Below are 56,915 nucleotides of genomic sequence, written 5' to 3'. Positions count from 1 at the left end.
GCGGACAGCCGCGTAACGTCTGTTTTCGTTAGACCTAACCGCGCCGAAGCAACAAAAATGCCCCGGACGATCACAGGCGGGGCTCCTCGAACTACCGGAACACCGCCGCGGTCACCGCGGGGCGCACTTTCGGGCGGATCGCCGCCGAGCGGCGCCGCCTGACCGGTGACCTGTCATCCCCAGAGACGATCAGGTGGGAGTTCGAAAGCCTCCACTTGTGGGCCGGGCTCGCATGCCGTGGGCAGACGGGTCCGACCGGTCGTTACACAAGGTTAGCAGCTTCCGCAGGGGTGCGCTAACCGTCCGTCCCGCACTTCTGCCGCCGTGCCTCCTGCTGTCAAGAGGACACGCGCCTGGCCCTATCGTGTGGGGCATGAGTGAGACCTCCCCCTCGGACACCTCCGCGACCCCCGAGAACGCCGCGACCCCCGAGACCCCCGAGATCACCGACAACCCCGACTTCGACGCCATGACCCGGGACATCGCCGAGGTCCCGGCGGTCGAGGTGATCGTGACCGTCGCCGTCAACCTGATGAGCGCCGCCGCGGTGAAGCTCGGCCTGACCGAGGAGGGCGACCAGCACAAGGACCTGGACGAGGCCCGCAAACTGGTGCACGCGCTGGCCGGCCTGCTGGACGCGTCCGCGACCGAGATCAGCTCCTTCCACGCGGCGCCGCTGCGCGACGGCCTGAAGTCGCTCCAGCTGGCGTTCCGCGAGGCCTCGCTCGTCCGGGACGAGCCGGGGCAGGGCCCGGGTGAGAAGTACACGGGCCCGCTCTACGCCTGAGGGGTCCGGCTCCGTCAGGGGCGTACGTAGAAGGGCTCGCCCGGTGGCGTCGCCTCGGCAGGCAGTACTGCCAGGTCGAGGCCGCGCACCAGGCGGGCCCTCAGTGTCTCGTCGGCGGCGAGGCGCTGTGCCACGGACCTGGCCGCCTCCGCAACAGGCGCGGCGGGGTCGAAGACCAGGGCGAGGGTGCCGTCGGCCTGCCCCGGCCCGAGGTGGGCGCGCAGCACGGCGGGCTCCGCGGCGACGACCGCGCGCAGGGCCTCGGTGACCGCGGGGTCGGCCAGCGGATCGGTCGTCGTGCGCCCCTCGGCGAGCGCGAGCAGCAGCGGCCCGGTCAGCTCGAAGGGCACGGGTCCCGCCAGGTCGAGCACGACCGTGTCGGCCTTCTCGTGCGCGGCGGCCTGCAGGGCCTGGTGCAGCGGTACGGCGACGGGCCGGGCCTTCGGATCCCAGCGGGCGAGCGAGTCGGTGGAGGTGAACGCGGGCAGCGCGGTGCGGTGGCCCGCCTTCAGGGTGGGGACGGCCATGTCACTGGTCTTCTCGCGGCGCAGCCCCTGCTCGTCCTCCTCGACCTCGCCGAGCACGGCCACCACGGGGACCAGCAGCCGGGTGCCCTTGAGCGCCTCGAGCACCGGGGTGACGGCGTTGCCGTCCTCGGCCCACGCGGCGAGTGCCGCGCTCAGCCGGGGGTCGGCGGAGCCGTCGTCGTCTCGGTAGCCCGGGTCGGGAATGTTCTTGTTCGCCACGGTCCTCGAGCCTATCGGCCCTCGGTGGCAGGCTCGGACGGGGGCGACCGAGAAGCGGAAGATGCGGGAGGCACGGAAGGTGCAGGAGGTGCCGATGAGGTCCGACGGACCGGGGGCACGGCTGGCGGCCGCCGTATCGGCGGGGTCAGCGGTGTCGGCGCTCACGGCGGAGGACGGCGCCGAGGTGTCGGTGGGGGTCCTGGATCCGGTTGCCGCGGTCGGCGCCTGCCACGGTGACCGGGCGTTCGTCACCGCGAGCATCGTGAAGGTCGACATTCTGGCGGCGCTGCTGCTCGGGGCGCAGGACGCGGGACGGGAGCTCACCGGGGAGGAGCGCGCGCACGCCGCCGCGATGATCGAGCGCAGCGACAACGACTCGGCGTCGGCGCTGTGGCGCTCGATCGGACGGGCGTCCGGGCTCGACGCGGCGAACGCCCGCTTCGGGCTCACCCGGACCGAGGGCGGAGACGGCCCCCGATGGGGGCTGACCCGGACCACCGTCACCGATCAACTCCTGTTGCTACGGCAGGTGTTCGGGGCCGGGACGGACTCGGAGCTGACCGGGGCCTCGCGGGCCTACGTACGAGGGCTGATGGAGGGGGTGGTCGCGGACCAGGCGTGGGGGGTGCCGGCCGCGGCGGACGGCGTCCTGGCGGGCAGAGGTCCGGGGGACGGCTCGGCGTGGGCGGTGAAGAACGGCTGGGTGCCGCGCGACGCGACCGGGCTGTGGGTCGTGAACAGCGTCGGGCGCGTCACGGTCGACGGCCGGGACCTGCTGGTGGCCGTGCTGTCCGACGGCAACGCGACGATGGCTCGGGGCGTCTCGCTGGTGGAGGCGGCGGCACGGGCGGCGGTGTCGGTGTTCACGGGGGACGGCGGGCACCGCGCCGGCTGACGCCCGGTGACACCGCTCGGTCCTCGTGGCACCGGACATACGTGTGTGACCCCGGACGTCCTCGCGCGTCTAGAGGTCCTCGCGGCTCGTGCGGCGGCCGCGCCACAGGACGACCGTGGCGACCAGCAGGACGCCGCCCGCGCCGCCCGCCAGGGGCGCGGCCCAGTCGGCGGTGTCTCCGTCGGAGTCGACGGTCTCCGGTCCGGGGCCGAAGTACGCGTCGCCGTGGGCCGCCGGCTTCAGGCCCTCGGGCTTCAGCCGGGCCGCGGCCTCGATGGCGGCGGCCGGGTCGACGAAGCCGAAGCCGCGGGAGTCGTCGCGGCCGTCGGCGGGGGCGTTGCGGGCGGTGTCCTCCAGGAGGCTCTTGAGCTGGGCCGGGGTCAGGTCCGGGTGGGCCGCCCTGACCAGGGCGACGGCGCCGGACACGAACGCCGCGGCGGCGCTGGTGCCCCAGCCCTCGTAGTACTTGCGGTCGGGGGCGGCGATGATCACGTCGACGCCCGGAGCGCTGACCGTGGCGTACCAGCGCCGGGTGGAGAACGGGGCGCGGGTGCCGTAGCGGTCGACGGCGGTGGCGGCGATGACGCCCGGGTAGGCGGCCGGGTAGGAGACGCGGTCGCCCTTCTCTCCGCCGTTTCCCGCGGAGGCGACGACGGCCACGCCTTTGCGGAGGGCGTACTGGATGGCCTCGTCCTCGCCTGACTCGGGGTGCGCGGAGGCCGAGTCGTCGCCGAGGGAGAGGTTGATGACGTCGGCGCCGTGGTCGGCGGCCCAGCGGATGCCCTCGGCGAGGGCGTTGCCGCGGGTGCGGCGGGCCTTGGCGCGGGCCGGGTCGCCGTCCTCCAGGATCACCCGGACGGGGAGGATCCTGGCCTCGGGCGCGACGCCCATGACGCCCTCGGCGTTCCCGGGGCCGTGTCCGTGACCGGCGATGATCCCGGCCATGTTGGTGCCGTGCCGGGCCCAGGCACGGTCGCCGGGCTCGGCTCCGAAGCCGACCAGGTCCTTGCCCTCGAGGACGTTGTCGGCGAGGTCGGGGTGGTCGGCGTCGACCCCGGTGTCCAGGACGGCTACGACGACGCCGTCGCCCCGGGTGGTGCGCCAGGCCTCCTGGGTGTGCAGGGCGTCCAGGCCCCACTGCCGGGCGCGGATGCCGTCGGCGTGCGCGGCGGTGACGGGGAGCAGGGCGAGGGTGGCGGCGAGGAGGGTGCTCAGGGCCGCGGCCCTGGCGGTCGCGGTCCTCATGACGGCTGCTCCGTGGTCGTGCCGACGTTCTTGCGCAGGCCGCGTTCGACGCGGTCGGCGAGGCCCTGTGCCTCGTGGCCGAGGCCCGCCTGGGCGGGGGCGCTGGTGGCACCGGACTCCATGGCGTCCTCGGCGGGCTGCGGGGTCTCGACGGCACGGCCGTCGGCCCAGCCGGAGACGGCATAGACGACGGCGGGGGCGTCGGTGAGGACGGAGATCGCCCAGGAGGCACGCTGCCCGGCACCGAAGTCGGCGGCGGCGGTGCCCTTCGCGGGGTACGGGAGGGGCACCAGGTCGGTGCGGCGGTCCAGGCGTTCCTTGTCGAAACGGTCGGCGAGGGAGGCCATGCCGGCGGCGTCGGCCTTGGTGAACAGCAGACCGACGGTGGTGACGTGGCTCTGGGTGGTGTCGGTGTAGGTGGCGCGCAGCAGGCGTTCGCAGCCGAGCGGGGCGAACAGCTTGCGCAGCAGGGGGTCGAAGGCGTCCTCGCAGCCGCTGTCCGGGGCCACTGCTATCCGGGTCCAGAGCCGGTCGGCGTCGCCGGGACCGGCGCCCTTGCCCTGCACGGTGGGCGGGAACAGCTGGTCGACTGGGACGCTGTGCCACAGGCTTCCGGCAGCGGTGAAGCCGCTGCGGGAAGCCGTCTCACCGGAGTCCCCGGCGAGCCAGCTCCCGGTGACGGCACCGCCCATCAGTCCCACCCCGAGGACGAGGCAGACCGCGGCGGCCACGATCTGGGACCGGTCCCGCTGTCCGAGGAGCCGTGGCCGGGCGTTCTCGTCGTACCCCTTGGCCCCCGTCGGCCCGAACGACACGACGGGCCGGCCGGGGCCGAAGGCGCTGCCGGGTGTCATGGGACCGCTCCAGGAGAGCGCGGGGTCGGGGGATCCCGGCCGCTGGGCCGGGGCCCAGGTGCCGTCCGGTGCCGGGCGGGGCGGCGGCACGGCCGACCGGGGCGGGGTGGCCGTGCGGGGGGCCGGTTCGACGGGTGCGGGTGCGGCTATCGGGCGCAGGCGGGTGGTCGTCTCCGACGGGGTTTCGGCGGGAGTGTCCCGCTGCCGGACGGCGGGGCGGTGGGCGGGCTGCCGCGGTACGGCGGTCGAGCCGTTCGGAGCGGTGCCCGCAGACGGTGTCCCCCGGCCGACGGTCGGTGGCGTGTCCGGGAAGCGGGCGGAGGCCTGCGGCGGGGGCGGAGGCGTGCCGTCCGGGCCGGGCGTACCGGCCGGCCCGGCCGTCGGGCCGTCGGTGTCGAAGCGCGGGAACCGGGGCCGGGACGGCGCGGAGCCGGAAGGCGAGGGGCCGAAGGGCGAGGAGGATGCGGGCGGCGGTGCCGTCGGCCGGCGCATGTCGAACGCGCCCGTTCCGCCCGAGGTCCTGCCCTTGGGCTGAACCGGCGCGGTGTCGTTCGCCGTTCCCCCGGCGGGTGTCCCCGGGGGCGTCTCCTCGGCTCCGGTTCCCGGCTGCCGGCGGTCCGGCTCCCGGGCGTCGTCGTCCGGTCTGCCCGGCGGGCGCGGCGGCGTGGACGGTGGCGGAGGGGTCGTGGGGCGCGGAGGGTGGGAGGCGCGCTGCGCTTCCGTGCTCATGCACCCCCCGTTTCGTCGTACCCGGACCGTTTCCTCGCGGCGGGCCGGTATTGTCGCCGGACCCGGTACGAAGCCGTCCCGGGCAGAGATACCCGCACGGGTGGAACGTCATCCCGGCACGAGCCTTCGTCCGGCGTGGTTCTACCGGGCGTGCGCGTCACTCTACGGCGTGATCCCGATCGAACGGGAACCAGTCGGCAGGGCCGCGGCATCTGCCCGGAACATCCCCCTACCCTGCGGTAATCCTGTCTGGCAGGCTTCGTTCATGACTGTGCGCGCCTCCGACCGGGCCCGTTACGACCAGGCCACCGCCCATCTCGACGCCCCGCTCGCGATCGTGGACCTGGACGCCTTCGACGCCAACGCGGACGATCTGCTCCGCCGGGCCGGCGGGAAACCGATCCGGGTGGCCGGCAAGTCCGTTCGCTGCCGCGCCCTGCTCGAACGGGTCCTCGCCCGGGAGGGTTTCGCGGGGGTCATGTCGTTCACTCTCGCCGAGTCCCTGTGGCTGGCCCGCTCCGGTTTCGACGACATCCTGCTCGCGTATCCCTCCGCCGACCGCGCGGGCTACGCCGAGTTGGCCTCCGATCCCGAAGTCGCCGCCGCCGTCACCGTCATGGTCGACGATCCGGCGCAGCTGGACCTGATCGACGCCGCGCGCGCGGGCGGCGGTGAAGTGGTGCGGGTCTGCCTGGAGTTGGACACCTCGCTGAAGCTGCTCGGCGGCCGGGTGCGGGTCGGGGCGCTGCGTTCCCCGCTGCACTCCCCCGCACAGGTCGCCGAGATGGCACGCGCGGTGGTCCGGCGCCCCGGGTTCGAACTGGTCGGGATCATGGCGTACGAGGGCCATGTCGCGGGCGTCGGCGACGCGGTGGCCGGGCAGCCGCTGCGCTCCCGGGCCGTGCGACTGATGCAGGCCGCCGCACGGCGGGAACTGGCCGGGCGGCGTGCGGCGGCGGTGCGGGCGGTACGGGAGGTCGCACCCGATCTGGAGTTCGTCAACGGCGGCGGTACGGGCAGTGTGCAGTTCACCGCCGAGGAGGACGCGGTCACCGAGGTCGCGGCGGGTTCGGGGCTGTACGTGCCGCGGCTGTTCGACAACTACACGTCGTTCACCGGGCGTCCGGCGGCTCTCTTCGCCCTGCCCGTCGTACGGCGGCCGGGCGTGGGCGTGGTGACGGTGCTCGGCGGCGGGTACCCGGCCTCCGGCGCGGCCGGCGCCGACCGGCTGCCGGTGCCGTATCTGCCCGAGGGTCTGCGCTACGACCCGCGGGAGGGGCCCGGCGAGGTCCAGACGCCGCTGCTGGGCCCGCCGGCCGACGATCTGCTGATCGGCGACAAGGTGTGGTTCCGGCACGCCAAGGCGGGCGAGCTGTGCGAGCGGTTCGACGCGCTGCGGCTGATCGAGGGCGGCGAGGTGACGGCGACCGTGCCGACGTACCGCGGCGAGGGCATGGCGTTCCTCTGACACCGGAGCCCCGGCCCGGCGCCGGTCACGGGCGGGGGCCGACGCTGCTGCCCACGCCGCCCCCCGGGTCCGCGTCGCCGACCGCGCGGATGCCCTTGGTGATGCGGTCCATGTCGGACAGGGGCGGGGCGTCCTCACCGCTCTCGAAGACGTAGCGGACGACGATCGGCGACTCGGTGCCGACGCTGGACGGGAAGACCAGCGACTGCACATGGCCGCCGGGCCCCTTGCCGGTCGTGACGCGCCAGCGGACGAGGTACCCGGCGCGGCCCGCCACCGCGACCGGGCCGGACCTGACGACCTCGTGGGACTCGATGCCGCCGTAGGGGCTCTGGTCGAGGGCGTCCTCCTCGAAGGCGTCCTCGGCCGCGTCGGAGATGTCCTCCTTGGCGAGCAGTTCGGGGGACGTCTCGTCGGTCGCGGTCACCGTGCGGGAGATGACCATGCCGGAGCGGCAGACGCTGCCCTCGCCGGGGCAGTCGTGGGTGCCGGGGGTGGTCATGACGACGTCGTGCCGGCTGACGTGCTGCGGCCGGACCCAGCCGTCGAGGAGCGGGAAGGTGACGCCGTTGAGCTGGTCCTCCACGACGGTGGGGTCTCCGGCGGGCCCGGACGCGGACTCCGGTGCGGACGGTGCGGGGGTCTCACCGTCCGGTGCGGGGGCGGACTCCGTGCCCGTGGGGCCGGTCCTGGTCTCCGGGTCGCCGTCGTCGCCCAGCAGCACCGCGCCGGTGACGACCGCGGTGACGAGCACGGCCGCCGCCGCGGTGAGGGCGATGGCCCGGGCACGGCCGGTGCCGCCGGGAGACGGGGGCACCGGCCCGCCGGGGACTTCGGGGGCGCGCCGGTGCTCGGTCCAGGCCGCACCGTCCCACCAGCGTTCCAGGTGCGGGGCGTGCGGGTCGGGATACCAGCCTGGTGCGGGCGTCATGCTCATCCGGGCACTGTAGGGGGAAAGCCGTCGCAGTCCCCAGCGCGATGGGACGTACGCCCCCGGGATTTAGCCGTTCACGAGGAAGCGGTGGCGCGGGCGGTAGGAGCTTCGAAGACGGAGGAGCACGGCATAGTGGCCAGGCCGCTGATCGGCATCAGCACGTATCTGGAGGCGATTGAACTGCCGTCCGCCGACTGGGTGCTGGGCGTGCAGTGGCACCCGGAGATGGAGGAAGACCCACGTCTCGTGCGCCGGCTGGTCCGGGCGGCCACGCCCGTGTGACCCACCCGCCACGCCCCTCGGTCCTGCCTCCCCGGTGTACGGCGGGCAGGTGCTCAGCCGCGGGTCAGGGTCAGCAGGTCGCGGGCGGGCCCCGTGGGGCGGTGGCCGGTCGGCCAGACCGCACGGAGGTCACGGGCCAGGGCTATGCCGTGCACGGGGACGCGGATCAGACGGCGCATCGCCAGCTCCTCGCCGACGGCCAGCTCGCTGAGGACGGCCGGGCCGGCACCGCTCACCGCCGCGGCCTTCACGGCGGTCGTGGACGACAGCTCGATCAGCGGGCGGGCCAGACCGCCCAGGGCGGTGTCCAGGACCTGCCGGGTACCGGAGCCCTTCTCGCGCAGGATCAGCGGGGTGGTCGCCAGTTCCTCGGTGGCGAGCGGGCGACGGCGGCGGGCCCAGGCATGCGTCGGTGCCGTCACCACGATCAGCCGGTCGTGGGCGATCACCGCGGAGTCCAGGCCCGGCGGCACCGTCACCCCCTCCACGAAACCCACGTCCGCCTCGTCCGACAGCAGCCGCTCCGCGACCGACGCGGAGTTCCCGGCCAGCAGCGACACCGCCGTGTCCGGCCGCTGCGAGCGCAGCGCGAGCAGCCAGCCCGGAAGCAGGTACTCGGCGATCGTCATGCTCGCCGCCACCCGCAGCCGTGAGTCCCGGCGGTCCCGCAGTGCCTGCGCCCCCGCGTCGAAGGCCTCCGCCGCCTCCACGATCCGCCGGGCCCAGTCGGTGACCAGCGCGCCCGCGTCGGTCAGCCGCGACCCCCGCGGTGAGCGGTCCACCAGTGCCACGCCGAGCTGCCGCTCCATGGACCGGACCCGGCTGCTGGCCGCGGGCTGGGTGATGCCCAGTTCGCGTGCCGCGCCGCCCAGGCTCCCGAGCCGTGCCACCGCCAGCAGCAGCTCCAGCGCCCCGAGGTCCGGCACCCGGTGGGCCAGGGCTTTGGCGCTCACGGACCTGGATCCCGCACGGCCGTCGCCCGTCTCACTCATAAGGTCAGCTTATGCCCTGACGCTGGTGCGTCAGCGGCGCGCTGCTCGCAGCTCCCTGGGCAGCACTGTCGCGGCTTCCGCCAACGACGGCCCGTACCAGGTGAGATGCCGGCCCCCGACCAGCGCGCACGGCACTCCCGGGAAGGCGTCCGGGCCGTCGTCGGCGGTGAAGCGGTAGGGCTCGTCGGGCAGCACGACGAGGTCGGGGGCCGCCGCGCGCAAAGCGTCCAGAGGGACGCGGGGATAGCGTTCCCGGTGATCCGCGTAAAGGTGGTCGACACCGAGGCGGGACAGCAGATCGCCGGCGAAGGTGTCCCGGCCCAGCACCATCCAGGGCCGCCGCCAGATGGGCACGACCGCGGTCCGGCGCGTCTTCGGGGGCGCCACGGCGTCCCAGGCGGCTTCGGCGTCGTCCAGCCACCGGGGGCGCGCGTCCACGCCGCACGCCGTGAGCACCCTGGCCAGCTCGCCGAAGGCCTGGGGCAGCGTCCGCACCTCCGTCACCAGCACCTCGAGGCCGGCCGCGCGCAGGTCGGCGAGGTCGGACGGGCGGTTCTCCTCCTCGTTGGCGATCACCAGGTCGGGGGCGAGGGCGGCGATCCGCTCCGTCTTCGGGTTCTTCGTACCGCCGATCCGTACGACGTCGAGATCGGCCGGATGGGTGCACCAGTCGGTGGCACCGACCAGGGCGCCGGGGGCGGAGAGCGCCACGGCCTCGGTCAGGGACGGGACGAGGGAGACGATCCGCGCGGAACTCATCGGCGCGGCTTGTCCCGGACCGCCTCGATGTGCTCCGCGACGGCGACGACGATCAGCCGGGTCTCCGCGACCGTCGCCCGCCACCGGTGCCGGACGCCTCCGGTGAGGTACAGGGTGTCGCCGCGGCCGAGGCGGTAGGCGCGGCCCTCCGCCTCGATCTCCACGGCGCCGTCCGCCACGTACATCAACTGGTCGTTGCGGAACTGGAATTCGCGCCCGGCGTCGTGGTCGCCGGTGAACTCGGAGGCGTGCATCTGGTGATGACCGCGCACCAGGGACCGGACGCGCGGTTCGAGCGGCGGCTCGGTGTCCTCCGCGCGGACGACGTCGACGCTGCACGCCGGGTCGGCGGCGGCGAGCAGTTCCACCGCGGTGGTGCGCAGGGCGTCGGCGACCTTCTCCAGGGAGCTCTGGCTGGGGCGCGCGCGCTCGTTCTCGATCTGGCTCAGGAACGGGACCGACAGGCCGCTGCGCTCGGCCACGACGGCAAGGGTGAGGTCCAGCGCCCGGCGTCGCCGCCGCACGGCCGCGCCCACCCGCAGAGGCTGCTCCTTGTGGTCGCCCATCGCCCCGGCTCCCTCCTTCGCCCGTCGTCCCGTACCCGGTGCGTGCGCCGCTGTCCGGCGCACTCCTTCTTTTGAGCTGTCTGCACCCTACGCATGTTCGGCAAACCGTTTCAGGCGCCTGTCACGTCGGCGTCATGAGCGATCGCGCACGACCCCGCGGTTCACGCCGGCCGACGCCCGGCCTGTTCGGTTCGATGTGCGCAGGGTGCCAGGTGTTTCCACCATTGTCGCCCGAAGTGGGGCGGGAGGTCACGGGGAGGTGCCCTGAGGCCGGGAAAGGCTCGCGGTGTGTGACGGTCCGGATCCTTACCGTGCTCCGGACGTGCCCGAGGGGCGGGCCCGGCCCCGCTGTCAGGTGCGGGGCCGGGCCCGCCCCTCGGGGCGGCCGGTGGCGGCCGGCGCGGTGGTCACCGCGGCGGCGTCACCGTCACTGCCGGGTCATGCGCTCCGGCACGTCCGGGTGTTCCTCCAGCCAGGCGGCGACGGCTTTCTCCTCCTGGCCCTGGCCGCGGTCCTTGATCTCCTTCTCGAGCGTGCCGAGTTCGTCCTCGCTCATCGTGAATCCCTTGATCCACTTCGTGAGTTCGGGGTACTGCTCGGGGAACTTCTTGCTCGCGATGGTGTGGATGGTGTTGTTCTCGCCCCAGGCGCCCTCGGGGTCCTTCAGCTTGGTCAGCTCGTACTCGCTGTACGTCCAGTGCGGCGACCAGAGGGTGACCGCGATGGGCTCCTTCTTGCTGTAGGCCCGCTTGAGCTCGGCCAGCATCGCCGGCGAGGAGCCGTCGACGACCTTGTACTCCTTGTCCAGGCCGTAGGCCGGCAGGACCTTGTTCTTGAGGAGGTCCATCTGGCCGGTGCCCGGCTCGATGCCGACGATCCGCCCGTTGAACAGGTCGGCCTTGCCCTTGAGGTCCTCGAGCGACTTGACGTCCTTGACGTACGAGGGGACGGAGACCTCCAGTGAGACCGGTTCGTACCAGGTACCGAGGTCGGTGAGCTTGTCCTTGTTCGGCTCGTAGAAGTTCTTCTGGGAGTGCGGCAGCCAGGCGTCGAAGTTGAGGTCGAGATCACCGGTGGAGAGGCCCGTGTAGACCGGCCCGACGTCCATCTGCTTCAGGTTCAGCGTGTAGCCGCGCCGCTCCAGGACGTTCTTCCACAGGTAGGTGATCGCGACGTCCTCCTCCCAGGGGAACCAGGCCACGTCCAGCGGACGCTTCGCCTCGGCGGGAGTGTCACCGGAACCGGACGACTGCACGGGCGCGAGCTTGTCGACGATGCCCGGGTTGTCCTTCAGCCAGGCGCGGACGGCGTCCTGCTGCTTGCCCTTGCCGGCCTTGTTGATCTCGGCTTCCAGGCTGGTGAGTTCCTCCTCGGTCATCGAGAAGTCCTTCAGCCACTTGCCGACGGTGGGGTGGTCGGCGGTGAAGTCCTTGCGGGCCAGGGAGTGCACGCCGTCGCCCTCGCCCCAGGCGCCCTTGGGGTCCTTCAGCTTCTTCAGGTCGAAGTCGCTGTACGCCCAGTGCGGCGACCAGAGCGTGACGACGATCGGTTCCTTCTTGCTGTAGGCCCGCTTGAGCTCGGCCAGCATCGCCGGCGTGGAGCTGTCGACGACCTTGTACTCCTTGTCCAGGCCGTACTCCTTGACGACCTTGTCCTTCAGCAGGCCCATCATTCCGGCGCTGGACTCGATGCCGGTGATCTTCCCGTCGAAGGTGCCGGCCTTGCCCTTGAGGTCCTCGAGGGAGTCGAAGTCCTCCATGTAGGCGGGCACGGCGAGTTCGAGCGACGTCTCCTCGTACCAGGTGCCGAGGTCCTCGAGCCGGTCGCCGTACTTCTTCCAGTACTCGGCGTGGGTGGTGGGCAGCCACGAGTCCGTCTGGAAGTCGATGTTGCCCTGCGCGAGCGCGGTGTAGAGCGGGCCGGCGTCGAACTGCGTGGCCTCGACCTCGAAGCCCCGCTGCTCGAGGACCTCCTTCCACAGGAAGGTGGAGGCGACGCCCTCGTCCCAGGGGATGTAACCGATGGAGATCTTCTCGCCCTTGCCGACGTTCTTGCCGTCGGCCGTGGTGTCCGTGCCACCGGTGGTGCCGCCGAAGATGCTCATGCCGCCGGCCACCAGGGCGAGGACGACGACGCCGATCACGGCGACCTGCGGACGCGGCCGGTAGGACCAGATCTTGAGTCCTCCCTGCGCGACACGGGCCTTGGCGGCGGCGCGGCGGCCGAGCGGGGACACCTGTGTGCCCAGGGCACTGGTCATGCGGTCGAGGTAGATCGCCAGGATGACGATGGCGAGGCCGGCCTCGGCACCCAGACCGATGTTGAGCTGGCCGATGGCCTCGATGACCGCGCCGCCCAGGCCGCCGGTGCCGACCATGCCGGCGATCGCGGCCATGGACAGCCCGAGCATGATCACCTGGTTGACGCCCGCCATCACGGTGGGCAGCGCCAGCGGCAGCTGGACGCGCAGCAGGGTGTTGCGGGGCGTGGTGCCGAACGCCTCGGCCGCCTCCACGAGGTCCTTGTCGACCTGGCGGATGCCCAGCTCGGTCATGCGCACGCCGGGGGCGAGCGCGAAGATCAGGGTGGCGACGACGCCGGGGGCGGGGCCGGTCCCGAAGAACAGGATCGCCGGGATCAGGTAGATCATCGCGGGCAGCGTCTGCATGAAGTCCAGGACCGGCCGCACGACGGCGCTGACCCGGTCCGAGCGTGCCGCCCAGATACCCACGGGCACCGCGACGACCAGCGCGATGACGGTGGCGACGATGACCAGCGCGAGCGTGACCATCGAGTCCGCCCACAGTTCCATGGAATCGAGGAAGGCGAATCCCAGGAAGGTGAGGACACCGGCGAAGGTGCCGCGCAGCCAGAAGGCGATCACCGCGAAGATACCGGCGAGCAGCAGCGGTTCCGGTGCCTGCAGGACGGCGTTGACACCGTCGTAGGCGCCGGTGAAGACGGCCTTGAAGAAGTCGAACAGCCAGGTCACGTTGTCGAGCAGCCAGTCGACGCCGCCGTTGACCCATTCGCCGAGCGGGATCCTAGGCACGGGCCATCACCTTCTCGCCCTTTCCCCGCTGGGAGTCGCAGGTGCCGGGAGCGGCCTCCTCGTCACCGAGGAAGCCCACGAGCCGCTGCCGGGGCACGACCCCGACGACCTCGCCCTCGCCGTCGAGAACCGCCACGGGGTGCGCCGCGCGGGCGCTGATCGCGCACAGCTCGGTGAACGGCGTCCGAGGGGTCGCGGTCTCGCAGTCGCAGTCGGCCTCGTCGCCGCGGACCTCTTGGTCCATCACGGCGCCGGCGGTCAGCACCCGGGAGCGGTCGACGTCCTGGGTGAAGGAGGCGACGTAGTCGTTGGCGGGGCGGATCAGGATGTCCTGCGCGGTGCCGATCTGCACGATGCGGCCGTCACGCATCACCGCGATGCGGTCGCCCAGGCGCATGGCCTCGTTGAGGTCGTGGGTGATGAAGACGATCGTCTTCTTCAGCTTCTTCTGCAGCTCCACCAGCTGGTCCTGCATGTCGCGGCGGATCAGCGGGTCGAGCGCGCTGAAGGACTCGTCCATCAGCAGCAGGTCGGCGTCGGTGGCAAGCGCGCGGGCCAGACCCACCCGCTGCTGCATACCGCCGGACAGCTCGTCGGGCCAGGACTTCTCCCAGCCGGCCAGGCCGCACAGAGCGAGCGCCTCGTCGGCGCGGCGTTCGCGCTCGGCGCGGGGCACGCCCTGCACTTCCAGTCCGTAGGCGGCGTTCTCGCGAACGCTGCGGTGCGGGAACAGAGCGAAGTGCTGGAAGACCATGCTTATCTTCTTGGAACGGACGTCGCGCAGTTCCCGGTCGGACAGCGCGGTGAGGTCCTCACCGCCGAAACGCACCTGTCCGGCGGTCGGCTCCGACAGACCGTTGAGCATGCGCAGCAGAGTGGACTTGCCGGATCCGGACAAGCCCATGACGACGAAGATCTCGCCCGGCTCCACCGTGAACGAGGCGTCGATCACGGCGGCCGTGGTCCCCTGGTCGCGCAACTCCTCACGGTCGGTCTCGTCGTTGCGCAGTCTCTCGACCGCCTGTCCCGGTCGTCTGCCGAACACCTTGTACAGATGCTCCGCTTCTAGCCTGGTTGACACGCGTACCTCTTGAGTCGACGGCAATGGAAGGAGCGACGCCCGGCGGTAGGCTCACGCGGTCTTGGACTGTTGAAGACAGTTGAACCTGCAACCGGCATCGCTCCGTGCCCGCGCCTCCCCTGTTTCAGCCAAGGTAAACGTGTGTCCTGCTTCACAGGGAAAGCGCAGCCCCGACCCGTCGCGCGTCCCGCACTCACTGTCGTGCGGCCGCAGGGTGCTGTCGGTGGCGTACGGCATGATGCGGAACGTGACCGGACAACTCATGCTCCTCGACACCGCCTCCCTCTACTTCCGCGCCTACTTCGGCGTCCCGGAGTCGGTCAGGGCCCCGGACGGCACGCCGGTGAACGCCGTGCGCGGGCTGCTCGACTTCATCGACCGCCTGGTCAAGGACCACCGGCCGACCGATCTGGTGGCGTGCATGGACGCAGACTGGCGCCCGAAGTGGCGGGTGGACCTGATCCCCTCCTACAAGGCGCACCGCGTCGCCGAGGAGCGCCCCTCGGGCCCCGACGAGGAGGAGGTGCCCGACACCCTGTCCCCGCAGGTGCCGGTCATCGAGGCCGTCCTGGACGCCATCGGCATCGCGCGCGTGGGGGTCGCCGAGTACGAGGCGGACGACGTCATCGGCACGTTCACCGCGCGGGCGCGCGGTCCGGTCGACATCGTCACCGGCGACCGCGACCTGTACCAGCTGGTGGACGACGCGCGTGGGGTGCGGGTGCTGTATCCGCTGAAGGGCGTCGGCACGCTCCAGGCCACCGACGAGGCCGTACTGCGCGAGAAGTACGGGGTCGGCGGCGCGGGGTACGCGGATCTGGCGCTGCTGCGCGGCGACCCGAGCGACGGCCTGCCCGGCGTGCCGGGCGTCGGCGAGAAGACGGCGGCCAAGCTGCTGGCCGAGTTCGGCGACCTGGCCGGGATCCTGGCGGCGGTGGACGATCCGCGGGCCCGGCTCACGCCGACCCAACGCAAGCGCCTCACCGAGGCGCTGCCCTACCTGGCGGTCGCGCCCAAGGTCGTCCGGGTCGCGGACGACGTACCGCTCCCGGACGTCGACACGGCGCTGCCGCGGGCGCCTCGCGACTCGGACGCCGTACGGGCACTGGCGGCCCGCTGGGGCCTGGGCGGGTCCCTGGAGCGGCTGCTGACGACCCTCGCTCAGTAGGAAACGGGCCGGGGGCGGCAGCACGCGGGCGGAAAGTACTCCCTGAACAAAGGTGTTAGGTTAGGTGAACCTAACCGAGCAACAGGGAGCCTCCATGGCAGAGCGACCGGGACGCCAGCCGCGCAAGCCGCACTCCGGGCAGGTGGTCCGCACCGAGCAGCTCACCCCGCACATGCGGCGCGTGGTGCTGGGTGGTGACGGCCTGGCCGACTTCTCGGCGGACACGGCCACCGACCACTACGTGAAGCTGCTGTTCCCGGCCGAGGGCGTCACCTATCCGGAGCCGTTCGACATGGAGCGGATCCGCGAGGAGTTCCCGCGCGACCAGTGGCCGGTGACCCGGACCTACACCGTGCGCCACTGGGACGCCGAGCAGCGTGAGCTGACCCTGGACTTCGTGATCCACGGGGACGAGGGGCTGGCCGGTCCATGGGCCCTGCGGGTCCTGCCGGGCGAGACCGTGTTCCTCATCGGGCCCGGCGGCGCCTACGCTCCCGAACCGGCCGCCGACTGGCATCTGCTGGCGGGCGACGAGAGTGCGCTGCCCGCGATCGCCCGGTCGCTCGAGGCGATGCCGAGCGGGGCCAGAGTGCATGCCTTCGTGGAGATCGACGGCCCCCAGGAGGAGCAGAAGATCGACGCCGAGGTGGCGGTCACCTGGCTGCACCGCGGGGACCGTCCGGTCGGCGAGGCGCTGGTGGAGGCCGTGCGGGGTCTGGAGTTCCCCGAGGGCCGGGTGCAGGCCTTCGTCCACGGCGAGGCGCACTTCGTCAAGGAGCTGCGCCGACTGCTGCGGGTCGAGCGGCAGATCCCGCGCGAGGACCTCTCGATCTCCGGCTACTGGCGGCTCGGTCACAACGAGGACGGCTGGCAGGCCTCGAAGCAGGAGTGGAACACACGGGTCGAGGCGGAGCAGGAGCAGACGCCGCGGCAGTCGGCGGCGGCCTCCTGACCCTCCCCACGCGCGGCCGGGGCGGGCGCCCTGGGGTGCGGCGCCGGTCGGGTGAACCCTGGGCCCCGCGCCGCGGTGGGCGGCGTGGCGAGGCCGGCCGGGCCGTGATGCTGACCGAGGATCCGGGCGCGTGGCAGACACCTTCGAAGAACTTGTGGCCAAGCAGCGCGCGGCGGACGAGGCGCATGTCCGCGTACGCCATCTGCAGGAGACCTACGGGCCGCCCACCCGGACCAGGTGGAGCGCGCAGCAGACCAGTACCTGGGAGACCGCCTGGCGGGCCTGGCGCGACCTCGCCCGTGACGTCCAGCTGGCGGTGAGCGAGTTCGCGCGGGCCGGGGGAAAGCCGCGTCACGTGGTCGAGGCCGAGGTCAAACGGGCGGTGCGGCGGGAGGAGGAGGGCGGGGCGGACATGTAGCCCCGTAGCCTTGGCCCTCGTGAGACGCAGACGCCGGATCCTCCCGCCCTCCCCGCTGCCGCAGCGCGACGGTGTGGACCCGGTGCGGCTGCGGCTGCCCGCGGCGGGGCCGGGGGCCACCGTGCGGGAGCATCTGGCGGCCCGGCTCCCGGTCGGCGCCGGTGTCATCGACGGCATGTTCGACGCGGGGCTGATCGTGGGGGCGGACGGGCGGCCCGTACCGGCGGACGCTCCGTACGCGCCGGGGCTGTACGTGTGGTTCCACCGGGAACTGCCCACCGAGGTTCCGGTGCCCTTCCCGCTGGGGATCGTGTACCGGGACGAGCACATCGTCGTCGCCGACAAGCCCCATTTCCTGGCCACCACACCGCGCGGCAGCCATGTCGCCGAGACCGCGCTGGCACGGCTGCGCCGCGAGCTCGGCATCCCCCTGCTGGGTGCCGCGCACCGCCTCGACCGGCTCACCGCGGGGCTGGTGCTGTTCACCGTGCGGCCCGAGGAGCGCGGCGCGTACCAGACGCTGTTCCGGGACCGGCGGATGCACAAGGAGTACGAGGCCGTCGCCCCGCACGATCCCGCGCTCGCCCTGCCCCGGACCGTGCGCAGCCGGATCGTGAAGGAGCGCGGGGTCCTGACCGCCCGCGAGGTCGCGGGTGAGCCGAACGCGCTCAGCCGGGTCGAGCTCCTGGGCCACCGGGCGGACGGACTGGCCCGGTACCGGCTGGTGCCCGGCACCGGGCAGACCCATCAGCTGCGGGTGCACATGACCGCTCTGGGCGTGCCGATCCTCGGCGACCCGCTGTATCCCGAGGTGACCGCGCCCGCCCCGGCAGGTGATTTCCGGCGTCCGCTGCAACTGCTGGCACGGACACTGGAGTTCACCGATCCGGTGACGGGTGTGGAGCACCGGCTGCACAGTCGCCGGACGCTCGCGGCCTGGACCTCGTACGAGCAGTGGGCCACTGGTCGTTGACGCCCTCACCTGCGTAAGCGCAGGCGATTTCGGTCAGCACCGCTACGCGGCGCTCCCTCGGGTTCCTGCTTCACAGGCCCTTGCCACCCGAAGGTGGTCCTACAAGACCTCCACAGGCCCGGCTTCCCGTCCGTCCGGCGGTAGGTCCGCCGACTACGTCGGTGGAGCACTGGGCAAGTGTTCAGTAGCCGCCCCACCACCGCAGGAAGCGCTGCCAGGCACCAGTCGGGCGGGCGGGTTCGGCGGCCGCGGTCGCCGTCGGTTCCGCCACCGGTCCGGCGGGCTCCGGCGCGGGCGGGGCCGGGGGCTGCGGCGCGGGCACGTCGTGGTGTCCGAACGGCTCGGGGCGGTCGGCCGCCTCGGGGCGGGCGGCGGGCGACGGCGTGGCCTGCTGCTCCGGCTCGGGGTCGCCGATGTGCCAGTCGGGCCGCGGGGCCGGCTGGTGGTCGTGGTTCGGCTGCTGGGTCACCTCCTGGGGCGGCCTGGGCATGAACTGGACGGGCAGCTCGATGAGATGCCGTGAGGCGATGGACTCGGCGTGGCGCAGGTCCTCGTCGTCGACGTCGAGTTCGAGGTCGGGCAGCCGCATCAGCAGTGCGTCGACGCCGACCTCGGCGATGGCGCGCCCGATGTCCTGCCCGGGACACTCGTGCGGGCCGCCGCCGAAGGCGAGGTGGGAGCGGTTGCCCTGCATGTGGGCGGCGGGGTCCGGGCGCACCCGCGGGTCCACGTTGGCCGGGGCGGGGGCGAACAGCAGACCGTCGCCCTTGCGGATGCGCTGGCCGCCGAGTTCCGTCTCCTGCTTGGCGAAGTAGGCGAAGATGGTACTGAACGGCGGTTCGTCCCACAGCAGTTGCTCGACCGCCTCCGGTACCGTCATCTGCCCGCCGTTGAGCTGGGCGCGGAAACGCGGGTCGACCAGCACCGTGCGCAGCACGTTGGCGAGGAGGTTGGCCGTCGACTCGTAGGCGGCGATGAGCACCACCCGCAGGTGCTCCCTGACCTCGTCGTCGGTCAGCCCGGCCGGGTGGGTGACGAGATGGCTGGCGAAGTCGTCCTGCTGCTCCACCCTGCGGCGCGCGGTGAGCCGGCCCAGGGCGCCCATGATGTACTCGTTGCTGGCGATGGCGGTCTCGGTGCCCCTGAGCATGTCACGGGCCGCCTCGACCATCCGGTCGTTGTACTCGTCGGGCATGCCGAGGACGTGGCACATCACGGCCATCGGCAGGTGCTCGGCGTACTGGCTGACGACCTCGGCCTCGCCCACTTCGCAGAACCGGTTGACGAGGCGCTGGGTGCAGCGGTTGATGTGCCGGCGCAGACTGCGGAAGTCGATGGTCGACACGGCGAAGTCGATCACGCCGCGCAGCCGCTTGTGTTCGTCGCCCTCGGCGTGGGCGCACATCGGCTGCCAGGCGATGTGCGGCATCAGCGGGTGGTCGGGTTTGACCAGGCCGTCCCGGAGCGGGGACCAGATACGGCTGTCCTTGGTGTACTGCGCGGGGGTGCGCACCATGTGCAGGTTCTCGGCGTGGCCGAGGACCACCCACACGGGCACGTCGTCGTGGAGCAGCGCCGGGGCCACGGGGCCGTGTTCGGCGCGGAGTTCCTCGTACAGCTTCTTCAGGTCCGCCGACTCGTGCAGCCGGGGCAGCCCTCCGGGGCCCAGGCCGTGCGCGGGGCAGCCGGGGGGCGGGCCGAGCCGGGGGGCGTCCGTTCCGGCCGGGGAGTGGGATTCAGGCGTCACAGTGGTCGCTCCGGAAAAGGAGGGAGAACAAGGGAGAGCAGGGTTCGGGGATGAGGCGGTTCGGGGCACACGCCGCGAAGGGGCGGACCGGACGGCGGGTGTCAGGCGAGCGAACCCGTCATGGCGAGTGAGTGCAGGAACCGCATCAGCGTCATCAGGACGTCCCGGCTGGAGGTCCGGCGTCGCACATCGCACTCCATGATGGGAACGTCCTCGGACAGGTCGAGCGCCGTACGCAGATCCTTCAGCGGGTAACGGGGCGCGTCCGGGAAGGAGTTGACGGCGACGACGAACGGCACCCCGCGTTCTTCCAGCCGCCCCATGACGTCGAAGCTGACTTCGAGGCGCCGCGTGTCGACCAGCACCACCGCGCCGAGCGCTCCCTCGAACAGCCCGTTCCACAGGAACCAGAACCGCTCCTGGCCCGGGGTGCCGAAGAGGTAGAGCACCAGCTGGTCGGTGATCTTGATGCGGCCGAAGTCCATGGCGACCGTGGTGGCCGTCTTGGTCGCGGAACCGAAGTTGTCGTCGACTCCGACGCCGGCCTGGGTCATGGTCTCCTCGGTGGTCAGCGGCTTGATCTCGCTGACCGACCCGACCATGGTCGTCTTACCGACCCCGAACCCGCCCACGATGACGATCTTCGCCGCGGCCTCGGCCGTGTGCGGCAGCTGATCCTCGGTCCGTGGGCCCGGGATGGTCTCAGAGCCTTTGAAGTCCATGCATCACCGCTTCGAGAAGGGAACGGTCGGGGAGCGCCTGACGGACGATCGGGGCGCGCGCCTGCACCAGTTCCGCCGTCAGCATCTCGGTGAGCAGCACGGTCACCACGCTGAACGGCAGGCTGAGATAGGCCGACAGCTCGGCCACGGACAGGGGGGCGGCACAGAGCCGGAGCAGTGCCGCCTGCTCGGGTGTGGCGGAGGGCGGCGGGTCCTCGACCCGGGCCACGATCAGCGTGACGAGGTCGAGGTTCGCGCGGTTCCCGTCCGCCCCGGCGACGACGTACAGCCGTTCCGGGTTGGGCAGCTCGCCGTCCTTGGCCTGGGCCGGTTTCGGAGGGGGGCCCTCCTGGGGGGTGCGCCTCTGGCGTTGCGGAGGCGTCATACGGTCTGCCCGTTCCGGCGGGGCGGGCTGGTGAGGTGGGCGCCGATGCGGACGACGAGGTCGCGCATCATGGCCCCCATCCGCCCGGGTTCGCAGGTCATGTCGGAGAGCACCGCGAGGTAGGCGTTGGCGCCTGCGGCCATCAGGTAGAAGTAGCCGCCGTTGATCTCGATGATCACCATCTTCATCTCGCCGTCGCTGCGCGGGAGTTCCCCGGCGACGGCACCAGCGAGGCTCTGCACGCCTGCGCAGGCCGCGGCAACCCGGTCGGCGGCGTCCGGCTCGCCGCCGAAGCGGGCGATGCGCAGGCCGTCCGCCGAGAGCACCACGATCATCTCGACGCCGGGTACGCCGTCGGCGAGCTCCTTGAGCATCCAGTCGAAGTTGGCGCGTTGCTGGATCACTTCAGGTCCCCCTCGTCGGCCTCGGTACGGGCCGGTTCGTTGATCAGATGCAGGTACGCGGTCGGGTTCCGGGTGAAGTCGGTGGGGTGGACGCCGGGTTCGAGGTCCTTCTTCAGGCCGTCCCAGAACGCGTCGACCCACAGCCCGGGTTCGCGGTCGTCCTTCGGCTTCGCGGGCTCGGGTTCGGGCGTCGCCCAGGGGGACCGGACGGTCTCGCCCCGCTCGGTGGCCTCTCGTTCGGCCCGTTCGGCGGCGGCCTGTTCGGCGTACCGCTGGGACAACGGGGTCTTCACCCGGCTGCGGCGCTGCGGCAGGCCGCCCGCGGTCCACTCGGTGACCACGGGGACCTCGTCCTCCATGGAGACGGTGGTGGGGATGGTCGGGCTGGTGGGGCGGCGCTTCTTGGGGGCGCGCTCGGGGCCCGGCAGCGCGTCGATCTGCATGGGCACCGAGGTCGCCCCGATGCCGTGGGCTAGGCCGACTCCGGGTTCGGTGGTCATCATGTCGCTCGGCACGATGAGGACGGCGCGGACGCCGCCGTAGGCGGAGGCCCGCAGCGAGACCTGCATGTCGTAGCCGGAGCAGAGCCGGCCGATGACGGCGAGGCCCAGGCGCGGGCTCACCCCGAGGTCCTGGAGGTCGACACCGGCCTTGGCCTGCTCCAGCTTGGTCTCGATCCGGGTCCGGGCCTGCTCGTCGAGGCTGACCCCGGCGTCCTCGATCTCGATGGCGACGCCGGTCTGCACCTCGATGGCGGTGACGTGGACCTTGGTGTGGGGCGGCGAGTACCGCGTGGCGTTGTCGAGGAGTTCGGCGACGGCGTGGATGACGGGCTCGACGGAGATGCCCTTGATGTTGACCTTGGCGATGGACTTCAGGTCGATGCGGCGGTACTCGAGGATGCGGGACATGGCGCCGCGCAGCACGCTGTAGAGGGCGACCGGCTGGGGCCACTGACGTCCGGGACGGCCGCCGCCGAGTACGGAGATGGAGTCGGCGAGACGGCCGATCATCGCGGTGCCGTGGTCGATGCGGAGCAGGTCGTCGAAGACCTCGGGGTTGCGGCCGTGGTCCTCCTCCATCTCCCTCAGTTCCTTGGCCTGCTGATGGACGATCGCCTGGACGCGGCGGGCGATGCTGACGAAGGAGCGCTGGGAGGAGTCGCGCAGCGCTTCCTCGTCGTCGATGATCTTCAGCATCGTCTGGAGGAGTTTGATCTGGTACTGGGGCAGATCACGCCAGGCCGGGTTGACCTCCTTGAGGTGGAGGAGCACTTCCCTGGGGGTGTTTCCGCGGTGCAGGAAGTCCAGGGCCTCGGGTACGACGGCGTCCGCGAAGTGCAGCGTCTCCGTGTCGTGGGCGGCGATCCGCGCCTCCAGATACGCACGGTGACGATCGTGCCCGGCACGCTCGTACCGCAGGAGTCGGCCGCGGCGTACCGCCTCGGCTGCGGCGGCGGTCACCAGCAGGGTGGCGAGGGCGCCGCACGCGCCGACGGCGATCCGGGCGGGCTCCGTCACCAGGGAGACGGCGGCTCCGGTTGCCGCGGCCATCAGTATGGCGGGGAACAACAGCACGCGCACATAGGGAAGTTCACGGCGAACGGGCGGGGATTGGACACTCACCATGTAGGCCTCTGAAACGAATCGGCTTGCGGTCGGGGGGACATACGATGAGGTGATGGATCAGGAAACCGAGGAAAACATCCACACAATGGGGAACAAGCGCGCGAATTCATCCCAACTCGGTGCGCTGCGGGCGAGCTTAGTCCGACCGGATCATCGCCGTGTCATATTCAGCGAGTGCCGGAAATGACCGGCGGGACAGGAGTACCCTCGAACTCATTTGCACGTTGGGGTTCCGATCGAACACCATGCGTAACGACGCACGGGTGCGCGGTATTCACTCACCGTGAGGGGTGAAGGGCGCCCGCGCTGCGCGGTGTCGCGAGGAAGGGGCGAGGTGCCCGGGGCGCGCTTCTCGGAGGAGTCCGGGGTGGTGCCGGGTCCGTGCGGGTCCCGATTCTGCCCACGGAATCACCACGCCATGCTCCCGGCAGGGGCGCACCGGACGCAGAAGCCCGGCGCGCACGGAGCGCGCCGGGCTTCACGGCGTACCGGACGGGCCGGTCAGGGCCGGGACCGGGCGGGGTGGAGCGCCGGGGTGGTCAGCCCACGGACGAGTAGGCCACCACTCCCCTCAGCAGCGCCTCCACCGCCCTGCGGGCGTTCTTCGCGACCGTCGAGCCCTCCCCCGCCGGTGCAGCGGCCGAGATCTGGCCCAGCACGTCGATGACCTGCTTGCACCAGCGCACGAAGTCCCCCGCAGGCATCTCCGCCTCGCGCAGCACCTCGTCGAGGCCCTTGCCGGACGCCCACATGTAGGCGGCCCAGGCGAAGCCGAGGTCGGGCTCGCGCTGTCCCACGCCCTCGGTCTGGGTGATCCGGAAGTCCTCCTCCAGGGCGTCGAGGCGCCCCCAGATGCGGACCATCTCACCGAGCGCGGCCTTCGCCTTGCCGGTGGGCACCTTGGGCGCCATCGCGTCGTCGCTGACCCGGGCCTCGTACACCAGCGCCGAGACACAGGCGGCCAGTTCGGCCGGGCCCAACTGCTCCCAGACGCCCTCTCGCAGGCATTCGCTGGCCAGCAGGTCGAGTTCGCCGTACAGCCGGGCGAGCCGCTTGCCGTGCTCGGTGACCTCGTCGCCCCGCAGATAGTCCAACTCTGTCAGCAGGGCGACGATGCGGTCGAAGGTGCGGGCGATGGTGTTCGTCCGGCCCTCGATGCGCCGCTCCAGCTGCGCGGTGTCCCGCCGCAGCCGGTGGTAGCGCTCGGCCCAGCGGGCGTGGTCCTCCCGGTCGTCGCAGCCGTGGCACGGATGCGCCCGGATCTCCTTGCGCAGCCGGGTGATCTCCCGGTCGTCGGCCGCCTGGGAACGCCGCTTGCGGTGCCGATCCGGCACGATGTGCCCGGCCTTGGTGCGCAGGGCGGACGCCAGGTCCCGACGGGACTGCGGTGAGCGCGCGTTGAACGACTTCGGGATGCGCATCCGCTCCAGCGCCTCGACGGGCACCGGGAAGTCGATCGACGCCAGCCGCTTGACCTGCCGCTCCGCGGTCAGCACCAGGGGGCGCGGGCCGTCGTGGTACTCGACGCCGCGGTGGCCGCCCGCACGGCCCGCGGGCAGTCCCGGGTCGAGGACCAGCGCCAGTCCCGCGTACTTGCCGGTGGGCACGTGGATGACGTCACCGGGCTTGAGCTTCTCCAGCGCCACGGCCGCCTCCGCGCGTCGCTGCGCCACGCCCTCGCGGGCCAGCTCCGTCTCCCGGTCCTTGAGCTCGCGGCGCAGCCGCGCGTACTCCTCGAAGTCACCGAGGTGACAGGTCATGGAGGCCTGGTAGCCCTCGAGGCCCTCCTCGTTGCGCTGCACCTGCCGCGAGATGCCGACCACCGACTTGTCCGCCTGGAACTGCGCGAACGACGTCTCCAGCAGCTCGCGCGAGCGGTGCCGGCCGAACTGCTCGACCAGGTTGACCGCCATGTTGTACGACGGCTTGAAGCTGGACCGCAGCGGATACGTACGCGTGCCGGCCAGTCCCGCGAGGTGTTCGGGGTTCATGCCGCGCTGCCACAGCACGACCGCGTGGCCCTCGACGTCGATGCCGCGCCGGCCGGCCCGGCCGGTCAACTGGGTGTACTCGCCGGGGGTGATGTCGGCGTGCTGTTCGCCGTTCCACTTGACGAGCTTCTCCAGCACCACCGAGCGGGCGGGCATGTTGATGCCGAGGGCGAGTGTCTCGGTCGCGAAGACCGCCTTGACCAGGCCGCGGACGAACAGTTCCTCGACGACCTCCTTGAACGTCGGCAGCATGCCCGCGTGGTGGGCCGCGATGCCGCGCTCCAGGCCCTCCAGCCACTCGTAGTAGCCGAGGACGTGCAGGTCCTCGGCCGGGATGGAGGCGGTGCGCTCCTCGACGAGGGAGCGGACCTGCTCCCGCGCCTGGTCGTCGTTGAGCCTGAGGCCCGCGTACAGGCACTGCTGGACGGCGGCCTCGCAGGCGGCACGGCTGAAGATGAAGGTGATGGCGGGCAGCAGGCCCTGGGCGTCGAGCCGCTCGATCACCTCGGGGCGGCCCGGTGTCCAGACCCGTGAGCGCTGTCTGCGCTCACGCTCCCGGTCCGCCTCACGCATGGCGCGGCCGCGGCGCCGGTCGCCCCACGACGGGCGGGTCGCCTCCATCCGGGCCATCCGCACGAGGTCGGGGTTCACGGCCTTCTTCTGGCCCTCGCCCTCCTCGAACAGGTCGTAGATCCGGCGCCCGGCGAGCACGTGCTGGAACAACGGCACGGGCCGGTGCTCGGAGACGATCACCTCGGTGTCGCCGCGGACGGTGTCCAGCCAGTCGCCGAACTCCTCGGCGTTCGACACCGTCGCCGACAGTGACACCAGGGTCACCGACTCGGGAAGGTGGATGATCACTTCCTCCCAGACGGCACCCCGGAAGCGGTCGGAGAGGTAGTGCACCTCGTCCATGACCACGTACCCGAGGCCGAGGAGCGTCTGCGAGCCCGCGTACAGCATGTTCCGCAGCACCTCGGTGGTCATCACGACCACGGGGGCTCCGGAGTTGACGCTGTTGTCGCCGGTGAGCAGACCGACCTTGTCGGTGCCGTAACGGCGGCACAGATCGGTGTACTTCTGGTTCGAGAGCGCCTTGATGGGCGTCGTGTAGAAGCACTTCTTGCCCTGCTGGAGGGCGAGGTGGACGGCGAACTCGCCGACGATCGTCTTGCCGGAGCCGGTGGGCGCGGCCACCAGCACGCCCTTCCCCGCTTCGAGCGCCTGGCAGGCCTCGATCTGGAAGGGGTCGAGGCCGAAGTCGTACATCTCGCGGAAGGAGGCGAGCGCGGTGGCCTGCTCGGCAGCGCGCCTGCGTGCTGCCGCATACCGCTCGGCCGGTGAGAGATCCTCTGTCATCGTGCTCTCGAGCGTACCGGGCCGCACTGACAACAGGACGATCATTATCCGGATCCGTTCCCATCGGGCCCGCGGTACGCCCAGCTCAGGGGCCCACGACCCGTACCGCGCCACGGACACAGCGCGCGGTCAGCGGCAGCGGCCCGACCGGCTCGCCGTCCGCGTACCCGGTGACCTCCTCGGCCGCCAGCTCCACCCGCGACGCCCGGAACACGCTGACCTCGGGAAGGTGGATGTGGGTGCCCCGGTACACCGTCGGGAACACCCGCAGCAGCCTGGCCCGGCCGCAGTCACCGACCACGGTGACGTCGAACAGCCCGTCCGTGAGGTCGGCGCCGGGACAGATCCGCATGCCGCCGCCGTACGACGCCCCGTTGCCGACGGCGACCAGCGTCGCCTCGATCTCGCGGACGGCGCCGTCGTCGAGGGTGATCCGGTACGGGATCGGGCGCAGCGCCGCGAGTTCGGCGACGACGGCGAGGTCGTACTTGAAGCGCCCCGCCGGCAGCCGCATCCGGTTGCCGCGGTCGTTGACCCGGGAGTCGAACCCGGAGGCGAGGACGGCGCCGAACCAGCGGTCGCCGACCCGTCCCAGGTCGATGTCGCGCACCCGTCCGCACTTGAGGGCGTCGGCGATCATCCGGCCCGCGGCGGCCGGTTCCCGCAAGGGCATGCCCAGCGAGCGGGCGAAGTCGTTGCCGGTGCCGACGGCGATCAGGCCGAGCGGGGTGCCGGTGCCGACGACGGCCTGCAGGGCCAGGTTCACCATGCCGTCCCCGCCGACGGCGATCAGGGCGCCGGTGCCCTGATCGACGGCGCTCCGAGCGCGGGCGAGCGCGTCCGCCGCGTCCTCGCCGAGAACGGTCCGCACGGAGAAACCGGCCGCACGCAACGCGGAAGCGGCCGGTCGCGCCGCACGGGCGCCCCGGCCGCGACCCGCGGTGGGGTTGACGAAGAGGGTGATCTCGCTGGTCACGGAAGTGACCTTACGAGCTTCGACCCGGTCCTCAGGTCACGTCGTCATAACCGTTGACCCGGTCCGTTCCCCCCTGCTCGGGCAGGGCGCGCCGGGCCGAGACGGGTTCGACCTCGCCGATGTCCTCGGGGGTGAGGTCCAGCTCGGAGGCCTCGTCGTCGGCGGGGCCCATCGCCTCCAGGCGGCGCCTGCGGCGGTCGTTGAACAGGGAGACGCCGACGGCACCGAAGTACAGGATCCAGATCGGCGCGGCAAGCATGATCATGGTCAGCGGGTCCGTACTGGGGGTGGCGAGGGCCGCGAACAGCGTGATGCCCATGATCATGCCGCGCCACCAGCCGAGCATGCGCTTGCCGGTCAGCACCCCGCTGAAGTTGAGCATGACCAGCAGCAGCGGCAGCTCGAAGGAGAGGCCGAAGACGACCACCATGCGCGTGACGAGGTCGAGCAGGTCGTCGAGCGGCAGCAGGTTGTCGACGCCGAACGGCGTGAACTCGATGAGCACCTTCGCCGTGGTCGGCAGCACCCGGTAGGCGAAGTAGGCACCGCCCAGGAAGAGCGGGAAGCCCGTGGCGACGAACCCGTAGGCGTACTTCTTCTCGTGCTTGTGCAGTCCGGGGGCGACGAAGGACCACAACTGGTACAGCCAGACCGGCGAGGCCAGTACGACCCCGGCCGTCAGGGAGACCTTCAGCGCCAGCGTGAACGGCGTGAGCAGGCCGTTGATCGTGATCATCGCGCACGGCTGCTCCTTGGCCTGCGTCGAGCGGGCCAGTTCCTCGAAGGACTGGCCGCATCCGACCGACTTGAGCACCGGTTCGGTGAAGAAGTTGATGATGTCGTAGTAGAAGAAGGCCGCGCCGATCGTCACCAGGACGATGCCCAGCAGCGCCTTCGCGAGCCGGTTGCGGAGTTCACGAAGATGCTCCGCGAGGGGCATCCGTCCCTCGGGATCCCTCTCCTGCTTGCGGGCAGACTTGAGCAACCCACGTTCCCATCTCGTGCGGCGGGCCGGAGGTCGTCCGGCCCTGCGTCAGCGCTTGGTCGTGTCCGTCGGCTCCGTGACGGGACGGGAGCTGGTCACGTCGCCGGGAGCGGCCTGGATGGTGCGCTGCGCCGAGGACTCGTCGCCGGGGGCGGGCGGGTCGGCGGGGGCGGAGGACTTGTCCCCCTTGTCCTCCTTCATGGCCTTCGCCTCGCTCTTGAGGATGCGGGCGGACTTGCCGAGGGACCGCGCCATGTCCGGAAGCTTCTTCGCACCGAACAGCAGGATGACGACGACGAGGATGAGAATGATCTCGGGGGTGCCGATCTTGCCACCGAACATAAGTGTTTACCTTCTCACCGAGGCTGCTGGGGGGTGGGTGCTGTTGTGCCCGACCGTACGACCGTTCAGACACGCGTCCGACGATCGCGTTGCCAGCGATCGTAACGCTCAGGGGTGAACGTGAGGCTATCCCCGTGCGTACTCCCGTCTGCGGTCCGGGCCTCGTTCTCCGGGCCGCGGTCAGCCAGCGTACCCGCCCGGGTCGGCAGGGTGACAGGGCGAAGCGGCCGGGAGGGCGGTCCGGGCACCGATCAGAGGGCCTCCGCGGAGCGGGCCGCGCCGGTCGTCGCCCGCTCCAGGTCCTCCGCTGCCCGGCTGATGCGCCGTGCCGATTCACTGACCTGTCTGCCGAGCCGCTCCGCTTCGACGAAGACCCGTACGGCGAACACCCCGAGCACCACAAGACCCAGGAACCCCACAGCAACCGCGAACATCGGCCAGAACATGGGGTCGAGCCTAGACCGTCCCGTCGCGGAGGTCCTACGCGGTGGAGTGCAGCCGCAGGGTGCTGACCCCGCCGCCGGTGAGCAGCTCGACGACCCGCTCCCCGGCCGGCTTGCGGACCGCGGTCTCGCACGCGGGGCAGGTGAAGGAGTAGAAGGTGGTCCGCCTGCTGGCGCCTATGACCAGACGCAGCGCGCTCGCGGCGAGCTCGAAACGCCCCCTGCAGTCCGGGCAGCCCGCCCGGAACACGACCGGCGCCACGCTTCTCATCCCGGAGAACGCGGACGCCACCGTCATGCCCCGAACACCAGAGGTCGCCGACTCGCTCACAGTCCTCGCTCCTGCCTGTCGTCCTGCCCGCCCCGGACCACGCGTACGGCGCGCGGTCCGCTCATCCGGCCGTCTCGGCCCCGTCGTACGCCGCCAGCGCCTCACGGGCCGCCCGCCGGGCACTCTCGGCGAGATCGTGCGGCGCGACGATCCGGCCGTCCCGCCCCAGCCGCAGCGCCAGCCGTCTCAGCGACGCCGGGTCGGGCGTCCGCAGGGTGATACGCAGCCCGCCGTCGGCCAGCTCATCCGCGCTGTCGTGCGGGTAGTACTCGGCGACCCAGCGCCCGCCCGGCCCCACCTCGACCACGACCTGCGGGTCCTCCGCGGCCGGCTGTACCAGCCCCTCCGACAGGTCCCGCAGTTCGACCTCGGGCGGCGCGGACGGTTCGTCGAGGATGCGGATCTCGGCGACCCGGTCGAGCCGGAACGTGCGCCGCGCCTCGGAGCGACGGCACCAGGCCTCGACATAGGTGTGCCCGACGCTGACCAGGCGGATGGGATCGATCTCACGCTCGGTGAGCTCGTCGCGTGCGGGCGAGTAGTAGCGGATCCAGAGTCTGCGGCGCTCGGCGATGGCCCGGTCGACGTCCGCGAACACGCCGCCCTCGGACTCGAAGGTCACCGACAGCCGGGAGCTGGCGCCCGCCGCCTCACCGGCCGCCGCCTCCACCTTGGCGGTGGCCCGCAGCAGCGCCTGCCGGTCGCTCTCCCGCAGACCGGGCAGCGTTGCCACGGCCCGCGCGGCGACCAGCAGGGCGGTGGCCTCGTCGGCGGCGAGCCGCAGCGGCTCCGCGGCCTCCGCCCCGAGCGCGGCCGGGTTGTGCCACCAGATGCGCTCCCCGTCGGTGTCGATGTCCAGCAGGTCGCCGCCGCGGAAACTGGTGCCGCACATGGGCAGCACGTCGAGGTCCGAGACCAGCTCGTCCTCGGTGATGCCGAAGGCGCGCGCCACGTCCTCGATCCGGGCGCCGGGGCGCTCCCGCAGATAGGTCACCAGGGAGAGCATCCGCCGGGTCTGGTCGATGGCGTTGACTGGCCTGACCGGTTTGCCTGCCACGTTCTTGTCCGTCCCCCTCAGCCCTTGGCGACGGCGCGCAGCCGGTCCACCACGTCGGCCCGCAGCTCGGCGGGCTCCAGGACCACCACGTCCGCTCCGAACTCCACCAGCCAGGCATCCAGGCCGTGCCCGTACGGAATCTCCAACTCTTCCCAGCCGTCACCGAGTTCCCGCACCGCGGTGGCTTTCGCCCGGAGGGGGTACCCCGCGTCGGAGCGCAGCCGGATGCGCGCGGAACGGTCGGCACTCTCCCCCGCCCAGCTCGCCACCGTCTCGCGGACGGTGACGACGTCCGGCACCGGGGTGGTGTAACGAGTGCCGCGGGAGCGCACCTTGCCGGTGATCCGGGACAACCGGAACACCCGCTCGGCGCCTCGGTCGCGGTCCCAGCCCGCCAGGTACCAGTGGCCCCGCCAGCATTCCAGCGCCCATGGCTCGACATGGCGGGATTCGGGTTGTACGGCGTTGGTCTTGCGGTAGTCGAAGACGACCGGCCGGCGGTCGCGGCAGGCCAGCATCAGCGGTTCGAAGGCGGCCTCGTGCACGGGGATGCGCGGTTCGAGCGCGCTGTGCGTCCCGTAGGGGTCGACGTCCTCGGGCAGCCCCGCCGCCCGCAGCTTCTGCAGGGCACCGCTGGCCGCACCGGCCAGTCTGGCCTGCTGCCACACCTTGGCCGCCAGCCCCAGGGCGGCGGCCTCCTCCGCGTCGAGGGTGATGGGCGGCAGGCGGTTGCTGTCCCGCCGGGCCAGATAGCCGACCTCGCCGTCGAGGTTCTCGACGGTCTCGATGACGAGCCCGAGTTCGCGCAGATCGTCCTTGTCGCGCTCGAACATCCGGTTGAAGGCGTCGTCGGAAGCCGCCTCGAGGTAGGCCTCGACGGACTCGCGCAGCTCACGCTTGCTCAGTGGCCGCCGCGTCCCCAGCAGACACAGCGCCAGGTTCATCAGCCGCTCGGCCTTGGCAATGGCCATCGACGCCCTTCGCCTCCCTATGGTGCTCAGTCCGATGACCGTACCGCCCCGTGGTGGCGCGGCAAAAGCCGAGGGCCCATGCCAGGGCAGGCATGGACCCCAGGTGATCGACTCCGGTCGCAACCCGGCCCGACGGTGATCAGGCCGCGATCGAACGGGCGCTCACACGCCGAGCAGGTCGACCACGAAGATCAGTGTCTCGCCGGGCTTGATCGCCGGAGTCGGGCTCTGGTTGCCGTAGGCGAGGTGGGCGGGAATGGTCAGCTGGCGACGGCCGCCGACCTTCATGCCCTGCACGCCCTGGTCCCAGCCCTTGATGACCCGGCCGCCGCCCAGCGGGAAGCGGAACGGAGTGCCACGGTTCCAGCTGGCGTCGAACTCCTCACCCGTGCTGAAGGCGACACCGACGTAGTGGACGGTGACGGTCTGACCCGCCTGCGCCACCTCCCCGTCGCCCTCCCAGATGTCCTTGATCTCGAGCTCCGCCGGGGGCTCGCCGCCCGGGAAGTCGATCTCGGGCTTGTCGATGCTCACGTCTAACGCTCCTGCTTGTCTGCGGAAAGGCGAACACACACAGTCTTACATCACGCGCGGTCACAACTTCGCAAGGATGTCGACCGAGAAGACCAGTGTGGAGTCCTTCTTGATGTCACTGCCCTGCGGCGGGTTGTCGCCGTAACCCAGCTCCGGCGGAATGACGATGAGCACCCGGCTGCCCACCTTCTTCCCGGTGAGTCCCTGCGCCCAGCCCTTGACCACCTGCTGCAACGAGAACGAGGTCAGCTGCTTCCGGGAGTACGTCGAGTCGAACTCCTTGCCGCCGTCCCACAGCACGCCCTTGTACTGCACGAGCACACTGTCCTCGGCACCGACCTCCGGGCCGTCGCCCTCGAGGACGTAGCTCGACACGAGCTTCTTCGGGGCGGCCGCGTCGGGCACCTCGATGGCGGGGGCCTTGCCGTCGGTGTTGGTACCCACCTTGGGCAGACCGATGTCGTCCTGGGCGACCTCGGTGCCCTTGGCAGAGCTCTTGGCGTTGAACGCGTCCTGCACGTCCACCACGAACACCAGCGTGTCGGTGCCCTTGATGCCCGCCTGCTCATTGCCCTGCGTGCCGTATCCCCAGGTGGGCGGGATCGCCATCTCGACCCGGCTGCCGGCCTTCCGGCCGGTCAGCGCGTACCGCCAGCCGTCGATGATGCTGCCCTGGGCCAGCTGGATCGCCAGCGGCCTCTTGCGGTCGTAGGAGTTGTCGAACACCTTCGCGGTGCTCCACACCTGGCCCAGGTAGTGGGCCACCACGAAGTCGTTCTCGGCGATGGTCCTGCCGCCGCCCGCGATGACCGTCTTCACCGCGAGGTCCTTGGACGGCTCACCGCTGCCCTTCTCGACCGTGGGCTTCTCGCCGAACTTCACGCCCGCGGTGATCGCCGGCAGCGGACCGTCGACGATCTTCGGCGACGGCGCGGCCGAGGTGTCCGGAGCCGACGGCGAGGCGCTTTCGCTGGCCTTGCTCGAATCGGACTCACCGTCGCCGCACGCGGCGAGAGTGACCAGTCCGGCGGGTACGGCAATGAGGAGTGAGCGTCGGCGCACGGTGGGGGCCTCGTAATCGTCGATCCTGTGGGTGGCGTCCGCGCAACTCTACGGCGTGAGAAGGGCGCCGCACTGAGTAACGTGCGGCGCCCGTGTGACGTTCCGCGGTTCGTGGGATCCGCGGAACACCATGTCTCACATTCCGGCGATCAACTTCTCCACCCGCTCGTCCACCGACCGGAACGGGTCCTTGCACAACACCGTCCGCTGTGCCTGGTCGTTGAGCTTGAGATGGACCCAGTCGACGGTGAAGTCCCGCCGCTGCTCCTGCGCCCGGCGGATGAAGTCACCGCGCAACCGCGCCCGGGTGGTCTGCGGCGGAACGGATTTGCCCTCGAAGATCTTCAGATCGTCGCAGATCCGGGCGGCCTGCCCCTTCTTCTCCAGCAGGTAGTAGAGACCACGACGGCGGTGGATGTCGTGGTAGGCGAGGTCTATCTGCGCGACCCGCGGATGCGACATGGTCATGTTGTGCTTGGCCCGGTACCGCTCGAGGAGCTTGTACTTCATGACCCAGTCGATCTCGGTGTCGATGCGGTCGAGGTCCTCGGCCTCGATCGCGTCCAGCGTACGGCCCCACAGTTCGAGCACCTGCTCGACGGTGCCGGTGCGGATACCCCGACGCTCGCAGAAGTCCAGCGCCTTCTCGTAGTACTCGCGCTGCACCTCCAGCGCGGAGGCCTCACGGCCGCTCGCCAGGCGGACCTTGCGGCGGCCGGTGATGTCATGGCTCACCTCGCGGATCGCCCGGATCGGGTTCTCCAGGGTGAGGTCACGCATCACCGTGCCCGCCTCGATCATGCGCAGCACCAGATCGGTGGCACCGACCTTCAGCAGCATGGTCGTCTCGGACATGTTCGAGTCGCCCACGATGACGTGCAGCCGGCGATAGCGCTCGGCGTCCGCGTGCGGTTCGTCGCGCGTGTTGATGATCGGCCGGGAGCGGGTCGTCGCCGAGGAGACGCCCTCCCAGATGTGCTCCGCCCGCTGACTGACGCAGTAGACGGCACCACGCGGCGTCTGCAGCACCTTCCCGGCACCGCACAGCAGCTGGCGGGTCACCAGGAACGGGATGAGGATGTCCGCGAGTCGCGAGAACTCCCCGTGCCGCGCCACCAGATAGTTCTCGTGGCACCCGTACGAGTTGCCCGCCGAGTCGGTGTTGTTCTTGAACAGGTAGACGTCGCCTGCGATTCCCTCCTCGTGCAGGCGTCGTTCGGCGTCCACCAGGAGCCCTTCGAGAATGCGCTCCCCGGCCTTGTCGTGCGTGACCAGCTCGGTCACGTTGTCACATTCGGGCGTGGCGTATTCCGGATGCGACCCCACGTCGAGATAGAGACGGGCGCCGTTGCGCAGAAAAACATTGCTGCTTCGGCCCCATGACACAACACGGCGGAAGAGGTACCGCGCCACCTCGTCAGGAGACAGGCGCCGCTGTCCCCTGAACGTGCACGTGACGCCGTACTCGTTCTCCAGCCCGAAAATGCGGCGGTCCATGACTGAACATTACGCCCGATCCCCTGAACCCAAACGAGGTTCGAGGGCACGGTTCGGATCATTTTCCGAACCGGCCGCAACGACCGCCCCGTGAGCGGCAACCACCAATACCCTTCCGGTGGAAATCAAAACCAGCAAAGCCACAGCGCCCGCGAAGGCCGGAACCGCGAACCCCCACTGCGCGCCGCCCGCCTCGACCACCGGGCCCGCCAAGCCCGTTCCCACCGAGGCGCCCACCGTGAACATCGTCACCAGCCACGAGAACGCCTCCGTGACCGTGCCGGCCGGCGCGTGCCGGTCCACCAGCACGAAGGCACAGGCGATCACCGGGGCCAGGAACACACCCGCGAGCACCGTGAGGAAGGTCATCGCCACCGTGCCCGGCATCAGGGTCAGCGGCAGGTAACACACCGCCAGGAACGCGACCAGCACCTGAAGTCGCCGCGCCGGCTCCCCCGCCCACTGCCGCGCCCCGTACGCCATACCGCCGACGAGCGCGCCGAAACCGAGACCCGCCATCAGCCAGCCGTACACATGGTCGCCCCCGTGTCCGTCCGCGTACGGCACCGCCGCCACCGTGATGGACCCCATCGCCACACCGACGAACAGGAAGGCCCCCAGCAGCGCCAGCAGCCCCGGTGAGCGCAGCGCGCCCAACCAGTGCGCCTCCCGCGGCGCCGACCGCCACGCACGCGAGGGCGCCGACACGACCACGGACAGGGCGCCCAGCACCCCCAGTACGTTCAGCACCAGCAGCGCGGCCCGGGGCGACCACAGCGACGCGCACACCGTCACCAGCAGCGGCCCGACGGTGAACATGACCTCCTGCGCCACCGCGTCCATCGCGTACGCCCGGTGGACCTGCTCCTCCCGGTGCAGCACCGAGGACCACAGGGCCCGCAGCCCTCCCTCCAACGGCGGTGTGAACAGCCCCGCGGCGGCCACCGACGCGTAGGCCGCGGCCCGCGGCTCGATCCCCACGAAGGCGAAGACCGCCATCGCCAGCGCCGACAGCACCGCGGCCGGCAACTGCACCCGCGGCTGCCCCCGCAGATCCACCAGGCGCCCCAGCACCGGCTGGCCGACCGCGTTGGCGACGCCGTACACCGCCGCCAGGGCACCGGCCAGACTGTACGAACCGCCCTGCGCGCGGACGAACAACACGATCGCGATGGCCGCGGTCGCGTTGGGCAGCCGCCCGACCAGCGTGCCCACCAGCAGCCGGGTGGCGTGCCGCGCCCGGAGGATCTCCAGGTATCCCGTGGCCATGCCGTGCCTCCACTCACTACCGGCGTCCACCGGAATCATCGACGTTGTACGTATAACGAGCGTCCCCATACGTACCATGTCGGCTGTTCACCAGTCCAGACGGAGTCCAGTCGAAGGAGCGGCCCCACGGTGGCCCGAGCCCAGATCCGCCCCACGAGCAGGGACGTCGCCCAAGCCGCCGGCGTCTCCCAGGCCGCCGTGTCCCTCGTCCTGGGCGACAAATGGCGCGGCCGCGTCTCGGAGGCCACCGCACAACGCGTACGCGACGCCGCGCACCGCCTCGGCTACCGCCCCAACCTCGCCGCCCGCAACCTACGCCTCGGACACACCCGCACCGTCCTCCTCGTCGTCCCCGCCCTCACCACCGAGTTCTTCGCCGGCGTCTACACCGGAGCCGCCCGCATCGCCGCCCAGCACGGCTTCGGCCTGCTCCTCTACCCCTCACCCGAGGGCATCGGCCCCGCCCGCAACCCCTTCGCCTCGGCGCAGGCCGCGCTCGACGGCGTCATCGCCTCCTCCATGGCCGCCGACGCCCTGACCGACATCCGCGGCGACCAGCTCCCCCTGGTCATGCTCGACAGCGACCCCGAGAGCAACCCGGGCGCCGCCACGGTCAACCTCGACATCGCCGACGGCATACGCCAGATCACCCGCCACCTCGTGGCCCTGGGCCACCGCAGCTTCCTGCACCTGGCGGCCGACGTCCCCTCCTGGACCTTCGAGGTACGCGCCCGCGAACTGACCACCCGCCTGGCCGCGACCCCCGGCACCACACTCCGCACGGCCCGCTCGCCCATCTCCATCCGGGGCGCCGTCACCGCCGCCCAGGCCGCCCTCACCGGGCCCGAGCGCCCCACCGCCGTCATCTGCGACGACGACCAGCTCGCGGCCGGCACCTACAAGGCGGCCCGCCGTCTCGGCCTGCGCATCCCCGACGACCTCTCCGTCACCGGCCTCGACGACCTGGCCCTGGCCACGGCCCTCGACCCGGAACTCACCACGGTCCGCCTCGACGCGGAGCTCTTCGGCGAACGCGGCATGCAGGCCCTCCTCGCGGTCCTGGACCACCGCGCCCCCGAGGCCGGGGACATCCCCGTCCACCTCGTGCCCCGGGGCTCGACCGGCCCGGCCACCGCACACCCCTGAGACGGAAAGGTGACGGGCGGGGGTGGCCCCCGCCCGTCACCGACAGGCCCGCTCCGGACGTGCCTACTCCTCGCTCTCAGCCCCGGTCTCCGTGTCCGCCTCGGCCTCCGCCTCGGACACCGTCTCCGCGCCGCCGGCCTCCAGCAGCCGCGCCAGCCGCCGCCCCGTGATCCGCCGGAACTTCCGCTGCTGCGGCCGCGTGCGATCCAGCACCGCGACCTCCAGCCGCTCCGCGGGAATCTCCCGCTCACCGCCGTTGGTGTCCCGCGACAACGACTGCACCGCCAGCTCCAGCGCCTGGGCCAGCGTCATCCCGTCCCGGTGGCGCTGATCCAGATACCCGCTGATCTGCTCCGCGTTGCCCCCCACCGCGACCGAGCCGTGCTCGTCCACGATGGAACCGTCGTGCGGCAACCGGTAGATCTGGTCGCCCTCCGGGGTCTCCCCGACCTCGGCCACCACCAGCTCCACCTCGTACGGCTTCTCCGCCGCACTCGAGAAGATCGTCCCCAGCGTCTGCGCGTACACGTTCGCCAGGCCCCGGGCGGTCACGTCGTCACGGTCGTAGGTGTAACCCCGCAGATCGGCGTAGCGCACGCCGCCGATCCGCAGGTTCTCGTACTCGTTGTACTTACCGGCGGCGGCGAAGCCGATCCGGTCGTAGATCTCGCTGAACTTGTGCAACGCACGGGACGGGTTCTCACCGACGAACACGATGCCGTCGGCGTACTGCAGCACGACCAGGCTGCGGCCACGGGCGATCCCCTTGCGGGCGTACTCCGCCCGGTCGGCCATCGCCTGCTGGGGTGAGACGTAGAACGGCGTCGACACGGTTCAACCGTCCCTTTCTGTCGAAGTCACTGGATGGAGGTCCCTCGGCATCGAACCGCCCGCCCTACAGCAGCGAGGCCCGCGGGCCGTCCGGCTGCTCCAGCCGCCGCTCCAGCACGGACCGGGCGATCCCGGACGCCTCGTCCTCGGAGAGCCTGCGGTAGCCGTCCTCGGTGATCACCGTGACAATCGGGTAGATCCGCCGGGCGACATCGGGACCGCCGGTCGCCGAGTCGTCGTCCGCCGCGTCGTACAGGGCCTGCACGACCAGTGTGGTCGCCTCGGCCTCGCTCAGGTCGTCCCGGAAGAGCTTCTTCATGGCGCTGCGCGCGAAGACGGACCCGGAACCGGTGGCGGCGTACCCCTGCTCCTCCGAGCGCCCGCCCGTGACGTCGTAGGAGAAGATCCGCCCCTTCTCCCGGTCCATGTCGTACCCCGCGAACAGCGGGACCACGGCCAGGCCCTGCATCGCCATCGCGAGGTTGGACCGGATCATGGTCGACAGCCGGTTCGCCTTGCCCTCCAGGGACAGCTGCGTCCCCTCGACCTTCTCGAAGTGCTCCAGCTCCAGCTGGAACAGCTTCACCATCTCCACGGCGAGCCCCGCCGTACCGGCGATGCCCACCGCCGAGTACTCGTCCGCCGGGAACACCTTCTCGATGTCCCGCTGGGCGATGACGTTGCCCATGGTGGCCCGGCGGTCACCGGCGAGCACGACACCACCGGGAAAGCTCGCGGCCACGATCGTGGTGCCGTGCGGCGCCTCGACCGCTCCCTGGAGCGGCGGAAGCTTCCGCCGACCCGGCAGCATCTCGGGCTGGTGATCGGAGAGGAAGTCCATGAAGGAGGAAGATCCTGGCGTCAGGAAGGCGGCCGGCAGCCGCCCGGTGCTAGGAGTGTTGGCTTCCACGAGGTTCCCTCCAGATAGGCGGCAGCCCGACGGATGGCGTCGGGATCGTCTCCCAACTTGCCGATGGCCGAATTGCAGTTGATGCACGGTACGCCACGGACCCTACCCGTCTTGCGGCAGTGATCCACATGTATGGCCGGGGCATTCCGCCAACGGCGAAGGCTGCCCGCGGTGCGGACCGACCGCACCGCGGGCAGCTCTTCACCAGCTACTCCCCCGTACCCACGACCCTGACCCGCGACCTTCGATCCGAAGGCCGCTCCGGCCTACTGGCCGCCCTTTTGGACGAAGGACCGCACGAAGTCCTCGGCATTCTCCTCGAGCACGTCGTCGATCTCGTCGAGTACGGAGTCCACGTCATCGTTCAGTTTTTCCTGGCGCTCCTTGAGGTCCTCAGAGGCCTGCGCGTCCTGCGTCTGCTCCTCGACCTCCTCCGTGGAGCGTGTGGCCTTCTGCTGCCCGCCGCCGGTGTCCTTCGTTGCCATAACCCTCACCCCGCTCAGCTCGCCCGACATGGTCGGCATTGCGCCGATCAGTGTTGATCAGACCCTACAAGCCTGGCCCGACCGTGCCCCCGTACTTGCTCCAACGTACGGGGACCGTCTCGATGATTCCCGGCTCCGGGGTCTTCCACCCTGCCCGGCCGGCCCCTCCCGGGTTCCCAGATCGTGGTTCAGTTCCCGGACAACACCCTGACCAGGTCTTCTGCCGTGCGGCAGCGGTCCAGGAGCTCCTTGACGTGATTACGCGTTCCGCGAAGCGGTTCCAGGGTTGGGACACGCTGGAGCGAGTCCCGGCCCGGCAGATCGAAGATCACCGAGTCCCAGGAAGCCGCCGCCACATCGTCCGCGTACTGCTCCAGGCAGCGTCCGCGGAAGTAGGCGCGGGTGTCCTCCGGCGGCTTCGTGCGGGCCCGCTCGATGTCCCTCTCGTCCAGCAGCCGCTTCATGCGGCCGCGGGCGGCCAGGCGGTTGTAGAGCCCCTTGTCGGGGCGTACGTCGGCGTACTGGAGGTCGACGAGGTGCAGTCGGGCGGCGTCCCAGTCCAGGTCGTCCCTGCGCCGGTAGCCCTCCATGAGTTCCCGCTTGGCGACCCAGTCCAGCTCGCCGGCCAGGCTCATGGGGTCGTTCTCCAGGCGGTTGAGGGTGTCCTCCCAGCGGGCCAGGACGTCCTTGGTCTGGTCGTCGGCGTCGGCCCCGTACCGTTCCTCGACGTATTTGCGGGAGAGCTCGTAGTACTCCATCTGGAGCTGGACGGCGGTGAGTGTGCGACCGCTGCGGAGGGTGACGAGCCGTTTCAGGGTCGGGTCGTGCGAGACCTGGTGCAGCGTCCGTACGGGCTGGTCGACCGCGAGGTCCACGGCGATGAAGCCGTCCTCGATCATCGACAGGACGAGCGCGGTCGTGCCGAGCTTCAGGTAGGTGGAGATCTCGGACAGGTTCGCGTCGCCGATGATCACGTGGAGCCGGCGGTGTTTCTCGGCGTCGGCGTGCGGTTCGTCGCGGGTGTTGATGATGGGGCGCTTCAGCGTGGTCTCGAGGCCGACCTCGACCTCGAAGTAGTCCGCGCGCTGGCTGAGCTGGAAGCCGTGCTCGTGACCGTCCTGGCCGATGCCGACACGGCCCGCGCCGGCGAAGACCTGACGGGAGACGAAGAACGGGGTGAGGTGGCGGACGATGTCCGAGAACGGGGTCTCCCGCCTCATCAGGTAGTTCTCGTGGGTGCCGTAGGAGGCGCCCTTGTTGTCGGTGTTGTTCTTGTACAGGTGGATGGGCTGGGCGCCGGGAAGCGCCGCCGCCCGCTCCGCGGCCTCGGCCATGATGCGTTCGCCGGCCTTGTCCCAGAGGACGGCGTCGCGGGGGTTGGTGACCTCCGGGGCGCTGTATTCGGGGTGTGCGTGGTCGACGTAGAGTCGCGCGCCGTTGGTGAGGATGACATTGGCGAGGCCGATGTCCTCGTCGGTGAGCTGGCTGGCGTCGGCGGCCTCTCGTGCGAGGTCGAAGCCTCGCGCGTCGCGCAGCGGGTTCTCCTCCTCGAAGTCCCAGCGGGCCCGGCGGGCCCGGTGCATCGCCGCCGCGTAGGCGTTCACGATCTGGGACGAGGTGAGCATGGCATTGGCGTTGGGGTGGCCGGGGACGGAGATCCCGTACTCCGTCTCGATGCCCATTACTCGCCGTACAGTCATGCGGCCCTCCTTGCCCGGCGGCGTCCCCGGTCGGGGACGCTGCTCAAGTACCGCTGGCGCTCCGTGCGTGTGCGGTGCCCGTCCCCGCACTGCGCGACTCGGCGGTACCGAAGAGCCTAGAACGCCTTTGCGCTGGTGGGGAGATCATTTGCGTCTTTGCCGTGTTCCCGATCTTGTACCGAAAAGCAGTCGGCTGCGGGTACCCGTCGAGGGCACCCGCAGCCGCCCTGCTTTTTACAGGTATTGACCGGTGTTTGCCACCGTGTCGATGGAGCGTCCCGTGTCCGCGCCCTGCTTTCCGGTGATGAGGGTACGGATGTAAACAATCCGCTCACCCTTCTTACCGGAGATTCGGGCCCAGTCGTCGGGGTTGGTGGTGTTGGGCAGGTCCTCGTTCTCCTTGAACTCGTCCACACACGCCTGGAGCAGGTGGGAGACGCGGAGGCCCTTCTGGCTCTTCTCGAGGAAGTCCTTGATCGCCATCTTCTTGGCGCGGCCGACGATGTTCTCGATCATGGCGCCGGAGTTGAAGTCCTTGAAGTAGAGGACTTCCTTGTCTCCATTGGCGTACGTGACTTCCAGGAAGCGGTTTTCCTCGCTTTCGGCGTACATCTGTTCCACCGCGGTCTGGATCATGCTCTGGACCGTCATGCCCCTGTCGCCGCCGTGCTCGGCGATGTCGTCGCCGTGCAGCGGGAGGCGCTGGGTGAGGTACTTGCCGAAGATGTCCTTGGCCGCCTCGGCGTCCGGACGTTCGATCTTGATCTTCACATCGAGCCGGCCGGGCCGCAGGATGGCGGGGTCGATCATGTCCTCACGGTTGGAGGCACCGATCACGACCACGTTCTGCAGGCCCTCCACGCCGTCGATCTCGGCGAGGAGCTGCGGGACGATGGTGTTCTCCACGTCGGAGCTGACGCCGGAGCCGCGGGTGCGGAAGAGGGATTCCATCTCGTCGAAGAAGACGATGACGGGGGTGCCCTCGCTGGCCTTCTCGCGGGCCCGCTGGAAGACCAGGCGGATCTGCCGCTCGGTCTCGCCGACGTACTTGTTCAGCAGCTCGGGGCCCTTGATGTTGAGGAAGAAGCTCTTGCCTGCGGCCTGGCCGGTGACCTCGGCGACCTTCTTGGCCAGCGAGTTGGCGACGGCCTTGGCGATGAGCGTCTTGCCGCATCCGGGAGGCCCGTAGAGCAGTACGCCCTTGGGCGGGCGCAGTTCGTGCTCCCTGAACAGGTCCGGATAGAGGTAGGGCAGCTCGACGGCGTCGCGGATGGCTTCGATCTGGTTGCCGAGGCCGCCGATCTGCTCGTAGCCGATGTCGGGGACCTCTTCGAGGACGAGCTCCTCGACCTCGCTCTTCGGGACGATCTCGTAGACGTACCCGGAGCGGGGTTCGAGCAGGAGGGCGTCACCGGGGCGGATGGTGATGCCCAGCAGGGGTTCGGCGAGCCGGACCACCCGCTCCTCGTCGGTGTGCCCGAGGACGAGGGCTCGTTCCCCGTCCTCGAGGATCTCCTTGAGGGTGACGATGTCACCGACGCGCTCGAACTCCATGGCCTCGACCACGTTGAGCGCTTCGTTGAGCATCACTTCCTGGCCACGCCGGAGCTCGTCGAGGTCGACGCCCGGGCTGACGTTCACCCGGAGCTTTCTGCCGCCGGTGAAGATGTCGGCGGTGCCGTCCTCGTTCGCCAGGAGGAAAACTCCGAAGCCGGCCGGTGGCTGGGCCAGCCGGTCCACTTCCTCCTTGAGGGCCACGATCTGGTCGCGGGCCTCCCGGAGCGTGCCGGCGAGTCGTTCGTTCTGGGCGGACACGCCGGCCAGGTTGGTCTGCAGCTCGACGATCCGCTCTTCGAGAATCCTCGTGTGTCGCGGAGAGTCGGCGAGCTTGCGGCGCAGGACGGCGATCTCCTGCTCAAGGTAGGCGATCTGCCCGGCCGGGTCGTCGGACCCGCGTCCCGGGCGGATGCCGCGGTTCATGTCGTCGTCGTGGGCTGCCACGGTCCTCACCTCCTCCAAGGGGAGCTGGACGCTTCCAGACCCTACCTGGGCGGGTGTCGATTGAAACCCCTAGATCACAAAGACTGTCGAGGTGTGTCCGATCTTCACCCTTGCGCTCTCCCTCACGCCAGGGGAATACCCATCGAGGCTGACGGGAACCCCGGCGGAGGTAGGGTCGATGTGTTCAACACCCGTCGGAGCTGGCCGGATTCCCGTTCGGTCCGACGCGGGAGACGGCAGGGGAGATGAGCGTGCAGCAGGAGGCCGGAGTCGACGCCGAGGCCCTGGAGGTCTGGATCGACCAGGACCTGTGTACCGGTGACGGCATCTGCGCGCAGTACGCGCCCGAGGTGTTCGAGCTGGACATCGACGGTCTGGCTTATGTGAAGGGCCCGGACGACGAGTTGTTGCAGGCCGAGGGGGCGACGGCGCGGGTGCCGCTGCCGGTTCTCACGGATGTGGTCGATTCGGCGAAGGAGTGTCCGGGCGAGTGCATTCACGTGCGGCGCGTGGCCGACGGCGTGGAGGTGTACGGCCCGGACGCCGGGTGACCGGTTTGACGCCTTCCGTCACCGCTGTCCGACTTCTCATACGTTCGCCCTCGGCTCACGCGCGCGTGGTTCACATGCTCCGGGCGTCGGAGGGCGTGGAGCGGACGAACGCGCCGTTGCCCCAGTGCCACTTCAGGCTCTCGCGCACGTCGGGGCAGCAACTGGGTATGTCGGAGGACGAGTAGCCGAGGAGTGCCGCGGTGATCTCGCCGTCGCGTACGGCGAAGTCGTCGACGTTGGTGCGGTCCTTGGGGTCGACGAGGGTGGCCACCACGCGTGGTGTGCCGGCTCCGGCGGCCTTGGTCAGGACGTACATGCCGTCGGGCGGGGTGCCCATGGGTGCGTCGCAGTGGACGACCGCCACCGTCTCGGGCCGCCCGTCGCCGTCGAGGTCGCCGGCCGCCTCCTTCTTGACCACGGCCTGCACCGGACCGCATTCGATCGGGAACTCGACGTCCGCGGGGTCCGGCGGGGCCATGTGCGCCGGGGCGCTCCTGGTCTGCGGGGTCTGCGGGGTCTGCGGGTCGGGTGTCTGGGCCGCGGTCGCGGCTGGGGGCTGCAGCAGGCCGGAGAGCGCCACGACTCCGGCGACGGCCGTGGCGGTGGCGACCCAGTGGATCGGGCGGGTGTGCGTGTGGGCGAGTTCCGGGACGGCGGATGACTGCACGAGGAGTGTCTCCTGTGAGGGCTGTGCCGGTGGGGGTGGCCAGCATCGTGCCACACGTCACAGCGCGGGGGAACGCCGGGGTGTGCGGTTCCGGTGCGGGGCCCGGGAGGACACCGGCCGCCGTCGCGTCAACATGAGGGCGCCGTGGCGCAGTTCCCGGTGCGGTCCGGGAACTGCGCCACGGCGCCGGTGCGTTGGCGTGGTGGTGGGACGGGTCAGCGGGCGGTGCCCGCGTCGGCGTTGGGTCCCGAGTAGTCCTCGCCGTAGGCGCCCTTGGCTGGGCGGCGTCGGCGCATGGGGGGCTCGACCCCGTCGGCGAGGCGGCGGGCGGTGAGCAGGAAGCCGGTGTGGCCGATCATCCGGTGGTCCGGGCGGACGGCCAGTCCTTCGATGTGCCAGTTGCGGATCATGGATTCCCAGGCGGTCGGCTCGTTGAAGGAGCCGATCTCGCGGATGGACTCGACGGTCCGGGCGAGCTGGGTGGTGGTCGCGACGTAGCAGCAGAGAATGCCGCCGGGGACGAGCGCCTTGGAGACGGCCTCCAGGCACTCCCAGGGGGCGAGCATGTCGAGGACGACGCGGTCGACGTCGGTGTCGGACAGATTGTCCTGGAGGTCGCCGACGGTGAGCTGCCAGGCTGGGTGCGGGCCGCCGAAGTAGCGCTCCACGTTGGCCTGGGCGATCTCGGCGAAATCCTCGCGGCGTTCGTAGCTGTGCAGCATGCCCTGGTCGCCGATGGCGCGCAGCAGGAAGCTGCTGAGTGAGCCGGAGCCCACACCTGCCTCCACGACGCGGGCGCCGGGGAAGATGTCGGCGAAGGCGAGGATCTGTCCCGCGTCCTTGGGGTAGACGACGGCTGCCCCGCGGGGCATGGACAGGACGTAGTCGGGGAGCAGGGGGCGCAGCGCGAGGTAGGCGACGTTCCCGGTGGTGCGGACAACGCTGCCCTCGGGTGCGCCGATCAGTTCGTCGTGGGGGAAGGAACCCTTGTGGGTGTGGAAGTTCTTCCCGGCCTCGAGCGTGAACGTGTAGTGGCGGCCCTTGGGGTCGGTCAGCTGTACCTGGTCCCCGACCTTGAAGGGCCCACGGCGGCGGGCGGCACCGGTCGGTTCGGACATGTGACCAGCCTACCGGTCCCGACGTGGGCCACTGACCACTCGAGGGCGGGGCGGATGTCAGGCGGGGCGGGCCATCGCCTTGACGAAGGCCCGCTCGACGTCGGCCGCGGACAGGACGCCGTAGATCTCGCCGGTGGTCTCGACGACCAGGTACTCGGTGGCGGGGGCGGCGCGCAGGGCATCGAGGAGGTCCTCTCCCGCGAGCTCGGCGGAGACACGCATGCCGTCGGTGAGATCCTGGGCGAGTCCGCTGACCGGGACCCAGGGGCGGCGGTGTTCGGGTACGCCGACGATGGCGGCCTCGCGCACCAGGGAGAGCGGGGTGCCGTCGGGGTCGACGACGACGAGGGCCCGGGCTCCGGCGGCGTTGGCGCGTCGCAGGGCCTCGGAGAGCGGGGTGTCCGTCTCGACGGGCACCGCGCGGCGGGTGAGGGCGCGGGCACGCAGTTCGGGAAGGTGTTCACGCAGGCGGGCCATGCGCAGGCTGTTGCCGGCGCCGGTCCAGATGATCGCGGCGAGGATGGCGGCGAGCAGCGCGTCGAGGACGGTGTCCATGCCGACGCTGTCCTCGGCGGCGGAGCCGAGGGCTCCGGACTGGGTGAGCAGGGGGAGGCCGATCAGGACGGAGACGGCGAGGGCGCGGCCCACCCAGGCGGCGGCGATGGTGCCGCTCATCGGCTTGCCGGTGAGTTTCCAGACGACCGCGCGGAGCATGCGTCCGCCGTCGAGGGGGAGGCCGGGCAGGAGGTTGAAGGCGGCCACGATGAGGTTGGAGATCATCAGGCCGGCCAGCAGGACGCCGGGGACGGAGCTGGGCTCGACGGCGAGCAGGGCGACGTAGAACAGGCCGGACAGGGCGAGGGAGAGCAGGGGGCCGACGAAGGCGAGCACGAACTCCCGCCCGGGTGTCTCCGCCTCCTTCTCGATCTCGGAGACGCCGCCGAAGAACTGGAGCTGGATGCGGCGCACCGGCAGCTTGAAGCGGAGGGCGGCGAGGGTGTGGGCGAGTTCGTGGACGAGTACGGAGGCGTAGAAGGCGACGGCGAAGAACAGCGAGACCAGATAGCTGGCGGCGCCGAGTTCGGGCAGCACGCGGTCGATCTGGCCGCCGAAGACCCAGGTGATCAGAATGGCGACGAGGAACCAGCTGGGGGCGACGTAGACGGGCACGCCGAACGGGCGTCCCATCAGCAGTCCGCCGCGCTGCTGCTCCGGGGGGCGCGGTGCGGGCCCCTTGCCGGATCCGGAGTGGGCGAGGGTGCGGTCGGCGCTGTGGGGCTCGGGGGGCGCGGGCCGGTGGCCGTCCCGCGGAGCGCCCTCGGGCGGAACGCCCGTGGGAGCGGGGGGCTCGGACCGGCCGTCGTCCGGGGTCCGCGGGTCATGGTGCTCGGCGGGCCGACTCGGTTCGCCCGGCTCCCCCGGACGGTCCGGGCCGCCCGGACCCGACGGGTTCTGCGGGTGGGCGTCGGTGTCCGGGGCGGGAGGTTGCGCGGCCTCCCCGTTCCGGGGCGTGGCCCCGGTGTCCTCCGGAGCCGGGGTGTCCTCGGTCTCCGCCGGGGTACCGCCGGTCCGCCGTGACGGAGCGTCGCCGGAGGCCGACGGGTCACGGTCGGCGGTGTGGCCGTCGGGGGTGCTCGGTGTGCTTTCGGGCGGGTCGAAGCGGCCCCCGTCCGTGGGGGGTGCGCTTGCCGGGGCCCCCTCGTGGCGCTCGGCCGGCTCGTCGTTGCCGGATCGCGGCTGCCCGCGCCCGCCGCTTGCGTCCACCGGTGTCCCCTCGTCGCTGCGTTTCCCGTACCTGCCGGACGGGAGGGTCTGGTATCGATGGTATGCGGCCGTCACCACACGTCTCGCCTCGGCACCCCTGTCTCTTGCCGTCCGCTACCGTGCCCGCTCGCCCTCTCCTGCCTCCCTTTCCCCCCTTTCCCGCTTTTCCCTCTTTTCCCTTCTCTCCCTGTGGTCACCCTTGGTGTGCGGGTCCTGTCAGTACCGGGCCGTAAGGTCTGTGGGCATGGAGACGAGCACCGAGGGCACTGGACGGCCCTGCAGCATGCCGGTCGTGGCCGCGGATCCGCCGGTGGTGGCCGGGGCCCCGCCCGGGGCGGCCGCCACGCCGCCCGCCTCGCTGTCCCCGTCGCGTGCCAGTGACTTCATGCGGTGTCCGCTGCTGTACCGGTTCCGGGTCATCGACCGCCTGCCGGAGAAGCCGAGCGAGGCGGCGACCCGGGGCACGCTGGTGCACGCTGTGCTGGAGCGCCTCTTCGACGCCCCGGCCGCCGAGCGCACGGCGCCGCGGGCGAAGGAGCTGGTCCCGGGCCAGTGGGACCGGCTGCGGGAGTCGAGGCCGGAGGTCGTGGAGCTGTTCGCCGACGACCCGGAGGGTGAGCGGCTGGCGCGCTGGCTGGCGGAGGCGGAGCTGCTGGTCGAGCGCTGGTTCACCCTGGAGGATCCGAGTCGGCTGGAGCCCGCCGAGCGGGAGCTGTTCGTCGAGGCCGAGCTGGATTCCGGGCTGAGGCTGCGCGGCATCATCGACCGGGTGGATGTGGCGCCCACCGGCGAGGTACGGCTCGTCGACTACAAGACGGGCAAGGCGCCCCGGCCGGAGTACGCGGAGGGCGCGCTGTTCCAGATGAAGTTCTACGCCCTGGTGGTGTGGCGGCTGAAGCAGGTGATCCCGCGCCGGCTGCAGCTCGTGTACCTGGGCAGCGGTGATGTGCTGACGTACGACCCGGTCCGCGCCGATCTGGAGCGTGTGGAGCGCAAGCTGCTGGCCCTGTGGGAGGCGATCCGGCTGGCCACGGAGACGGGTGACTGGCGGCCACGCCCCACCAAGCTGTGCGGCTGGTGCGACCACCAGGCGCACTGCCCGGAGTTCGGCGGCACTCCCCCGCCGTATCCGCTGCCGGTGCGGGCGTCCGGGGCGGCGCCGGCCGATGTGCCCCGGGGGCAAGGGGGGCAGGGCGCGCAGGGCACAATGGGGGCGGACTAGCGAAGGAGAGTCACGTGGCCATCCGCGTCCTACTGGTTGACGACCAGCCGCTGCTGCGTACGGGCTTCCGGATGATCCTGGAGGCCGAGCAGGACATCGCGGTCGTCGGTGAGGCCGGAGACGGCCTCCAGGCCCAGGACCAGGTGCGGGCGCTGCAGCCCGATGTGGTGCTGATGGACATCCGCATGCCGCGGATGGACGGGGTGGAGGCCACCCGGCAGATCACCGGCCCGGAGCGGGACGGCCCGGCGAAGGTGCTGGTGCTCACGACGTTCGATCTCGACGAGTACGTGGTGGAGGCGCTGCGAGCGGGTGCCAGCGGCTTCCTGCTGAAGGACGCCCCGGCCAATGAACTGGTGCAGGCGATCCGGGTGGTGGCCGCCGGTGAGGCGATGCTGGCCCCGAGCATCACGCGCCGGCTGCTGGACAAGTACGCCACGCATCTGCCGTCCGGTGACGAGCCGGTGCCGGACACACTGCACACCCTGACCGACCGTGAGGTCGAGGTGCTGAAGCTGGTGGCGCGGGGGCTGTCCAACGCGGAGATCGCCGCGGACCTGTTCGTCAGTGAGACGACCGTGAAGACGCACGTCGGTCATGTCCTGACGAAGCTGGGGCTGCGTGACCGGGTACAGGCCGCGGTGTACGCGTACGAGAGCGGTCTGGTGCGCCCGGGAGCGCAGTAGCTCCCGCTCCGGTCCACACACCGAGGGCGCCTCCGACTTCCGTAAGACGGGAAGTCGGAGGCGCCCTCGGTGTGTGCGCGCCCGCTCGGGGCGCCGCGGCGTCAGCCGCTCACGCCTCGTCCCAGCTCCCACATCTGGAGCGTGGAGGAGGAGTTGAGCATGTAGGCGGTGCCGGTGATGTCGTCACGTGCGGCGCTGTACTGCTTGCCCTGCCACAGGGGCAGTACGGGCACGTCCTCCGCGACGATGTCCTGGATGTCGTTCAGACTGCCGGCCGCGGAGATCCGGTCGGCCTGGCGGCGGGACTCCGGGATGAGCTCCTTGCGGATCTCGCTGTTGGCGTACGGCGAGTTGAGGAAGTTGTCGGCGTCCAGGAACGGGGCGAGGAAGTTGTCGGCGTCCGGGTAGTCGGGGAACCAGCCCATGCCGTAGACGTCGAACTTGCCCTTCTGTCCGTCCGGCCGGAAGGTCTCCCAGGCCGCGCCCTTGATGTCGGTGTCGAACAGGCCGCTGTCGTTGAGCTGCTTGCTGAGCTGCTCGAACTCCGCCTTGGTCGCGGGACCGTAGTGGTCGGTCGTGTAGTGCAGCGTCATCTTGACCGGGGTGGTGACACCGGCCTTCTCCAGCAGCTGGCGGGCCTTGGAGACGTCGGGGTCGCCGTACTTGTTGAAGAACGCGTTGGAGTGACCGGTGACGGTCGCGGGGACCAGCGAGTACAGCGGCTCGGCCTGGGAACCGTAGACCTTGGCGACCAGTTCGCTGCGGTTGATGATCTGGGCCATGGCCTGGCGGACGGCCTTGGTCTCCACGCTGGGGGCCTCGGTGTTGAAGGCCAGGTAGCGGATCTCCAGACCCGGCGACTCGACGAGATTGATGGCGTCCTCGTTGTCGTTGCCGAGTTCCCGGATCTGCTCCGGCGACATGCTCCGTGTCATGGCGTCGATGTCACCGTCCTCGAGCGCCTGGCCCATGGCCTCGGCGCTCTCGAAGCTGCGCATCTCGACCTTGTCGTTGGCCACTTCCAGGACCCCCTTGTAGGAGGGGTTCTTGACGTAGGTGGAGCGGACCAGTTCACCCTCCTCGATCTCGGTCTCGAGGGTGTACGGGCCGGAGCCGTCGACGTCGAACCCTTCGCGCAGCTTGCCCTTGTCGTACTTCTTCTCGCTGAGGATGCCCGCGACCGGGGTCGACAGCTTGTAGGGGAAGGTGGCGTCGGCCGACTTGAGGTGGAAGATCACCTCGCGGTCGCCCTTGGTCTCGACGGTGTCGATCGTGGACAGCAGCGCGAACACACCGCTGTCGGACTGGATCGAGAGGGCGCGCTCGATGGAGAACTTCACATCGGCGGCGGTGACGGGCGAGCCGTCCGAGAACTTCAGACCTTCGCGCAGGGTGCAGCTGTACCGCTCGTTGCCGGTGTCGGTGAAGCCACAGCTCTCCGCGGCCTCGGGCACCGGCTCGCCGTCGCCACGCGGCTGGATCAGCAGGGTCTGCACCGTCTGGCGCAGGATGTTCCAGGTGCCGACGTCGTAGGCGTACGCCGGGTCGACCGGAGCGGGCTCCTCATCCGAGACGGTGAACCGGTCCGTGGTGCCCACGACGATCGCGTCGCCGCCGCCGCTCCCACCACCGGTGTCGCCACAGCCGGCGAGTACCGGCGCGAGCAGGCCGATCGCGGCCGCCAGCACCAAAGTCTTGCGGTTCATGCTCGAGTTTCTCCAGAGCTGTCGACTCCGTGTATGCGGCATACGGGGTTGTCACTGCCGGCCACGGGGATGGGGGGTGATGTTCTCGCGATGAGATTAGTCCGCACCCGCAGGGAGGGTCGCGGCGACCGGAGTTGAGCCCTCATCACGCAGTGGAACCGGGTGTGAACGCACCGGCGAACGTGGACGGAGCAGGATTGGGGCAGCGTTCCACCAATCGGGACACAAGGGAACGCGAGCGACCTCGGAAACGGCGCGGACACCACACGCCGACCCCCCTGTCGACCCCTTGAAAAGTGGGGAACATCACAGGAGAACCGGGCCGGGCGGTACCGGAATTCACCAGCCGGTAGCGCTCCGAATTCCTTCGGACACACAACCAGCCGGCCAGAACGCGGGCCTTGGGAAATTCCGGTCACTCAGGCCGCTCCGCACCGGGTAAACCCCTAGCGCATTTCCGTCATCAGCCCGCGCAGAAAAGTCAGGTCGACCGTTTCCAACGACGGTACGACGGTCCGCCGGGCGGCCGGGGTGATGGGGGCCACGGAGGGCACCGCCACGACGTGGCAGCCCGCGGCCTCGGCGGCGGCCACGCCGGTCGCCGTGTCCTCGACGGCGGCACACCGCACGGGATCCACGCCGAGACCGAGGGCGGCGGTCAGGTACGGGTCGGGGTGGGGCTTGGTGCGCGGGACCTCGTCACCGGCGACCGACAACGCGAAGTGGTGGGCGCCCAGCGAGGTCAGTACGCGGTCGATGATGCGCCGGTGCGAGGCCGAGACCAGGGCCGTGGGGACGCCGTGCTCGGACAGCTCGGCGAGCAGCCGGGCGGCGCCGGGCATCAGTGGCAGGGCACTGGAGATGCGGTCCTCGAAGCCGTCGTTGAGCAGTACCGTCAGTTCGGCCAGGGGGATGTCGGCCCCGGTCGCCTCGATGAGGAAGCCCGCGCTGCGGGTCATGGGGCCGCCGACCACGACATGGCGCCACGAGTCGTCGAGGGCGTGGCCGAGGGAGGCGAACACCTCGACCTCGACGTCCCACCAGAAGCCCTCGGTGTCGACCAGGGTGCCGTCCATGTCCAGGAGCACCGCCTGCAGGGGGGAGCCTTCGGCCGGGGAGGAGCCCAGGGCCTGGGGGAGAGAGCCGAGCGCGGTAACCGGAACCGTACTGGTCATCCACGTACCTCCTTCAAGGGACGATCAGGCCGGTTCCCACGAGGGGAACCGGCCTGCGGTGGACCGATCAGTGTACGTCGTACGCGACGCAGCCGCTCATCACGCCCCGCGAACCCGGGCGAACCGCCGGACGGGATCAGCGGGCGTTGAAGTACTTGGCCTCCGGGTGGTGGATCACGATGGCGTCCGTGGACTGCTCGGGGTGCAGCTGGAACTCCTCGGACAGGTGGACGCCGATGCGCTCCGGCTGGAGCATCTCCGCGATCTTGGCACGGTCCTCCAGGTCGGGACAGGCGCCGTAGCCGAGGGAGAAGCGGGCGCCCCGGTACTTCAGGGCGAACATGTCCTCCATCACGGCCGGGTCCTCACCGGAGAACCCGAGCTCGGAGCGCACCCGCGCGTGCCAGTACTCGGCGAGCGCCTCGGCCAGCTGCACGGACAGCCCGTGCAGTTCGAGGTAGTCGCGGTAGGCGTTGGCCGCGAACATCCGCGCGGTCTCCTCGCCGATGCGGGAGCCGACGGTGACGACCTGGAAGCCGACGACATCCGTCTGTCCGGACTCCTCCGGGCGGAAGAAGTCGGCCAGGCACAGGCGCCGGCCGCGGCGCTGGCGCGGGAAGGTGAAGCGGGTGCGTTCGTTGCCCGCCTCGTCCAGGACGATCAGGTCGTCGTCCTTGGAGACGCACGGGAAGTAGCCGTACACGACGGCCGCCTCCAGCAGGTTGTCCGTCTGGAGCCGGTCCAGCAGGCCGCGCAGCCTGGGCCGTCCCTCGGCCTCCACCAGCTCCTCGTACGTCGGCCCGTCGCCCGTGCGGGCCTGCTTCAGGCCCCACTGGCCCTTGAACAGGGCGCCCTCGTCGAGCCAGCTCGCGTACTCCTTGAGCTGGATGCCCTTGACCACCCGGGTGCCCCAGAACGGCGGCTCGGGGACCGGGTTGTCGGTGGCGACGTCCGAGCGGACGTGCCCGGCCTCGGGGCGCTCGTCGATCTCCACGGTGGCCGCGCGGACCCGGCGCTGCCGCAGCTCGGGCAGCTTGGCGCCGGGCACGCCGCGCTTGATGCCGATGAGGGCGTCCATCAGGCGCAGGCCCTCGAAGGCGTCGCGGGCGTAGCGGACCTCGCCCTGGTAGATCTCGTGCAGGTCCTGCTCGACGTAGGCACGGGTCAGGGCGGCGCCGCCCAGGATGACCGGGTAGTCGGAGGCCAGTCCGCGCTGGTTGAGTTCCTCCAGGTTCTCCTTCATGATCACCGTGGACTTCACCAGCAGCCCGGACATGCCGATGACATCGGCCTTGTGCTCGTCGGCGGCGTCCAGGATCGCGGAGACCGGCTGCTTGATGCCGAGGTTGACGACGTTGTAGCCGTTGTTCGACAGGATGATGTCGACCAGGTTCTTGCCGATGTCGTGCACGTCGCCGCGGACCGTGGCCAGCACGATGGTGCCCTTGCCCAGGTCCTCGCCGTCCTCGACCTTCTCCATGTGCGGTTCGAGGTGTGCGACGGCCGTCTTCATCACCTCGGCGGACTGGAGCACGAACGGCAGCTGCATCTGGCCCGAGCCGAACAGCTCGCCGACCACCTTCATGCCGTCCAGCAGGGTGTCGTTGACGATGTCGAGGGCCTTGCGGGTCTCGAGGGCCTGGTCGAGGTCTGCCTCCAGGCCCTTGCGCTCACCGTCGATGATCCGCCGCTTGAGGCGCTCGTCCAGGGGCAGCGCGGCCAGTTCCTCGGCCTTGCCGGCCTTCAGGGACTTGGCGGTGGCTCCCTCGAAGAGCTGCATCAGCTTCTGCAGCGGGTCGTAGCCCTCGCGGCGCCGGTCGTGGATCAGGTCGAGGGCGCAGGTCACCTCCTCCTCGCTGAAGCGCGCGATGGGCAGGATCTTCGACGCGTGCACGATCGCCGAGTCCAGCCCCGCCTTGACGCACTCGTCCAGGAAGACGGAGTTCAGCAGGATGCGGGCGGCCGGGTTGAGGCCGAAGGAGATGTTGGACAGTCCCAGGGTGGTCTGCACCTTGGGGTGGCGCCGCTTCAGTTCCCGGATGCCTTCGATGGTGGCGAGGCCGTCCCCCCGGGACTCCTCCTGGCCGGTGCAGATGGTGAAGGTGAGGCAGTCGATGAGGATGTCCTCCTCGCGGATGCCCCAGTTGCCGGTCAGGTCGGCGATGAGGCGCTCGGCGATCTCGACCTTCTTCTCGGCGGTGCGGGCCTGGCCCTCCTCGTCGATGGTCAGCGCGATCAGCGCTGCACCGTGTTCCTTGGCCAGCTGCGCGACGCGCGCGAAACGGGACTCGGGGCCGTCGCCGTCCTCGTAGTTGACCGAGTTGATGACCGCCCGGCCGCCGAGCTTCTCCAGACCGGCCCGGATGACGGGGACCTCGGTGGAGTCCAGCACGATCGGCAGGGTGGAGGCGGTGGCGAACCGGCCGGCCAGTTCCTCCATGTCGGCGACGCCGTCGCGGCCCACGTAGTCCACGCACAGGTCCAGCATGTGCGCGCCCTCGCGGATCTGCTCCCGGGCCATCTCCACGCAGTTGTCCCAGCGACCCTCGAGCATCGCCTCACGGAACTTCTTCGACCCGTTGGCGTTCGTCCGCTCACCGATCGCCAGGTAGGAGGTGTCCTGACGGAAGGGAACGGTCTGGTAGAGGGAGGCCGCACCGGGTTCCGGGCGCGGGTCGCGCTCCGCCGGGGCGAGACCGCGCACACGCTCCACGAGCTGCCGCAGATGCTCGGGCGTCGTACCGCAGCAGCCGCCGACCAGGGACAGCCCGTAGTCGCGGACGAAGTTCTCCTGTGCGTCCGCCAGCTCCTTCGCAGACAGCGGGTACCGCGCGCCGTCCTTGGTGAGTTCCGGCAGACCGGCGTTCGGCATGCACGACAGCTGGATGCGGGAGTGACGGGCCAGGTAGCGCAGGTGCTCACTCATCTCGGCCGGGCCGGTCGCGCAGTTCAGGCCGACCATGTCGATGCCCAGCGGTTCCAGCGCGGTGAGCGCGGCGCCGATCTCGGAGCCCAGCAGCATGGTGCCGGTCGTCTCCACCGTGACCGACACGATCAGCGGGACCTCGTGGCCGGCGATCTCCATCGCGCGGCGGGCGGCGATGACGGAGGCCTTGGTCTGCAGCAGGTCCTGGGTCGTCTCCACCAGCAGCGCGTCCGCGCCGCCCGCGAGCAGGCCCTCGGCGTTCTGCTGGTAGGCGTCCCGGATGGCGGTGAAGGTGGTGTGGCCGAGGGTGGGCAGCTTGGTGCCGGGGCCCATCGAGCCCAGCACCCAGCGGGGACGACCGTCCCGCGCCGTGAACTCGTCCGCCGCCTCGCGGGCGATGCGCGCACCCGCCTCGGACAGTTCGACGACGCGCTCCGCGATGTCGTACTCACCCAGGGCGGTGAGATTGGCTCCGAAGGTGTTGGTCTCGACGCAGTCGACCCCGGCGTCGAAGTACGCCGAGTGGACCGAACGGACGATGTCCGGGCGGGTCAGGTTCAGGATCTCGTTGCAGCCCTCGAGGTCCTCGAAGTCTTCGAGCGTGGGGTCCTGCGCCTGGAGCATGGTGCCCATCGCTCCGTCGGCGACCACCACTCGGGTGGCGAGCGCCTCTCGGAGAGCGGACACACGGGTCCGGCTGTCGGCGGAAGGGGTCAGCGGCAACGAGGCCATGTACGGGGCTCCCTCAGGTGCGACGGCTGTCGGCTTCACGTCTGTCCGAAAAGCACCCTCGTGGTGTTCCCGGGCAGAGGCACGCCGCCAGGGTATCGGGGACCGCGCCCCGATGTTCGGGATGTCCACTGGTCGGACGAAGATGGCCGGGTACCGACGTACCGCACGCGGGTGACACGACGGATGGCGGCGGACCATTGGCGGGAGGTCGACAACGAGCGGTAGTGTTCGGCATTGCCGAACAGAGGCAGCGGCCGCGCGCGACGGTCGAAGGGGACGGAGGCAGCACGGCGATGGCACGGAACATCCAGTCGCTCGAACGGGCGGCGGCGATGCTGCGCCTGCTGGCGGGCGGCGAGCGGCGGCTCGGCCTGTCGGACATCGCCTCGTCCCTGGGCCTCGCCAAGGGCACCGCCCACGGCATCCTGCGCACCCTCCAGCACGAGGGCTTCGTCGAGCAGGACGACGCCTCCGGGCGCTACCAGCTGGGCGCCGAGCTGCTGCGCCTGGGCACCACGTACCTCGACGTGCACGAGCTGCGGGCACGCGCCCTGGTCTGGACCGACGACCTGGCCCGCTCCAGCGGCGAGAGCGTCTATCTCGGCGTGCTGCACCAGCAGGGTGTGCTGATCGTGCACCACGTGTTCCGTCCCGACGACAGCCGGCAGGTCCTGGAGATAGGGGCCATGCAGCCGCTGCACTCCACGGCCCTGGGCAAGGTGCTTTCGGCTTACGACCCGGTGGCGCACAGCGAGGCCCTGGAGGCCGACCGCAAGGCGTTCACCGACCGCACGGTGTGCGAGCCGGACGCCTTCGAGCGCATCCTCGACCTCACCCGCGCGCGCGGGTACGCGGCGGACGTCGAGGAGACCTGGGAGGGCGTGGCCTCGATCGCGGCCCCCGTCCACGACCGGCGGCGGATGCCGGTCGGCGCGGTCGGCGTCACGGGCGCGGTGGAGCGGCTGCGGCAGGGCGGCGAGCTGCGTCCGGAGCTGATCGCGGCGGTGCGGGACTGCGCCCGCGCGGTGTCGCGGGACCTGGGCGCCCGGCGGTTCTGAGCGGGCCGGGCAGGCACGGGCGGGACGAACACACTCCGAAGAGCGAGCCGGGACGCCGTACGGCGTCCCGGCCGTCGCCGTGCCCGGGGCCGGGCGCATCGGCTGAACTCCGGCACAACAGGAACTCCGACAGAACAGACGGATCCCGCAGACCCCCGGCGAAGACCGACGACTCGGTGCAGCCGGTAACAATCGCACTTTCGGCAACCAGACCCTTGACGTGTGTGCGAGGCGGAGAAAGACTCCCGTCCATCGGTCGGCATTGTCGAACAGCTACCGGCAATACGCGTTAGGGTGTGACAACGCCAAGGGCCGACATCGCTCTCACCCCTGAGGGCGCCAATCCCCGGCGGGACCCGGGGGTCGGCTTCCCTGGACGAAGGACAAAGGAGTCGCGGGTGTCCAGCTCCGACATCTTCATCGGCGAGACCCTCGGTACCGCCGTACTCATCCTGCTCGGCGGCGGCGTCTGCGCCGCCGTGACGCTGAAGGCCTCGAAGGCCCGTAACGCCGGCTGGCTCGCCATCGCCTTCGGGTGGGGCTTCGCCGTCATGACGGCGGTGTACATCGCGGGGCCGCTCTCCGGCGCCCACCTCAACCCGGCCGTGACCCTGGCTCTCGCCGTCAAGGACG

The 56,915-nt window shown here is 70.8% G+C and carries 50 protein-coding genes and 2 pseudogenes (1 of these 52 running past the window's edge); 14 read left to right on the top strand and 38 right to left on the bottom strand.

All coding sequences use genetic code 11. The annotated features are described in order from the left end of the window. Positions 1 to 373 precede the first annotated feature (373 nt). Positions 374 to 787, top strand: coding sequence for a DUF1844 domain-containing protein (locus AC6F7H_RS24205; RefSeq protein WP_500759010.1), 414 nt, complete (start codon positions 374 to 376; stop codon positions 785 to 787). A 14-nt stretch (positions 788 to 801) separates the two neighbouring features. On the opposite strand, the gene AC6F7H_RS24200 is transcribed toward AC6F7H_RS24205, so the two are convergent. After that, on the bottom strand, positions 802 to 1,533 hold the full coding sequence (locus AC6F7H_RS24200; protein ID WP_500759009.1) for an SseB family protein: 732 nt from the start codon (positions 1,531 to 1,533) through the stop codon (positions 802 to 804). 94 nt (positions 1,534 to 1,627) lie between these two features. Between AC6F7H_RS24200 and AC6F7H_RS24195 the strand changes: the two genes are divergently transcribed. Then, positions 1,628 to 2,428, top strand: a complete 801-nt coding sequence (locus tag AC6F7H_RS24195; protein ID WP_500759007.1) for a serine hydrolase — start codon at positions 1,628 to 1,630, stop codon at positions 2,426 to 2,428. Positions 2,429 to 2,497: 69 nt separating this feature from the next. On the opposite strand, the gene mycP is transcribed toward AC6F7H_RS24195, so the two are convergent. Then, a complete protein-coding gene (gene mycP / locus AC6F7H_RS24190; protein WP_500759005.1) occupies positions 2,498 to 3,673 on the bottom strand; it encodes a type VII secretion-associated serine protease mycosin in 1,176 nt (391 codons plus the stop codon). After that, the gene (locus AC6F7H_RS24185) at positions 3,670 to 5,256 is read right to left on the bottom strand and encodes a hypothetical protein (protein ID WP_500759004.1); all 1,587 of its coding nucleotides are present in this window, start codon (positions 5,254 to 5,256) and stop codon (positions 3,670 to 3,672) included. The genes mycP and AC6F7H_RS24185 overlap by 4 nt, the downstream gene beginning before the upstream one ends. Before the next feature lie 265 nt (positions 5,257 to 5,521). Here AC6F7H_RS24185 and AC6F7H_RS24180 point away from each other — a divergent pair, with 265 nt between their 5' ends. Further along, positions 5,522 to 6,724: an amino acid deaminase/aldolase gene (locus AC6F7H_RS24180; RefSeq protein ID WP_500759002.1), complete on the top strand. Its 1,203-nt coding sequence runs from the start codon at positions 5,522 to 5,524 to the stop codon at positions 6,722 to 6,724. 25 nt (positions 6,725 to 6,749) lie between these two features. Here AC6F7H_RS24180 and AC6F7H_RS24175 read toward each other — a convergent pair whose 3' ends face one another. Continuing rightward, positions 6,750 to 7,655: a DUF2510 domain-containing protein gene (locus AC6F7H_RS24175; RefSeq protein ID WP_500762017.1), complete on the bottom strand. Its 906-nt coding sequence runs from the start codon at positions 7,653 to 7,655 to the stop codon at positions 6,750 to 6,752. 168 nt (positions 7,656 to 7,823) lie between these two features. Here AC6F7H_RS24175 and AC6F7H_RS24170 point away from each other — a divergent pair. Further along, a pseudogene (locus tag AC6F7H_RS24170) lies at positions 7,824 to 7,940 on the top strand (gamma-glutamyl-gamma-aminobutyrate hydrolase family protein); the annotation flags it as partial. 53 nt (positions 7,941 to 7,993) lie between these two features. On the opposite strand, the gene AC6F7H_RS24165 reads toward AC6F7H_RS24170, so the two are convergent. The 5 genes from AC6F7H_RS24165 to AC6F7H_RS24145 form a co-directional block, all read right to left on the bottom strand. Next, positions 7,994 to 8,932, bottom strand: coding sequence for a LysR family transcriptional regulator (locus AC6F7H_RS24165; RefSeq protein ID WP_500759000.1), 939 nt, complete (start codon positions 8,930 to 8,932; stop codon positions 7,994 to 7,996). A 30-nt stretch (positions 8,933 to 8,962) separates the two neighbouring features. Then, complete coding sequence (locus AC6F7H_RS24160) at positions 8,963 to 9,691, bottom strand: helical backbone metal receptor (RefSeq protein WP_500758998.1); 729 nt, start codon at positions 9,689 to 9,691, stop codon at positions 8,963 to 8,965. Beyond that, positions 9,688 to 10,257, bottom strand: coding sequence for a helix-turn-helix domain-containing protein (locus AC6F7H_RS24155; RefSeq protein ID WP_279336949.1), 570 nt, complete (start codon positions 10,255 to 10,257; stop codon positions 9,688 to 9,690). The genes AC6F7H_RS24160 and AC6F7H_RS24155 overlap by 4 nt, the downstream gene beginning before the upstream one ends. Before the next feature lie 427 nt (positions 10,258 to 10,684). Beyond that, a complete protein-coding gene (locus AC6F7H_RS24150; RefSeq protein WP_500758997.1) occupies positions 10,685 to 13,309 on the bottom strand; it encodes an ABC transporter permease/substrate binding protein in 2,625 nt (874 codons plus the stop codon). Next, on the bottom strand, positions 13,302 to 14,390 hold the full coding sequence (locus tag AC6F7H_RS24145) for a quaternary amine ABC transporter ATP-binding protein (protein ID WP_500758996.1): 1,089 nt from the start codon (positions 14,388 to 14,390) through the stop codon (positions 13,302 to 13,304). The genes AC6F7H_RS24150 and AC6F7H_RS24145 overlap by 8 nt, the downstream gene beginning before the upstream one ends. Positions 14,391 to 14,628: 238 nt before the next feature. Here AC6F7H_RS24145 and AC6F7H_RS24140 point away from each other — a divergent pair, with 238 nt between their 5' ends. From AC6F7H_RS24140 to AC6F7H_RS24125, 4 genes are all read left to right on the top strand, one after another. Beyond that, a complete protein-coding gene (locus AC6F7H_RS24140; RefSeq protein ID WP_500762015.1) occupies positions 14,629 to 15,558 on the top strand; it encodes a 5'-3' exonuclease in 930 nt (309 codons plus the stop codon). A 94-nt stretch (positions 15,559 to 15,652) separates the two neighbouring features. Beyond that, positions 15,653 to 16,510, top strand: a complete 858-nt coding sequence (locus AC6F7H_RS24135) for a siderophore-interacting protein (RefSeq protein ID WP_500758994.1) — start codon at positions 15,653 to 15,655, stop codon at positions 16,508 to 16,510. 130 nt (positions 16,511 to 16,640) lie between these two features. Continuing rightward, positions 16,641 to 16,928 (top strand): hypothetical protein, encoded by a 288-nt coding sequence (locus tag AC6F7H_RS24130; protein WP_500758993.1) that lies wholly within the window; start codon positions 16,641 to 16,643, stop codon positions 16,926 to 16,928. A 19-nt stretch (positions 16,929 to 16,947) separates the two neighbouring features. Then, entirely contained in the window at positions 16,948 to 17,901 is a 954-nt protein-coding gene (locus AC6F7H_RS24125; RefSeq protein WP_500758992.1) for an RluA family pseudouridine synthase, read from the top strand. Positions 17,902 to 18,082: 181 nt separating this feature from the next. Here AC6F7H_RS24125 and AC6F7H_RS24120 read toward each other — a convergent pair whose 3' ends face one another. The 17 genes from AC6F7H_RS24120 to AC6F7H_RS24040 form a co-directional block, all read right to left on the bottom strand. Continuing rightward, positions 18,083 to 19,648: a cytochrome P450 gene (locus AC6F7H_RS24120; protein ID WP_500758991.1), complete on the bottom strand. Its 1,566-nt coding sequence runs from the start codon at positions 19,646 to 19,648 to the stop codon at positions 18,083 to 18,085. A 101-nt stretch (positions 19,649 to 19,749) separates the two neighbouring features. After that, positions 19,750 to 20,370 (bottom strand): GTP-binding protein, encoded by a 621-nt coding sequence (locus tag AC6F7H_RS24115; protein WP_500758990.1) that lies wholly within the window; start codon positions 20,368 to 20,370, stop codon positions 19,750 to 19,752. After that, on the bottom strand, positions 20,351 to 20,755 hold the full coding sequence (locus AC6F7H_RS24110; RefSeq protein WP_500758989.1) for a DUF742 domain-containing protein: 405 nt from the start codon (positions 20,753 to 20,755) through the stop codon (positions 20,351 to 20,353). Before AC6F7H_RS24110 ends, AC6F7H_RS24115 begins: the two co-directional genes overlap by 20 nt. Then, positions 20,752 to 21,159, bottom strand: coding sequence for a roadblock/LC7 domain-containing protein (locus AC6F7H_RS24105; protein WP_363037220.1), 408 nt, complete (start codon positions 21,157 to 21,159; stop codon positions 20,752 to 20,754). The genes AC6F7H_RS24110 and AC6F7H_RS24105 overlap by 4 nt, the downstream gene beginning before the upstream one ends. Beyond that, positions 21,156 to 22,787, bottom strand: a complete 1,632-nt coding sequence (locus AC6F7H_RS24100; RefSeq protein WP_500758988.1) for a sensor histidine kinase — start codon at positions 22,785 to 22,787, stop codon at positions 21,156 to 21,158. Before AC6F7H_RS24100 ends, AC6F7H_RS24105 begins: the two co-directional genes overlap by 4 nt. 539 nt (positions 22,788 to 23,326) lie before the next feature. Further along, a complete protein-coding gene (locus AC6F7H_RS24095) occupies positions 23,327 to 26,182 on the bottom strand; it encodes a DEAD/DEAH box helicase (protein WP_500758987.1) in 2,856 nt (951 codons plus the stop codon). A gap of 40 nt (positions 26,183 to 26,222) precedes the next feature. Further along, positions 26,223 to 27,113 carry a diacylglycerol kinase gene (locus AC6F7H_RS24090; RefSeq protein ID WP_500758986.1) on the bottom strand — a complete coding sequence of 297 codons (891 nt, stop codon included), beginning with the start codon at positions 27,111 to 27,113 and terminating at the stop codon, positions 26,223 to 26,225. Positions 27,114 to 27,144: 31 nt separating this feature from the next. Continuing rightward, positions 27,145 to 28,098 carry a twin-arginine translocase subunit TatC gene (gene tatC, locus AC6F7H_RS24085; protein WP_109380460.1) on the bottom strand — a complete coding sequence of 318 codons (954 nt, stop codon included), beginning with the start codon at positions 28,096 to 28,098 and terminating at the stop codon, positions 27,145 to 27,147. A gap of 48 nt (positions 28,099 to 28,146) precedes the next feature. Continuing rightward, complete coding sequence (gene tatA, locus AC6F7H_RS24080) at positions 28,147 to 28,440, bottom strand: Sec-independent protein translocase subunit TatA (RefSeq protein WP_109380461.1); 294 nt, start codon at positions 28,438 to 28,440, stop codon at positions 28,147 to 28,149. 251 nt (positions 28,441 to 28,691) lie between these two features. Next, entirely contained in the window at positions 28,692 to 28,886 is a 195-nt protein-coding gene (locus AC6F7H_RS24075) for a hypothetical protein (RefSeq protein ID WP_500758985.1), read from the bottom strand. Positions 28,887 to 28,920: 34 nt separating this feature from the next. Further along, on the bottom strand, positions 28,921 to 29,214 hold the full coding sequence (locus AC6F7H_RS24070; RefSeq protein ID WP_109380463.1) for a hypothetical protein: 294 nt from the start codon (positions 29,212 to 29,214) through the stop codon (positions 28,921 to 28,923). 61 nt (positions 29,215 to 29,275) lie between these two features. Next, positions 29,276 to 30,271: a helix-turn-helix transcriptional regulator gene (locus AC6F7H_RS24065; RefSeq protein WP_500758983.1), complete on the bottom strand. Its 996-nt coding sequence runs from the start codon at positions 30,269 to 30,271 to the stop codon at positions 29,276 to 29,278. A gap of 17 nt (positions 30,272 to 30,288) precedes the next feature. Further along, positions 30,289 to 31,242, bottom strand: a complete 954-nt coding sequence (locus AC6F7H_RS24060; RefSeq protein ID WP_500758982.1) for a helix-turn-helix transcriptional regulator — start codon at positions 31,240 to 31,242, stop codon at positions 30,289 to 30,291. Positions 31,243 to 31,404: 162 nt separating this feature from the next. Further along, positions 31,405 to 31,776 carry an FKBP-type peptidyl-prolyl cis-trans isomerase gene (locus AC6F7H_RS24055; RefSeq protein ID WP_210922268.1) on the bottom strand — a complete coding sequence of 124 codons (372 nt, stop codon included), beginning with the start codon at positions 31,774 to 31,776 and terminating at the stop codon, positions 31,405 to 31,407. Between the two features lie 60 nt (positions 31,777 to 31,836). Further along, positions 31,837 to 32,838 carry an FKBP-type peptidyl-prolyl cis-trans isomerase gene (locus tag AC6F7H_RS24050; protein ID WP_500758981.1) on the bottom strand — a complete coding sequence of 334 codons (1,002 nt, stop codon included), beginning with the start codon at positions 32,836 to 32,838 and terminating at the stop codon, positions 31,837 to 31,839. 135 nt (positions 32,839 to 32,973) lie between these two features. Beyond that, entirely contained in the window at positions 32,974 to 34,335 is a 1,362-nt protein-coding gene (gene pafA / locus AC6F7H_RS24045; RefSeq protein ID WP_500758979.1) for a Pup--protein ligase, read from the bottom strand. A gap of 9 nt (positions 34,336 to 34,344) precedes the next feature. Beyond that, positions 34,345 to 35,604, bottom strand: coding sequence for an MFS transporter (locus AC6F7H_RS24040; RefSeq protein ID WP_500758977.1), 1,260 nt, complete (start codon positions 35,602 to 35,604; stop codon positions 34,345 to 34,347). Between the two features lie 129 nt (positions 35,605 to 35,733). On the opposite strand from AC6F7H_RS24040, the gene AC6F7H_RS24035 reads away from it, so the two are divergent. Beyond that, on the top strand, positions 35,734 to 36,750 hold the full coding sequence (locus AC6F7H_RS24035; RefSeq protein WP_500758975.1) for a LacI family DNA-binding transcriptional regulator: 1,017 nt from the start codon (positions 35,734 to 35,736) through the stop codon (positions 36,748 to 36,750). Between the two features lie 63 nt (positions 36,751 to 36,813). Here AC6F7H_RS24035 and prcA read toward each other — a convergent pair whose 3' ends face one another. From prcA to arc, 6 genes and pseudogenes are all read right to left on the bottom strand, one after another. Then, a complete protein-coding gene (gene prcA / locus AC6F7H_RS24030) occupies positions 36,814 to 37,581 on the bottom strand; it encodes a proteasome subunit alpha (RefSeq protein WP_500758973.1) in 768 nt (255 codons plus the stop codon). A 64-nt stretch (positions 37,582 to 37,645) separates the two neighbouring features. Next, positions 37,646 to 38,491 (bottom strand): proteasome subunit beta, encoded by an 846-nt coding sequence (gene prcB, locus AC6F7H_RS24025; RefSeq protein ID WP_109380472.1) that lies wholly within the window; start codon positions 38,489 to 38,491, stop codon positions 37,646 to 37,648. Beyond that, a pseudogene (locus tag AC6F7H_RS24020) lies at positions 38,443 to 38,634 on the bottom strand (endonuclease domain-containing protein); the annotation flags it as partial. The pseudogene AC6F7H_RS24020 and the gene prcB, both read right to left, overlap by 49 nt. A 123-nt stretch (positions 38,635 to 38,757) precedes the next feature. After that, entirely contained in the window at positions 38,758 to 38,976 is a 219-nt protein-coding gene (locus tag AC6F7H_RS24015; protein ID WP_109380473.1) for a ubiquitin-like protein Pup, read from the bottom strand. A 188-nt stretch (positions 38,977 to 39,164) separates the two neighbouring features. Beyond that, a complete protein-coding gene (gene dop / locus AC6F7H_RS24010; RefSeq protein ID WP_500758972.1) occupies positions 39,165 to 40,676 on the bottom strand; it encodes a depupylase/deamidase Dop in 1,512 nt (503 codons plus the stop codon). 234 nt (positions 40,677 to 40,910) lie between these two features. After that, positions 40,911 to 42,677: a proteasome ATPase gene (arc, locus tag AC6F7H_RS24005; protein ID WP_500758971.1), complete on the bottom strand. Its 1,767-nt coding sequence runs from the start codon at positions 42,675 to 42,677 to the stop codon at positions 40,911 to 40,913. A gap of 245 nt (positions 42,678 to 42,922) precedes the next feature. On the opposite strand from arc, the gene AC6F7H_RS24000 reads away from it, so the two are divergent. Next, positions 42,923 to 43,228 carry a ferredoxin gene (locus AC6F7H_RS24000; protein WP_109380477.1) on the top strand — a complete coding sequence of 102 codons (306 nt, stop codon included), beginning with the start codon at positions 42,923 to 42,925 and terminating at the stop codon, positions 43,226 to 43,228. 70 nt (positions 43,229 to 43,298) lie between these two features. Here the strand turns inward: AC6F7H_RS24000 and AC6F7H_RS23995 are convergent, their stop codons facing one another. The 3 genes from AC6F7H_RS23995 to AC6F7H_RS23985 all read right to left on the bottom strand — a co-directional run bounded on the left by AC6F7H_RS23995 (position 43,299) and on the right by AC6F7H_RS23985 (position 46,777). Further along, positions 43,299 to 43,895 carry a hypothetical protein gene (locus AC6F7H_RS23995; protein WP_500758970.1) on the bottom strand — a complete coding sequence of 199 codons (597 nt, stop codon included), beginning with the start codon at positions 43,893 to 43,895 and terminating at the stop codon, positions 43,299 to 43,301. 215 nt (positions 43,896 to 44,110) lie between these two features. After that, on the bottom strand, positions 44,111 to 45,013 hold the full coding sequence (locus AC6F7H_RS23990) for a tRNA (adenine-N1)-methyltransferase (RefSeq protein ID WP_109380479.1): 903 nt from the start codon (positions 45,011 to 45,013) through the stop codon (positions 44,111 to 44,113). A gap of 57 nt (positions 45,014 to 45,070) precedes the next feature. Beyond that, the gene (locus tag AC6F7H_RS23985; protein ID WP_500758969.1) at positions 45,071 to 46,777 is read right to left on the bottom strand and encodes a site-2 protease family protein; all 1,707 of its coding nucleotides are present in this window, start codon (positions 46,775 to 46,777) and stop codon (positions 45,071 to 45,073) included. A gap of 244 nt (positions 46,778 to 47,021) precedes the next feature. Between AC6F7H_RS23985 and AC6F7H_RS23980 the strand changes: the two genes are divergently transcribed. Together AC6F7H_RS23980 and AC6F7H_RS23975 are read left to right on the top strand one after the other, a co-directional pair. Continuing rightward, positions 47,022 to 47,999, top strand: a complete 978-nt coding sequence (locus AC6F7H_RS23980) for a RecB family exonuclease (protein WP_500758968.1) — start codon at positions 47,022 to 47,024, stop codon at positions 47,997 to 47,999. A 14-nt stretch (positions 48,000 to 48,013) separates the two neighbouring features. Continuing rightward, complete coding sequence (locus AC6F7H_RS23975) at positions 48,014 to 48,685, top strand: response regulator (RefSeq protein ID WP_055597029.1); 672 nt, start codon at positions 48,014 to 48,016, stop codon at positions 48,683 to 48,685. A gap of 101 nt (positions 48,686 to 48,786) precedes the next feature. On the opposite strand, the gene AC6F7H_RS23970 is transcribed toward AC6F7H_RS23975, so the two are convergent. The 3 genes from AC6F7H_RS23970 to metH form a co-directional block, all read right to left on the bottom strand. Beyond that, complete coding sequence (locus AC6F7H_RS23970; protein ID WP_500758967.1) at positions 48,787 to 50,391, bottom strand: ABC transporter substrate-binding protein; 1,605 nt, start codon at positions 50,389 to 50,391, stop codon at positions 48,787 to 48,789. Between the two features lie 446 nt (positions 50,392 to 50,837). Continuing rightward, a complete protein-coding gene (locus AC6F7H_RS23965; protein ID WP_500758965.1) occupies positions 50,838 to 51,566 on the bottom strand; it encodes an HAD family hydrolase in 729 nt (242 codons plus the stop codon). 136 nt (positions 51,567 to 51,702) lie between these two features. Beyond that, entirely contained in the window at positions 51,703 to 55,224 is a 3,522-nt protein-coding gene (gene metH, locus AC6F7H_RS23960) for a methionine synthase (RefSeq protein WP_500758964.1), read from the bottom strand. Positions 55,225 to 55,517: 293 nt separating this feature from the next. Here metH and AC6F7H_RS23955 point away from each other — a divergent pair, with 293 nt between their 5' ends. Then, entirely contained in the window at positions 55,518 to 56,282 is a 765-nt protein-coding gene (locus AC6F7H_RS23955) for an IclR family transcriptional regulator (protein WP_109380487.1), read from the top strand. 398 nt (positions 56,283 to 56,680) lie between these two features. Beyond that, on the top strand, positions 56,681 to 56,915 hold the 5' portion of the coding sequence (locus AC6F7H_RS23950) for an MIP/aquaporin family protein (RefSeq protein ID WP_109380488.1). The gene runs 560 nt beyond the window's last position; only the first 235 of its 795 coding nucleotides appear in the window; its start codon is at positions 56,681 to 56,683; its stop codon lies beyond the right edge, outside the window.

It is taken from the genome of Streptomyces sp. MMS24-W38, from assembly GCF_059889265.1.
Note: the sequence above shows the minus strand (reverse complement) of the source record. Positions and strands in the feature narration are given on the sequence as shown.

What these genes read in the sequence shown, in the direction of transcription:
- AC6F7H_RS24135 (WP_500758994.1), top strand. Translation starts at nt 15,653, where the DNA reads ATGGCAGAGCGACCGGGACGCCAGCCGCGCAAGCCGCACTCCGGGCAG.
- AC6F7H_RS24110 (WP_500758989.1), bottom strand. Translation starts at nt 20,755, where the DNA reads ATGACGCCTCCGCAACGCCAGAGGCGCACCCCCCAGGAGGGCCCCCCT.
- metH (WP_500758964.1), bottom strand. Translation starts at nt 55,224, where the DNA reads ATGGCCTCGTTGCCGCTGACCCCTTCCGCCGACAGCCGGACCCGTGTG.
- dop (WP_500758972.1), bottom strand. Translation starts at nt 40,676, where the DNA reads ATGACTGTACGGCGAGTAATGGGCATCGAGACGGAGTACGGGATCTCC.
- pafA (WP_500758979.1), bottom strand. Translation starts at nt 34,335, where the DNA reads ATGGACCGCCGCATTTTCGGGCTGGAGAACGAGTACGGCGTCACGTGC.
- AC6F7H_RS24160 (WP_500758998.1), bottom strand. Translation starts at nt 9,691, where the DNA reads ATGAGTTCCGCGCGGATCGTCTCCCTCGTCCCGTCCCTGACCGAGGCC.
- AC6F7H_RS24175 (WP_500762017.1), bottom strand. Translation starts at nt 7,655, where the DNA reads ATGACGCCCGCACCAGGCTGGTATCCCGACCCGCACGCCCCGCACCTG.
- AC6F7H_RS24075 (WP_500758985.1), bottom strand. Translation starts at nt 28,886, where the DNA reads ATGTTCTGGCCGATGTTCGCGGTTGCTGTGGGGTTCCTGGGTCTTGTG.
- AC6F7H_RS24185 (WP_500759004.1), bottom strand. Translation starts at nt 5,256, where the DNA reads ATGAGCACGGAAGCGCAGCGCGCCTCCCACCCTCCGCGCCCCACGACC.
- AC6F7H_RS23980 (WP_500758968.1), top strand. Translation starts at nt 47,022, where the DNA reads ATGGAGACGAGCACCGAGGGCACTGGACGGCCCTGCAGCATGCCGGTC.
- AC6F7H_RS24155 (WP_279336949.1), bottom strand. Translation starts at nt 10,257, where the DNA reads ATGGGCGACCACAAGGAGCAGCCTCTGCGGGTGGGCGCGGCCGTGCGG.
- AC6F7H_RS24140 (WP_500762015.1), top strand. Translation starts at nt 14,629, where the DNA reads ATGCGGAACGTGACCGGACAACTCATGCTCCTCGACACCGCCTCCCTC.
- AC6F7H_RS23965 (WP_500758965.1), bottom strand. Translation starts at nt 51,566, where the DNA reads ATGACCAGTACGGTTCCGGTTACCGCGCTCGGCTCTCTCCCCCAGGCC.
- AC6F7H_RS23970 (WP_500758967.1), bottom strand. Translation starts at nt 50,391, where the DNA reads ATGAACCGCAAGACTTTGGTGCTGGCGGCCGCGATCGGCCTGCTCGCG.
- AC6F7H_RS24180 (WP_500759002.1), top strand. Translation starts at nt 5,522, where the DNA reads ATGACTGTGCGCGCCTCCGACCGGGCCCGTTACGACCAGGCCACCGCC.
- AC6F7H_RS24205 (WP_500759010.1), top strand. Translation starts at nt 374, where the DNA reads ATGAGTGAGACCTCCCCCTCGGACACCTCCGCGACCCCCGAGAACGCC.
- AC6F7H_RS24165 (WP_500759000.1), bottom strand. Translation starts at nt 8,932, where the DNA reads ATGAGTGAGACGGGCGACGGCCGTGCGGGATCCAGGTCCGTGAGCGCC.
- AC6F7H_RS24060 (WP_500758982.1), bottom strand. Translation starts at nt 31,242, where the DNA reads ATGGCCATTGCCAAGGCCGAGCGGCTGATGAACCTGGCGCTGTGTCTG.
- mycP (WP_500759005.1), bottom strand. Translation starts at nt 3,673, where the DNA reads ATGAGGACCGCGACCGCCAGGGCCGCGGCCCTGAGCACCCTCCTCGCC.
- AC6F7H_RS23990 (WP_109380479.1), bottom strand. Translation starts at nt 45,013, where the DNA reads ATGTCCGAACCGACCGGTGCCGCCCGCCGCCGTGGGCCCTTCAAGGTC.
- AC6F7H_RS24100 (WP_500758988.1), bottom strand. Translation starts at nt 22,787, where the DNA reads ATGGTGAGTGTCCAATCCCCGCCCGTTCGCCGTGAACTTCCCTATGTG.
- AC6F7H_RS24040 (WP_500758977.1), bottom strand. Translation starts at nt 35,604, where the DNA reads ATGGCCACGGGATACCTGGAGATCCTCCGGGCGCGGCACGCCACCCGG.
- tatA (WP_109380461.1), bottom strand. Translation starts at nt 28,440, where the DNA reads ATGTTCGGTGGCAAGATCGGCACCCCCGAGATCATTCTCATCCTCGTC.
- AC6F7H_RS24000 (WP_109380477.1), top strand. Translation starts at nt 42,923, where the DNA reads ATGAGCGTGCAGCAGGAGGCCGGAGTCGACGCCGAGGCCCTGGAGGTC.
- AC6F7H_RS24195 (WP_500759007.1), top strand. Translation starts at nt 1,628, where the DNA reads ATGAGGTCCGACGGACCGGGGGCACGGCTGGCGGCCGCCGTATCGGCG.
- AC6F7H_RS24115 (WP_500758990.1), bottom strand. Translation starts at nt 20,370, where the DNA reads ATGGACTTCAAAGGCTCTGAGACCATCCCGGGCCCACGGACCGAGGAT.
- AC6F7H_RS24095 (WP_500758987.1), bottom strand. Translation starts at nt 26,182, where the DNA reads ATGATCGTCCTGTTGTCAGTGCGGCCCGGTACGCTCGAGAGCACGATG.
- AC6F7H_RS23955 (WP_109380487.1), top strand. Translation starts at nt 55,518, where the DNA reads ATGGCACGGAACATCCAGTCGCTCGAACGGGCGGCGGCGATGCTGCGC.
- AC6F7H_RS24015 (WP_109380473.1), bottom strand. Translation starts at nt 38,976, where the DNA reads ATGGCAACGAAGGACACCGGCGGCGGGCAGCAGAAGGCCACACGCTCC.